The sequence below is a fragment of the Streptomyces gottesmaniae genome, assembly GCF_031845845.1.
GTDB lineage: Bacteria > Actinomycetota > Actinomycetes > Streptomycetales > Streptomycetaceae > Streptomyces > Streptomyces akebiae.
The window spans coordinates 1-53,957 of record NZ_JAVRFJ010000052.1 but is presented as its reverse complement, the minus strand read 5'-3'; the positions used below and the strand labels follow the sequence as shown (position 1 = coordinate 53,957).

The window sequence follows — 53,957 nt, the reverse complement described above, 5'->3', positions numbered from 1 at the left end:
GGACGCGAGCAATCCCTTCTCGTCACAATGGAGTTGATCACCCATGACCGAAACTGCCCGCGATCTCCGCGCCCCGATCCCCAGCACCACTCCCTGGCCCTCGCCTGCGGCGACGACGTACACCCTGTTCTGTCCGCCCCTCGACACCTCCCCGCTCATCGCCCGCGACTTCGTCGCCACCGTTCTGCGCGCCCTCGGCCTCGACACCCTCGTCGACGCGGCCGCCCTGTGCACGTCCGAGCTGGTCACGAACGCCTGTGTGCACGCCAAAGGTGGAGGATCGGTTCTCTGGCTGGCGGTGGAGACCTGGCGCGTCAGAGTGATCGTCTTCGACGGCGACGAGAACCCGCCGGTCATGAGGGAGTTGACCCCGGGCGGCTGGGAGGAGGGCGGGCGCGGCCTCTACCTCGTGGACGCCCTCACCGAGGGCCACTGGGGCACCGCCGCCGCCCTCCCGAACGGCGGCAACCTCGTCCACCCCGACGGCAAGGCGGTCTGGTTCGACCTGGCGGCGCCGGGCTAGGGGCGCCTCGGCCGGCCGTAAACCGTTTGGGTCCGGTGGCTTCCGCGTATGACATGGCGGGGGACAGAGGTTCGAACGAGGCGAGCGGGACGGTGGGTTCATGCGGAGCAGGGCCGGGTTTGTCGCGGATGTGTACGGACTCGGGGGCGGGGCCTGGGAGATGGCGCCCGTCGCGCGGGGGGCCCTGGGGCAGATCTGGCGGCTCTCGGCCGGGGGCGGTGCGGCCTGGGCGGTCAAGGAGCTGCTGTTCGGGTGCGACGAGGGGCAGGTGGCGCGGGAGGCCGCGTTACGGAACGCGGCGGAGGGGCTGGGCATCGCGGCGCCCCGGTTCCTCCCGGACCGGGACGGGGCGTACGTGACACGGCTCCCGGAGTGGATGGGCGGGTCGTACGTGAAGCTCTACGACTGGGTCGACGGGAGCGAGGCGGATCCCGGCGATCCGGAGAACCTCGCCTGGTGCGGGCGGACACTGGCGCTGCTGCACCGGGCCGGCGAGGGGACGAAGGAGACGCCGAACGACTGGTACGAGCGGTGCCCCGGGGAAGAGGACTGGGCCGAGTTGTGCGAGAGGGCTCGGCGGGCCGGGGTGCCGTGGGCGGACGCGCTGGAGGGGTTCGCGGCCACGGAGGCGGTGCGACTGGCGCGGCACGTCACTCCGTCCGGGGGCGAGGACACCGTGACCTCCCACCTCGACATGCGGCCGCAGAACGTGCTGGTGGGCCCGTCCGGTCCCGCTCTGCTCGACTGGGACAACGCCGGACCCGTCTCGGCGGCACGTGAACTCGCCCGTGCCGCCTACGTGTGGGCCGGTGGCAACGACTTTCGCGCCGACTCCGCCCGGCAGCTGGTGCGCGGCTACCTGGACGCCGGAGGGCCCGCGGTCGTCGAGGGGGTGGAGTCCTTCTCCCTGCTCTTCGCGACGGATCTGAACTATCTGCGGGTGCAGGCCGAATCCGCGGTCGATCCGCAGCTGACCCCGGCACAGCGGGAGTTCGCGAGCGGACAGGTCGTCGGCCTGCTGGGGAACCTGCCGGACCCGGCCGCCGTCGCCCGACTGGCGCGGGCCCTCGCTCCCGAGCGGTGAGAACTCGGGAGCCGGAAGGGAGCCGTAAGGGGGCGTCAGGAGGGCGCTTCAGGTGCGGTCGATGTGGACGTTCGTGGACTTCACCCGGGCCGTGGCCTCCATGCCGACCTCCAGGCCCAGCTCCTCCACGGCCTCCCGGGTGAGCAGGGAGACCAGGCGGTGCGGGCCCGCCTGGATCTCGACCTGGGCCGCCACGTCACCGAGTTTCACGGCGGTGACGATGCCGGCGAAGGCGTTGCGCGCCGACGTGTACGGGACGTCGGCCTCGTCGGCGGCGTCCCGGGCCAGCCGCACGGAGAAGGCCGCGAGGTCCTTCCCGTCGATGAGCCGGCGCCCGCTCTCGTCGCGCCGCGTCGGCACCCGGCCCGCGTCCGCCCAGCGCCGCGCGGTGTCGGGGCTGACCCCGAGCAGCCGCGCGGCCTGCCCGATCGTGTAGGACTGCATGGGCGCCAAGATATGCGGGTCGGCGCGAATACGCCTCAGCGCGCCCCGGCACCGCCCGCCACCCGTGCCGTACGCCGCCGGCCCGCGCGGCCGAGGAACACCGCCCCCACGGCCATCAGCAGCCCGACCGCCGCCGCGCCGCCCCCGATCGCCACCAGATCCGTCTCCAGCTCGGGGTGCTTGGTCTTCGAGGTGCCGTCCGGCGCGGCGAGGTGCTCCTCGCCCTTGTACGCCACCGGTTCGGTCCGGTCCGCCGGCGGCTTCCCCGAGGCCTCGATCGCGGCGGGCGCGTCGATGACGCCGTACCCGTCCAGCGGGCTGTGGCCCTGAGCGGCGTGCCCGGCGGTCGTGGTCAGGATCGTCCGGACCTGCGCCGGGGTCAGCTTGTCGTTGCGGGAGAGCATCAGGGCGACGACACCGGAGGCCAGAGCCGTGGCGGGTGAGGTGCCGTCGATCGTCGCGTAGCCACCGGAGTTGCTCGCGCTCATGATGTCGACGCCGGGTGCCGCGACCGCGTTGTACGTCCGCACGGTGGAGAAGGCGGCCCGGGTCCCGTCCTGCTGGAGCGCGGCGACCGCGATCACGCCGGGGTAACCCGCCGGGTACTGGGCGTCGTTGAAGAGGTCGCCGCTGTTGCCCGCCGAGGCGAGGACCGGCACGCCCGCCAGGGCGGCGCGCCCCAGGGCGTCGGTCACGTCCTCGTCGTAACTGTTGCCGAGGAGCTGGTCCCCGATGGACATGGAGATCACGTCGGCGTCGTGCTCGATCGCGTAGTTGATTCCCTGAGCGACCGGGTCGCCGCCCTCGCTGTACCCCGGCTCCCCGCTGCCGTCGGTCACGCGGAGCGAAAGGATCTTCGCCTTCGGGGCGACCTTGAGGACGTCCGAGGCCATCGCCGTGCCGTGCCGGCCTTCGTTGTCCGCCTCCTCGGAGTCCGAACCCTCCCCGATGTAGTCGGGGCCGGTCGTCACCCTGCCCTTGAGCGCGGGGTGGTCGGCCTCCACCCCGGTGTCGAGGACCGCGACGGTGATGCCCTCGCCCTGCGCGAGTCGCTGCGCCGCGTCCAGCTTCAGCGCCTGGTGCTCCCACGACCGCGGGATCGTCTCGGCCGCGCTCGCCGAACCCATGGTCGCCGTGGCGAGCAGCAGCGCCGCCGTGGCGGTGATGACACCGGTCCGCCGTATGGTCGTGCCGCTCATGAGGTCTCCAGCAACAGGTCACCGAGGTGGTGGCTGACGTCTTCGCACAGGGCCTTCGCCGCGCCGCGCCACGGGGCGCGGTCGTCGCCCGCGTCCCAGGTGTGGCTGCCGTACTCGCCCGGCAGACGGCCCGCCTCGCGACCGTCGACCGCGCCGGTGGAGGCCACGACGACGTACGGCAGCGACGAGTCCGGAACGGCGATCCCCGCCCCGCCGTTGCCGCGGGCGTCGCTCCACTTCGCCGCGATCGTGCCGGGCACGGTGAACGCCTTCACCCCGACCTCGGGATCGAGCTTGTCCTCGTCCTTCTCGAAGAACGCGGTCATCTCCGACTTCGCGGACTCCCCGGCGGGCAGCACGATCAGCGCGACCGTGCCGATGGTGTTCCCCGTCGGGTCCACGTACGTGGCGCGCAGCACCGCCTCGCAGTCGAGCTTCGCGACGGCGGCGGAGGTGACCTTGTTCAGGCCCTTCGCGCAGTCGGTGTCCTCGGATATGCCGATGCGGTGCCAGGTGGCCCGGGAGCCGTCCGGCTTCGTGGTCGTCGCGCTCAGCCGGGGGGCCAGGGCGTCGGGGAAGAGCTTGTCCGCCGGCTCGTTCCGCCACATGGTCGGGCCGTAGCCGTCACGGTTGGGAATGTCCTGGCTCGCGTTGGAGTACGCGTGCCCGACCAGCAGGCCGCCGCCCAGCATGCCGAGCAGCCCGAAGAACCCGAGGGCGCCGGCGAGACACCCGCGGGCGGCGCCGCCCTTGGCCGGGGGAGGGGTCCGGACCGGGGTGGGGTGGGGTGACCGGCCCGGATGCCGCGGTGTCTGTCCTGGGTACTGCGGTGCCGGTGCCTGGCCTGCGTGGGGTGCCTGTGGCGGCTGCTGCTGTGGCCAGGCGCCCTGCTGGGGCGGGTGGCCGTACGGTGGGGCCGGCTGCCCGTAGGGGCCGGGCGGTTGTCCGTGGCCTCCGGCAGGGCCGGGTTGCCGGGGCGGTGTCGGATAGGACATGGCCCCTCTCCTCGTCGTCGGTGTCATCGGAAGGACGCGCGACGCACGGAGGAGTGGGCGGAGCCGACGCCACGAAAACGGCAACGCGGAGCGAACACGACAACGCCCGGCGATGACGCCGAAGTTGCACCCGCACATGCCCCCGTACATGCGAACGCCGATCATATAGAGCCACGGTGACGGATGGTCGACCGCGTCGTGGAAGTGGCGCGGTCGGTCGGCGCGGGAGGAGCGACGGGGGCCGGCGGCAGGGGCGGGCGGCGGCCGTGAACCGCCCCGACACCGGTCCTCACCGCAGCGCGGTCATGAACTTCCCCAACCTGGCGATCCCCTCGCGCAGTTCGTCCGACGAGGCCGCGTAGGAGAGCCGGACGTGGGTGTCGGCGGTGTGCGTGCCGAAGTCCCGGCCGGGCGTCAGGGCCACGTGCGCCTCCCGCAGGGCCCGTTCGCAGAACTGCCAGGAGGTGAGGCCGGTGCCGCTGACGTCGAAGTAGACGTAGAACGCCCCGTCGGGCGGCACCGGAACCGGGAGCCCGATCCGCGCCAGCCCGTCCAGGACGAGCGCGCGGCGTTCGCCGAACTCCACCCGGCGCGCCTCGCAGACGGCGAGGGACTCGGGGGTGAAGCAGGCGAGGGCGGCGTGCTGGGCCGGGGCCGAGGCGCAGAGGAAGTAGTTCTGGGCGAGGCGCTCCAGGGCCGGTACGAGGGACTCGGGGACGACGCACCAGCCGAGCCGCCAGCCGGTCATCCCGAAGTACTTGGAGAAGCTGTTGATCACGACGGCTCCGGGGTCGTACGACAGGGCGCTGCGCGGCGGCCGGCCCCGCTCGTCGTGATCGCCGAGGTCGAGGTAGATCTCGTCGACGAGGCGCCACGCGTCCCGCTCCCGGGCCAGGTCGCAGAGGGCGGCGAGCTCGTCGGCCGGGACGGAGGTGCCGGTCGGATTGGACGGGGTGGCGACCATGAGCCCGCGCGTACGGTCCGTCCAGTGCGCCCGCACCGCCGCCGCGTCCAGCTGGAACCGGCTCCCGGCGGTGGTGGGCACGAGCGTGACGTCGGCGCCGAAGCTCTCCATGATCTGCCGGTTGCACGGGTAGGAGGGGTCGCCGATGAGCACCTCGTCACCGGGGTCGACGAGCGCGGCGGTGGCCAGCACGAGCGCGGCCGAGGCGCCGGCCGTGACGACGACCCGGCCCGGGTCGACCTCGACGCCGTGCCGGTCGCCGTAGAAGCCGGCGATGGCCTCCCGCAGGGCGGGCAGTCCGAGCGCCGCCGTGTACGTCATCGGCCGCCCGTCCATCACCTCCCGCATCGCCTCCGCTACGGCCGGGGGCGCGCCGAAGTCCGGTTCCCCGAGGCTGAGTTTGACGACGTCATGACCCTGGGCGGTCAGCGCGGCGGCCTGCTTGGCGAACTCCATGGCGTAGAAGGGGGCGACGGCCCGGGCCCGCCGCGAGACACGCACGCCGCCGCTGCCCCCGGCACCGGCGACCGGGCTGTCCGTACCGTCCGTACCACTGGTACCGCTCATGCCGCCCGCGCCGCGCACGTCGTTCACATCGCTCATGCCACTCATGCCACTCATGCTGCGGCCCGGAGGGGGCTCGGGGCCAGCCGTGACCGGGGTGCGGACGGTACCGCGCCCCGGCCGGTGGTCGCCGCTACGCCGTGAGCGTGCCCGCGACCAGCCCCGCCGCCCTGGCCACCAGTGGGTTGTCCGTGGGGCCCGCGGGGTCGTACTTCGTCGACAGGACGGACAGGACGAGGGGCGGGCGGCCGGGCGGCCAGACGACGCCGACGTCGTTGGCGACCCCGTACGCCGCCCCGCCGCCGGTCTTGTCCGCGAGGGTCCAGTCGGCGGGCAGGCCCGCCCGGAACCGCTGGACGTTGGTCGAGTTGGCGATCAGCCAGTCGGTCAGGAGCTCCCGGTCCGCGTCCCGCAGGGCCCGGCCGAGGAGGAGCCGCGCGTAGGTCCCGCCGATCGCCCGAGGGGTGGTGGTGTCCGTCGTCCGCCACGGCTCCGCCGTGTTCAGCTCGGGCTCCCAGCGGTCGAGGCGGGTCGTCCGGTCACCCAGCGAGCGGCAGAAGCGGGTGATCGCGGTGGGCCCGCCCAGCTCGCGCAGCAGCAGGTTCCCCGCGCCGTTGTCGCTGTGCGAGACCGTGGCGGAGCACAGCTCCCCGACCGTCATGCCGGCCTCGACGTTCGCGGCCGTGCCCGTGATCGGGCTGTAGCCCGCGGCCTCGGCGTACTCCTTCGTGTAGTGGATCCGCTTCGCGAGGTACTCGCCGTCGCGGTCGAGGTCCCGTAACACCGCCCCCGCGGCGAGCGTCTTGAACACCGAGCAGAGAGGGAACCGCTCGTCCGCCCGGTACGCCACCGTGCGTCCGGTGGCGGTGTCGCGGGCGAAGACGCCCAGCCGCGCGGAGTACTCCCGCTCCAGCTCGCCCAGTTGCCGCGAGAGCCCCGCGCCGGTGGCGGTCGAGGCGTACGCCGTCCCCGGACCGACCGTGCCGACTGCGCCCAGCCCCGCCAGCACGCCGAGGCCGAGCACCGCGCGCCGACGAGGGCGGGGATGTGGATGGTGCGTACCCGTGGTTGCCAAGATCGTCTCCATACCGGTCGTGGTGATCTTCCTTCGAGGGGAAGGACGCCACGGCCGGCACACCGGTTTCTCACGGCGCCCAGTGGGCCGGGGAGCACGCCGACGGGTCCGTCGGCGTCCGGCGCGTCATCGGTGTCCCGGAGCGGGACGGCGTGCCGGTGCCCTCCTGTCCGGCCTGGCTGCGGGAGCACCAGGCGGAGGTCAGGGAATCCGAGGACGACCCCTCCGGCACATGACGAGGGCGGGGTCGCGAGAACCCCGCCCGGACCTCGTGGGAGGTCAGCTCACGGCCAGACCAGGCAGTACGGCTGATGTCCCGCCTCGTGCAACCGATGGCTGAAGTCCTGCCACTCGTGCAGCAGTTGGTACACGTTGAACGCGTCGCGGGGGCCGCCGCGGTCCGGGACCGTCGACCAGATGAAGGCGGCCGCGCCGACCGCCTCCTCGCCGATGCCGCGCAGCGGGTCGACGACGGTCATCGGGAGCTTCACGACCGCGTAGTCGGGGTGCAGGACGACCAGTTCGAGCGGGGGCACCTTGTGCAGGGGGACGCCTTCGATGCCGGTCAGCACCATCGCGGCCATCGTCTCCGGCTTGATCTTGGTGAACATGCCGTTCATGCCGAGCTCGTCGCCGCCGAGTTCCTCGGGGCGCATCGAGATCGGGACGCGGGCCGCGGTCGCGCCGTCGGGCGCGCCGAAGTATTTGTACGTCACCCCCACCCGACCACCATTCCCGCTCCCCGCCCGGAGCCGGTTGACCACGTGGTCCAGGCCGTCCACCCGGTCCGTGCGGTCCGCGCTCTCGATGCGGTCCGTACGGTCCTTGCGGTCAGCGCGGCTCCTGCGTTCCGCGCGCGTCCTGCGATCCACCAGGTCAGGCCGGTCCATCCGGTCCGTCTGATCCATTCCGTCCACACGATTGACACGATCCACATGATCGGCACGATCCATACGGTCCATACCGTCCATACGGCTGAGCCGCCCGATCCGCTCAGCGCCACCGCTCTGGATCCTGTCGGAGCCACTGGGCGGGATCCGGTCGGAACCGCTCTCGGACCGGTCGGATCCACTCTCGGGGCGGTCGGGGCCACCGGCGGACCGGTCGGAACCGGCCGGAATCCGCCCGCTCCCCGCGCCGGGCAGACCACTGCCCGCCTCGGCCTCGGTCTCGGCTCCGGTCCGGCCCATACCGGTCTGCGAACGGTCGGTGTCGCCCTGCGCACCGCGTCGACGACGCGAGCGGGGCGGAGCCTCCTGCCGCTGGTCCCTCGCACCGCGTGAGTCGAGAGGATCGAGCGAGCCGTGTGGGTCGTGTGTGCCATGTGCACCCTGCGGACCGTACACGCCCGGCTGTCCCTGCGGTGCGTACGGGGGCTGTGACCCCGGCGACCCCGCGGGGGGCGGCGGTACCGACGGAAGGGGCGGCACGGGCGGCGTCGGCGGTCCCGCCGGACGGGCCGGCGGCGCACCCTGCGGACCCGGCCCCGGCGACGACGGCTGCGGGCCCGGCCCGGCCGCCCCGCTCACCTCGCCCGGCGCGCTCCGGTCGGTCGATCCGCCCCGCTCCTGCCGTGTCTCCGCGGCCTCCTCCGCCTCGCGCCGGTGCCTGCCCCGCCGGGCACGACGAGGACCGAGGTCACCGGTCCCCTCGCCCAGTCCGCCACCGCGATGCATATCTCCACCCGAACGCATTTCTGGGCCGCGTGACCCCCGCCGCGCAACCCGATCATCGTGTCAGTGACCTCCCCCGCGACCGCTCGCCGAAACGTGCGCGCAAACACCAGTCGGCGGGATCTTCGGAGCCTCTGACACCATGGCCTGTGTGAGCTATCCGTACGAAGCCCCAGTTTCGCAGACTCTTTTCGACCGCGCGGCGGCCGTCACGCCCGGCGGCGTGAACTCTCCCGTGCGCGCCTTCCGTGCCGTGGGCGGTACGCCCCGGTTCATGGTGTCCGGTACCGGTCCGTATCTGACGGACGCCGACGGCCGCGAGTATGTAGATCTTGTGTGTTCGTGGGGTCCCATGATCCTCGGGCACTCCCGTCCCGAGGTCATCGCCGCCGTCCAGGACGCCGTCTCGCGCGGAACGTCCTTCGGTACGCCCGGCGAGGGCGAGGTCGCGCTCGCCGAGGAGATGGTGGACCGGGTCGGGCCGCTGGAGCAGGTGCGGCTGGTGTCCAGCGGGACCGAGGCCACCATGTCGGCGATCCGGCTCGCCCGTGGTTTCACCGGCCGCGCCAAGGTCGTGAAGTTCGCCGGGTGTTATCACGGTCACGTCGACTCACTGCTCGCCGCCGCCGGGTCCGGTGTCGCCACCTTCGCGCTCCCCGACACCCCGGGCGTCACCGGAGCCCAGGCCGGCGACACCATCGTGCTCCCCTACAACGACCTCGACGCCGTACGCGCCGCCTTCGCCGCCCACCCCGGCGAGATCGCGTGCGTCATCACCGAGGCCTCCCCGGGCAACATGGGCGTCGTCCCGCCGCTGCCGGGCTTCAACCAGGGACTCAAGGACGTCTGCGCGGAGAACGGCGCGCTGTACGTCTCCGACGAGGTGATGACCGGGTTCCGGACCAGCCGGGCCGGGTGGTTCGGGATCGACGGGGTCGTCCCGGACCTGATGACCTTCGGCAAGGTGATGGGCGGCGGCTTCCCCGCCGCGGCCTTCGGTGGGCGCGCCGACGTGATGGCGTACCTCGCGCCCGCCGGGCCCGTCTACCAGGCCGGCACGCTCTCCGGGAACCCGGTCGCGACGGCCGCCGGGCTCGCGCAGCTGCGACTGCTGGACGAGGCGGCGTACGACGTCGTCGACGCCGTGTCCCGGCAGATCCAGGGGCTCGTCAGCGACGCGCTCAGCAAGGAGGGCGTCGCGCACACGCTGCAGAACGCCTCCAACATGTTCTCCGTGTTCTTCACGGAGACGCCCGTGCGGAACTACGAGGAGGCCAAGGCGCAGGAGTCGTACCGCTTCAACGCCTTCTTCCACTCGATGCTGTCGCAGGGCGTCTACTTGCCGCCGTCGTCGTTCGAGTCGTGGTTCGTGTCGACCGCGCACGACGAGCGGGCGGTTCAGCGGATCGCCGACGCCCTTCCGGCGGCGGCACGGGCAGCAGCGGAGGCTTCGGCAGCATGAGTGACATCACGGTCGTCCACCTGATGCGGCACGGCGAGGTCGCCAACCCGGACGGGATCCTGTACGGGCGCCTGCACGGGTACCACCTCTCCGACCTCGGACGGCGCATGGCCGACCGGGTCGCCGAGCACCTGGCGCCCCGGGGCATCACGCACGTCGTCGCCTCCCCGCTGGAGCGGGCGCAGGAGACGGCGGCGCCGATCGCCAAGGCGCACGGGCTCGACCTCGCCACCGACGCGCGGCTCATCGAGGCGGACAACGTCTTCCAGGGCAAGACCTTCGGGGTCGGCGACGGCGCGCTGAAGCGGCCGGAGAACTGGAAGCACCTGGTCAACCCCTTCAAGCCGTCGTGGGGCGAGCCGTACATCGACCAGGTCGTGCGGATGATGGGGGCGCTCGACGCGGCGAAGGACGCGGCGCGCGGGCACGAGGCCGTGCTGGTCTCGCACCAGCTGCCGATCTGGATCGTGCGGTCGTACGTCGAGAAGCGGCGGCTGTGGCACGATCCGCGCCGGCGGCAGTGCACCCTCGCGTCCCTGACCACGTTCACGTACCAGGGCGACAGGATCGTTTCCGTCGGCTACAGCGAGCCGGCGCGGGACCTCGTGCCGCCGCATCTGCTGGCGGGCGCCAAGCCGGTCAAGGGCAAGGACAAGGCCTTCGGGGCGTGAACGTCCCGCAGGACGACCGGACTTGACGCGATGGGGGAGCCGCGTGCCCGTTGTGGCTGGTCGCGCAGCTCCCCGCGCCCCTGAACGGCATCCGACTTTCTTCGAGATCAACAGGAACCGCCGCCTCCTCTCACCCCTCTCAAACGGTGTGCTTCACGTGAACGGTGCGTGAGCTGACCAAGGGGGACGTAATGCGCGAACTGTCGCGAAGGGGAGTGCTGGGGCTCGGCGCGGGAGCGGCCGCCGGGCTGGGGCTGACCGGGTGCGGTACGGGCCTCGGGGGCAGGCCGAGCGAGGCCGGCGGGGCCGGTGGTGGCGGCAAGGGCTCGGGGCGGAAGAAGCAGGGGACGACGGCGAAGCCGCTGGGCGACGGGTCGACCTCGTACACGGGGAAGCAGCCGAACCAGCCGGGCCGGCCGCGGCCGCTGGCGCCCGGCGAGACGCCCCCGCAGTTCGTGGTCTTCTCCTGGGACGGGGCCGGAGACGTCGGGAACGGGCTCTTCGAGCGGTTCCTGAAGGCCGGGCGGGACCACGACGCCCATATGACGTTCTTCCTCTCCGGGATCTATCTCCTCCCCGAGTCGAAGAAGCGCGCGTACCTGCCGCCGAACAACGCGCCCGGCGCCTCCGACATCGGTTACCTGACGGACGAGCACATCAAGTCGACGCTGGGACACCTGCGCACGGCCTGGCTCGACGGGCACGAGATAGGCACCCACTTCAACGGCCATTTCTGCGGCGGCAGCGGCTCGGTCGGCACCTGGACGCCCAAGCAGTGGCGCAGCGAGATCGACCAGGCGAAGTCCTTCGTCAAGGAGTGGCGGACCAACAGCGGCTGGACGGACGTCGAGCCCCTGCCGTTCGACTACGACAAGGAGCTGGTCGGCGGGCGCACGCCGTGTCTGCTCGGGCAGGAGAACCTGCTGCCCACCGCGCGCGAGCTGGGCTGGCGCTACGACTCCTCCTCGCCCGGCGGCCTCCAGGTCTGGCCGAAGAAGAAGCAGGGGCTGTGGGACCTTCCCCTGCAGTCCGTGCCGTTCCCCGGGCGGAGCTTCGAGGTGCTCTCCATGGACTACAACATCATGTACAACCAGTCCCAGAACTCCACCCAGGCCCCGCCCGCCAACTACCCGGCCTACCGCACCCAGGCGACCGGCGCGTACGTCGCCGGGTTCCAGCGGGCGTACGAGACGAACCGGGCGCCGCTGTTCATAGGGAACCACTTCGAGGAGTGGAACGGCGGGGTCTACATGGACGCCGTCGAGAACGCCCTCAAGCACATCGCGCGGGCCAAGGAGAAGGCCGAGGACGGGGAGATACGGATCGTCTCGTTCCGGCAGTTCGTGGACTGGATGGACGTGCAGACGCCGGACGTCCTGGCCAAGCTCCAGACCCTCGGCGTGGGGCAGCGGCCGACGGGCGGGTGGAAGGAGTTCCTGGGGGCCGGGTCAGCCGCCTGACCTGCGGACAAGAGGGCCGTCGACCCCGCCGTAAGACCCCGAAACGGGCATGCGAAACTTTTCACATGAGTGTCCGTACGAGCCGCAGTCGTGCCGCTTTGCTCTCCGCCGGGGCCGCCGCCCTGGCGCTGACGCTGTCCGCCTGTGCGGGCGGAGGCATCGAGGGCGGTGGCGGTCAGACCGGGTTCATCACCGGCTCCGACGGGATCGCCACGGTGCAGCAGGGGGACCGGGACACCGCCCCCGACCTCTCCGGGAAGACCATCGACGGCGAGCAGCTGGACCTCTCCGACTTCAAGGGCAAGATCATCGTCCTGAACGTGTGGGGTTCCTGGTGCGCGCCGTGCCGTGCCGAGGCGCCCAACCTGGCGAAGGTCTCCGAGGACCTCGCCGACCAGGGCGTGCAGTTCGTCGGCATCAACACCCGCGACACCAGCACCCGGCCCGCGGTCGCCTTCGAGGAGCAGTACAAGGTCGAGTACCCGAGCCTGTACGACCCCACGGGCAAGCTGCTGCTGCGCTTCGAGAAGGGCTCGCTCAACCCGCAGCTGATCCCCTCCACCCTGGTCATCGACCGGGAGGGGAAGCTCGCGGCCCGCACACAGCAGGCGCTGAGCGAGGAGAAGCTGCGCAAGATGCTCAAGCCGATCCTCGCGGAGAAGTGACGTGAAGGTGTCGGGAACGTCCGCGCTCATCACGACCGCCGCCGAGCTGAACGAGACCGTCTTCAACGGCGCCCTGCTGCTGGCCCTGCCGATCGCCGTCCTCGGCGGGCTCGTCTCCTTCTTCTCGCCCTGTGTCCTGCCACTGGTGCCCGGCTATCTGTCGTACGTCACCGGGGTCGGCGGCACCGACCTGGTCGACGCCCGCCGGGGCCGGATGGTGGCCGGTGCCGGGCTGTTCGTCCTCGGGTTCACCGTCGTGTTCGTCTCCAGCGGCGCGCTCTTCGGCTACTTCGGCCGGACCCTGCTGGAGCACCAGGACGTCCTCACCAAGGTGCTCGGCGGGCTCATGATCGCCATGGGTCTGTTCTTCATGGGGCTGATGCCCTGGTTCACCCAGCGGGAGTTCCGCTTCCACACCAGGCCCGCCACCGGTCTGGTGGGCGCCCCGATACTCGGCGCGCTGTTCGGCATCGGCTGGGTGCCCTGCATCGGACCCACCCTCGCCTCGGTCAACGCGCTCGCCCTCGAACAGGCCAGCGCCGGGCGGGGAGCCCTGCTGATGGTGGCGTACTGTCTGGGGCTGGGCCTGCCCTTCGTGCTCGCCGCGGTGGCCTTCCGCAAGGCGCTCGGCGCCTTCGCCTGGGTCAAGCGGCACTACGCGTGGGTGCTGCGCATCGGCGGCGGCATGATGATCACGATCGGACTGCTCATGCTGACCGGCGCCTGGGACCGCATCATTCAGGAGATGCAGGTCTGGTCCTCCGGCTTCACCCCTGGGATCTGAGCCAATGACGACGACCGACTCCGGCAACCGCGAGAACACCGCCCGGCGCGGCGGCGCAGCCGCCGACGACAACGACCTCGGTGCCGCCGGATCGCAGCTCTCCACCGCTCCGCAGGAGGACGCGCCCACACTGCCCGCGCTGGGGGCGATCGGGTGGGCCCGCTGGTTCTGGCGGCAGCTGACGTCGATGCGGGTCGCGCTGATCCTGCTGTTCATGCTGTCGCTCGCGGCGATCCCCGGCTCGCTGATCCCGCAGTCGGGACAGGACGAGACCCGGGTCGCCGACTTCATGGAGCGGCACGACACCCTGGGGCCGATCTACGAGAAGCTCGGGCTGTTCCACGTCTACAGCTCGGCGTGGTTCTCGGCGATCTACATCCTGCTGTTCGTCTCGCTCATCGGCTGCATCGTGCCCCGCACCTGGCAGTTCGTGGGCCAGCTGCGCGGCCGCCCGCCGGGCGCCCCCAAGCGGCTGACCCGGCTGCCCGCCTACGCGACGTGGCGCACGCGGGCCGAGCCCGAGCAGGTGCGCGAGGTGGCGCTGAAGGTGCTGCGCAAGCGCCGGTTCCGCGCGCACCTCGTCGGCGACGCGGTCGCCGCCGAGAAGGGCTATCTGCGGGAGGCCGGCAACCTCGCCTTCCACATCGCCCTGATCGTGATGCTCGTCGCCTTCGCCTGGGGCCAGCTCTACCGCTCCGAGGGCAACAAGCTGATCGTCGAGGGCGACGGCTTCGCCAACACCCTCACGCAGTACGACGACTTCAAGTCCGGCAGCCTCTTCACCGCCGAGGACCTCAACCCCTTCAGCTTCGACCTCAAGAACTTCCGCGGCACCTACGAGGCGAGCGGCCCGAACAAGGGCACCCCGCGCATCTACGAGGCCTACATCGACTACGCCGTCGGCGCCGACGGCAAGGAGCGGTCGACCAAGATCGAGGTCAACAAGCCGCTGGAGATCGGCGACTCGAAGGTCTATCTCGTCAGCCATGGGTACGCCCCCGTCATCACCGTCCGGGACGGGAACGGCAAGGTCGTCTTCAGCGATGCCGCGCCGCTGCTGCCGCTGGACTCCAACGTCACCTCCTCCGGCGCGATCAAGGTCATGGACGGCTACCGCAACGCCGAGGGGAAGCGGGAGCAGCTCGGTTTCCAGGCGTTCTTCCTTCCGTCCTACGGCGGGCCCGACACGGCCGTCCTCTCGCAGTTCCCGGCGCTGCTCAACCCCGTGCTGAACCTGGAGCCCTACCACGGGGACCTCGGGGTCGACTCCGGTGTGCCGCAGAGCGTGTACCGGCTGGAGAAGCGGAAGCTGACCGCGTACAAGGACTCCAAGGGCGCGCAGGTGCGGGAGAACCTGAAACCCGGCGAGACCATGACGCTGCCCGGCGGGAACGGCACGGTCACCTTCGACGGGGTGAAGGAGTGGGCCGGCTTCCAGGTCACCCAGCAGCCCGGCAGCGGGTGGGCGCTCGGTGGGGCGATCGCCGCGATTCTCGGCCTCGCCGCGTCCCTCTTCGTCCAGCGCCGCCGTGTGTGGGTGCGGGCGGTGACCGGCCCCGACGGCGTCACCGTCGTGGAGATGGCGGGCCTCGGGCGCAGCGAGTCGGCGAAGGTGCCGGAGGAGTTGGGTGACTTGGCCGCAGTAGTGCATGACGAGGTTCCGACTGCCGCTGAGCTTGGTTCCGATGGTGAGCCGCCTGCCGGTGCCGGTGCCGGTGCCGAGGCCGAGGGTGGTGAGGCTGACCGGCGCTTGCCGGGTGCCGCCGCGCCCACTGCCGCCCCAGCGGCACGACTGCCCGCAGAGAGCGCGGGCCCGAAGTCCCCCTCCCCCCAACCCCCAGCCGTACCCTCCGAAGGGGCTGAGCAGTGATTCTCGCCGCCGCCACCAACGAAAATCTCGCGAACATCAGCAACACGCTGATCTACTCCGCGATGGCCGTGTACACCCTGGCCTTCTTCGCCTACATCGCCGAATGGCTCTTCGGGAGCCGCAGCAAGGTGGGCCGGACGGCCGCCGCGCTGACCGCCGAGGGCGGTGCCGCCGCCACGAGGAAGGCGGACGCGCCCGCGGTGACGGTGAAGACGGCCGGCGGGACCGGTGTGCTGGAGCGGCCGAAGGTGGTCGTGCGGGCCGCCACCGGCTCCCGGGACGTGCCGGACGGGCCCGGCGCCCACGGCGGGGACGAGCAGGGCGACCTCTACGGCCGTATCGCCGTGTCCCTCACGGTGGTGGCCTTCCTGGTGGAGTTCGGCGGGGTGCTCACGCGGGCCCTCTCGGTGCAGCGGGCGCCGTGGGGCAACATGTACGAGTTCAACATCACCTTCTCCACCGTGGCCGTCGGGGTGTACCTCTCGCTGCTGGCGCTGAAGAAGAACGTGCGCTGGCTCGGGCTGCCGCTCATCACGACCGTCCTCCTCGATCTCGGTCTCGCCGTCACTGTCTTGTACACCGCCAGCGACCAGTTGGTTCCCGCCCTGCACTCGTACTGGCTGTACATCCACGTCTCGACGGCGATCTTCTGCGGCGCCGTGTTCTACGTCGGGGCGGTCGGCACGATCCTGTACCTGTTCAAGGACTCCTACGAGAGCAAGCTCGCGAGCGGCGGCCGGCCGGGCCGGTTCGCGACCTCGGTCATGGAGCGGCTGCCGGCCTCGGCCTCGCTCGACAAGTTCTCGTACCGCGTCAACGCCGCCGTCTTCCCGCTGTGGACGTTCACGATCATCGCGGGCGCCATCTGGGCGGGCGACGCGTGGGGCCGCTACTGGGGCTGGGACCCCAAGGAGACCTGGTCGTTCATCACCTGGGTCTTCTACGCCGCCTACCTGCACGCCCGCGCCACCGCCGGCTGGAAGGGCCGCAAGGCCGCGTACATCGCGCTCGCGGCCTTCGCCTGCTGGCTGTTCAACTACTACGGCGTCAACATCTTCGTCAGCGGCAAGCACTCCTACGCGGACGTCGGCTGACCACGGCAGCCCCTTCCCGCCTCCTCCGTACGGTTTCCGTACACCGAAGGCCGGTTCTCTTGTGACATGGGTCACGGGAACCGGCCTTCGGTGTACGGACAGGGGGAGGACGTGGAGACGAATGACGGGGACACGGGGGACCGGCGTGCGTGGCGCGCCCGGATCAGGGACGGGGACGCGGGGGCGTTCGGGGAGGTCTTCGACGCCTACGCGCGGTCCGTCTACAACCATGCCTTCCGACTGACGGGGGACTGGTCGACGGCCGAGGACATCGTGTCGCTGACCTTCCTGGAGGCGTGGCGGCTCCGGGGGCGGCTGGACGCGGAGGGTGGTTCGCCGCGTCCGTGGCTGCTCGGCATCGCCACCAACGTGGCCCGCAACACCCGCCGGGCCGGCCGGCGCCACACCGCCGCCGTCGCGCGGCTGCCGAGACCCGAGTCCGTGCGGGACTTCGCCGACGAGGTCGCCGGGAACCTCGACGACCAGGCGTATCTGCGGGCCGTCCGCACGGCGGTGGACCGGCTGCGGCGGCCCGAGCGGGAGGTGCTCGCGCTGTGCGCGTGGGGCGGCCTCGACTACGCGGCGGCCGCGGAGGCGCTCGGCATCCCCGTCGGCACCGTGCGCTCCCGCCTCTCCCGGGCCCGCGCCAAGCTCGCCGCGCAGCTGGCGGCCGGGGAGCGGGGCGCCGGGAATCGGGACGCCCGGGAGCAGGGTGCCCGGGAACCCGACGCCCGCCGCGGACAGACAAGAGACGGCCGCGCCTCCGTGGCCGGGCCCATCCAGGAGGGGAACCCGTGAACGACAACCCGTCCCCCCGGGACGAGCCGGCCGGTGCCGGCGTCCCGGCCGCCGTCGAGCGGGAACTTCCTCCGGGCCGTCACCGTGTCCTGAGGGAGCAGTTGATGCGTGAGATCGAGAGCGGCGGCGGGACCCCGGTCGTACGGCCGGCCTGGCGGCGGCCCGCCTTCGTGTGGCCCGCCGTGGCCGCCGTGCTGACGGCCACGGTCGTGGTGGGTGCCGCGGTGACGCAGCAGGCGGCCTTGCCGCTGACCACACATGCGGACGGTTCCGGCGACCGGCGACCGGCCGAGGCGAGGCGCAGCGACGAGAGCGCGGCCGAACTGTTGGAGCGGGTCGCGGAGGCGGCCGGGAAGCGGAGCCTGCCCAAGGTGAGGGACGACCAGTTCGTCTACACCGAACGGGAGGACTACCACTGGAAGATGGACTCCGAGAAGAATGACATGCCCTGCCCCATGACCCTGGAGGGGTACCCCTACGGCCTGCGCGAGGTCTGGTGGTCGGTGGACGGGCAGCACAACGGGCTGTCCCGGGAGCGTCCGGACGGCGGTGAGGTCGTGGAGATCTCCATCGGCACGCAGCTGCCCGTCAAGAACGGCGTCAACTTCTTCCGGGAGGTGGAGGACGAACTGCCGACCGACGCCGACGGGATGTACCGCTACCTGTACGGACTGAAGGGCGACGAGCGGGCGTCCGGCGCGAAGTCGGCCCACCGGCGGGCCTTCGACAAGGCGTCCGCGCTGCTCGCCGAGCAGTTGCTGCCGCCGAAGACCGAGGCCGCGCTGTACCGGGCCCTCGCGCGGATCCCGGGACTGACCGTGTACGAGGGATCCGTCGACGCGGCGGGCCGTACGGGGATCTCCGTCGGCCTTGAGGGCGACTGGCCCGAGGACCGCGGCCACGGGCCCACCCGGCACGAACTCCTCTTCGACACGCGGACGTTGGCCTTCCTCGCCGGCGACACCGTCAAACTCGACCCTCCGGCCGACTCCTGCGACACCCTCGAAGCAGGCGACCTCGTCCTGTCGGTGGCGATCCTGGAACGCGCGGTGGTCGACCGGACCAGCGAACGGCCCTAGAGGCGACGGAGCCGGCGGCGCGGCGGTCGAAAACCGGTGGAGCCGCGCCGCCGTGTGTCGTTACCGTGCTGCCGACCCGAGTCGTCGAGGCGAGGACGTGCCGTTGTACACCGTGTGAGACCCCCCGAGAGCTGATCTGTCGCGCGTCGCGCCCAGCGTGCCGCGCTGCTTACCGCTGCGGACTTCTCACTGAAACCGGTGTACTTCTGTGCTCCATGACTGGGTGGTCATGCCCACCTGCCTGCCGCTCGTTCTCCGCCGTTGCCGCACCTGCGCGTCCGAGCGCTTCCGGGCGAACGGCAAGTTCCGTGTCAACGCCCACCACAAACTCATCGACGTCTGGCTCCTCGTGCTCTGTACCGGGTGCGGGGAGACCGCCAAGATCACGGTCCTGGAGCGGACGAACGTACGCTCCGTACGACCCGAACTGCTGGACCGGCTGCACGCCAACGATCCCGGCCTGGCGGCCGAGCTCCTCCAGGATCCGGTCCTGCGGCGCCGCAACCGTGTCGCCCTCGACTGGGCGGGCGCCTGGCGCCTCGACACCGGCGGAGCGGATCACCTGGACCGTGAGGTCATCGACGTCTCGGTCCGTTTCGCGGCGCCGATCCCGGTCCGGCCGGTGCGGCTGATCGCCGAGGGGTGCGGCCTGGCGCGGGCCGAGGTCGAGAGGCTCCTCGCCGAGGGCGGGCTCGTCTCGGCGGCCCGGCTGAGCGGCCGGCTCTCCGACGACTTCACCTTCACGCTCAAGCGCTGAGCTCCACGCGGGGGCCAGGGGCAGTGGCCCCTGGCCCCCGCCGTCTACAGGACCGATTCAGGGAGGAGGGACGCCAGGTCTCGGCGGAGGTCGTCGGCAGCCTCCGGGGCGGGTGGGGAGAAGGGATCCGTCGTCCGCCGGGCCGCGTGGAGGACGCGGCGCACCCGCAGCCGGAGGTCCGGGTCCGTACCGGCCGGGCCGAGGGGGGCGGGGAGGTGGGCGTCGTCGGGGCTGTGGTGCGGGGCCGAGGTGAGGAAGGTGAGGGAGGCGAGCCAGTCCCGGGGCTCCGTGGAGTGGTACGTGTCGTGAAGGTGGGCGACCGCGAAGTCGGGGTTGCCGAGGGCGAGTTCGTGGTGTGCGTGGTGCAGGGGGCGGGCGCTCCCTGCGTAGTGGGCCGCCAGGGTCCGGTGGGCGTCCCGCCATGCCGGGCGGTCGGGGCGGCCGTGGCGCAGGCGCAGCAGGAGCAGTGCCCGCAGGAAGGGGTCGCTCACGAAGTGGTCGGGGCAGGGGGCGTGGCCCTCCGCCGCCAAGCGGCTCGCCAGGGCCCGTACGCCCGACTCGCCGAAGTTGACCGGAAGTTGGGACTCCGCCAGGACGACCGCCGAGTCGTGGTCGTGGGCGAGGGACAGGACGGCCAGCTCGTCGAGGTGGTCCTCGTCCGGGAGGAGACGGTCCAGCGCGGCCTCGTAGGTACGGCGTCCGCTGTCCTCCGCCAGCAGCAGATCGGCCGGCGTGGCGAGTCCCCGGGCCAGGTTGCGGCCGGCCGATGCGGCGAGGAGCGCTGTGCCGAGGGGATTGCCGCCGGTCAATCGGTGGACGGCGAAGGGGAGTCGGGGCGGGATCGCGAGCCCGGGACAGGCACCTTCCAGGGCGTGCCGCGTGTCGTCGGGGGAGAGCGGCGGCAGTGACACCAGCAGGGCGTGCGAGGACGGCGTACCGCCGGGTGCCCAGTCGGCCCCACGGGTCGCCTCCGCGAGCGTGCGGCGGGTCGCGTTCCGCAGGGCGGGGTGGCCCTGTCCCCGCAGTCCGGCGACGAACGTCACCTGGTCGGTCCGGCCGTTCGCCCGGGCCCGCAATACGGACTCCATCAACCGCCGCCCCGCCGCCTCCTGCACGTTGTCCAGCAGCACCATCGGCCGCCCGGCCCGCTGCGGGCGCTGCACGACCCCCGTGACCCCCGCGTACGCGTCGTCGAGGTCGGCCAGCAGCGCCCGTACGAGATGGTGTTCGGCGTGGGTCCGGGCGTCGCCGCCCGCTCGGAAGTGCCGGGAGAGGAGGACCAGGCCGAGTTTGGGGTTCCCGGCCGCGTTCGGGTGGTCGCGGTACCAGACGGCGCCCCGGCGCAGCCGCCGGTGCGAGGACGACATCCCCTCGCTGAACGCCTCCAACGCGGACTCGATGATCGCCTCGACCACCGGCCCCTGGTCCGACATCGACGACACCAGCCGGGCCACGGCCTTCCCGACCCACCGCCCCGCCAGCCAGCCGCCCGTGTCGCTCAGCAGCAGGACCCGCTCCGCCTCCGCGCAGATCCGCGACAGTCCGCGGTCCCCCCAGCCACCGGCCGCGACGGCCAGCAGCCCGCACGCCAGCCGGGGGAACGTGATCCGCCCGGCCCCGCCGTCGGGCTCCCCCAGTTGCTCCGCGACCACGGCCAACGCCTCGTACACGGGTGACCAGGAAGCGGGGGGCCGGCCCGGGGGAGGCCGGTCGAACCGGCTCTCCTCCCCGTCGATCAACGCGACGGGGCCGCGCCCCCGGTAGGCCGCGCACAACTCCCGCAGCACCGTGCTCCTGCCGAGCCCCCGGGCTCCCGCCAGCACCACGAAGGGGAGTTCGGGGGAGTGTTCGTACGCCCTGGGTATGTCGAAGAGGGCGGGGGTCGGTGTCGTTGCCGTTGTCATAGCTGCTGTGGTTATCAACAGCTGTGCGGAGAGGGGCAGTTGTTTCGGAGTACGACGAACCCTGCCCGTTCGCTTACGACTCCGACCGAAGAGCGCCGATGAAGGAGAGCCAAGCGGGACGGTTGATGACCAGTACGGGTCCGTCAGGGTTCTTGCTGTCGCGAACGGGGACGACGGCGGGGATATGGGGGGCGATTTCGATGCAGTTGCCGCCATTGTCGCCGCTGTAGCTGCTTTTGATCCAGGTCGCGACTTCCAGACAGTTGCCGCCGTCGTTGCCGCTGTAGCTGCTCTTGATCCAGATCGCCGCGCTCAGGTCGTACCTGTCCATGACGCTCGTACCCCTCCATCACGTCGCTGATCAGAGCGGCGGACTCGCGGGCTGACGGGATGTCCGCTCTGAGCACATCATAGGTCTGGCTGTCACGGGTGTAGACGGCCGGATCGTTGTTGAAATGGCCGCTGTGCTGCGACTCCGAGTAGACCCAACGCTCGCCGGGCAGGTCGATCAGGGACATGGAGACCTTGGGGCGGATGAGTCCGTAGAGATCCGCCGGGACCACCTGGATACGGATGTTGGGCCGTCGTCCGACGCTGAGCAGTCGTGCGCACTGCTCATGCATGACCTCCGGGCTCCCGACCGCGTTGCGCAGGCAACTCTCGTCCAGGACCGCGACGTACAGCGGACCGCCGTCTGCCAGGAAGCGCGGCTGGCGGCTCATCCTGGCCCGAACGCGTTCGTCCGCCTCGTCATCGGCCAGGACCTGGGAGAACAGTGCGTGTGCGTAGGCCGGGGTCTGCAAGAGGCCCGGAACGACCTGCTCCTGGTACTCCCGCAGGCCGACGGCCACCGCGTCCATCTCGGCCCGGCGCTTGAACCAATCCGGATGCTCGACCTGCGGATACCAGTCCACCTTGGCCCACATCCGGGCCAACACCCCACCCGTTCCCAACACCTCGTCGCACCGCTTCGCGAACTGGTCGCTCGGGACCCTGGTGCCCGCCTCGATCTTCGCCACCTGGGAGCGGTCGCACGGGATCTCTCTCGCCAGGGCCTCCTGCGTCAGCAGGGCCACCTCGCGGTAGTGCCGCAGCACCTCGCCGAACAGCACCGAACTCCCGGCCCCGACTGCCCCGTCCGCGTTCCGCCTTGCCATGACGCCCCCTCGTACCGCGTGTGGCAGTGGTCCAGTGCCACACGTCCCGCGTTGATATCGACCGTTCCCGTGGGCGACGCTGGATACACCCAGAGTGACGAACAGGGCTGTGGAGTGCGCGTGGAACCAGAGGGGCAGCTTGTCTACGATCCGCGGACGCGGCGCGTAGGGGAGTACCGGGACAGGGTCGGGCCGTACGCGATGCTGCGTCCGGTGGGCGGCGGTCGGGAGTGGGAGGCGGATCCGGCGACGTTGCGGCCGGCGACTCCGGCGGAGCGGCTCGGGGCGCAGGTCAGGGCGGCCAACCGCCGTACGAAGAGGAGGGTGTGACGTTGCGTCAACTTGACCCCTTGGGTCCGCCCCCCGTTCCGGTGACGGGATGTACGGCGTGCGCCGAGCTGGCCGTACGGCGGGACGAGGCGCGGGCGCGGTACGACCGGAGCGCGGAGACGGACGCGAACGTGCTGCTCCGTCACCATCAGCGACGGGAGCACGGCGGAGGCACTCGCACGCGCCGCGTCTTCCGGTACGTGCCGTACGTCATCGCGCAGGATCTGACGGCGGAGCCGGAGTACGAGGCGCGGTGCGTGTCGGGCGACGAGACGGAGTGCGGCGCGGAGTCGGGCGTGCACGGCGATCCGGCGGCCGTGGAGGAGTGGCAGCGCAGGCACACGCAGGAGACACGGCACCTGCGCTACCGGCGCAGCTTCGGGGACTACTCGGTGCTGGAACCGTTGGAGGAGGTGCCCCGTTGAGGGAGGCAGGCGCACCTCTCGCCCCCACCAGTCGGTCTGACAGGATGATCGTATGGTGAACGGTCAGGATGGCGGGGGCGGGGAGAACGGCGCTGCCGACGGGGTGTCGTCCGTTGGTGTCGGGCTTGCCGTGGGCATGCTGATCGGTATCGCGGTCGGTGTCGCGTTGGGGGTGGCCGTCTTCGACAACCTGACGATGGGTCTGGTGCTTGGCGGCGGCGCGGGCGGTGTTCTCGGGAGCACTTTCTGGAGGGGCCGGCGCTAGGGCCGGTCCGGGCCCAGGGCGTCGCGGACGGCGGTCAGGATGGACTCCGTGTCGGCGCCCAGGGCGCGGGCGGAGGCGGTGAAGTCGCGGGCCAAGGTGGCGAGTTGAGGGGCGTGCGGGCGGGCCGGTCCGGTGCGGGGAGCCGCCACCCGGGTGCCCGCGCCCCGGCGGGTGCGGATCAGTTCGGCGGCCTCCAGCTCGCGGTAGGCGCGGGCCACGGTGCCCGGCGAGAGGCCGAGGTCGGTGGCCAGCTGGCGCACGGTCGGCAGCCGTTCACCCTCGGCCAGGCGGCCGGTGACGATCAGCGCGGCGAGCTGCGCGCGAATCTGCTCGTACGGCGGGACCTGGCTGGTGGTGTCGACGCGGACGGCGGGGTCACTCATCGCCGGGGGCCCCGTCCTCGTCCTCGACCGCGCGGGGTGCGACCACGGTGACCAGGGACCAGACGACGGTGAACAGGTTCAGCAGGGCCAGGGGGTAGAACACCCAGAAGGTGATCGCGCCCAGCGTGCCGGCGCAGCCCGTCTCCGTCAGCGCGACGGAGATCATCAGGACGGCGTACAGCTGTTGGCTCGACACCAGCAGGCCCCAGGCCCCGGTGACCGCCCACGCGCGGTCGTGGCGCTGCTGTTCCTCGCCCGGCCCGTGCGCGATGCGGCGCAGGGCCCAGACGCAGGTGGGGGTGGCTATGGCGAGCGCGCCGAACATCGGGAGGCTGTAGTACAGGCCGGGCCACGGGCCGAGGGTCGCGCGCATCCCGTTGCAGGTGATGTCGACGGCCTTCCCGGTGATGAACATCCGGTCGCCGTCGACGGACGCCGTGGCGGCCGTGATCACCAGCAGGGCGACGAGGGAGACCCCCTGGAGGGCGATCAGGGGGCCCATGCGCGGGGGCACATGGTCTCTGACCAGGCGCGGGGCGAGACTCGCCGTGCGCACCGCGTCCTGCGGGCGCAGGGTCAGGGCGTCGGCGAGGAGGACACCGGCCACCGCGCACAGGCCGAAGGCCGTGAGGCAGAACACGACCCGCTGCTCGAACTCGATGTGCCCGAGCGTGGACAGCTCCTGCGCGACGACCAGACCGATGGCGAGACCGGACCAGCGGGCGTAGTGGTCGGCGTGGTCGAGGAGCCGATGCTGGAGCGGGGCGGTGTCGAGCATGGAAAGATCCCCCCGGATCATCTTGTATCAAGCAGTGGGTACAAGATGCCGTGGCCGGGATCTTGTGTCAAACGCTCGGTACAAGCTGACGCGGGGGAAGACGGGCTCCGGGCCGAAGAGGTTCCCTCGTGCCCGGAGGGCGTGGTCAGTCGACCGTGATCGAGTCCAGCTGCGCCCGCAGATACGCGTGCGAGTCCACCGGCGGGTACGCCACCCGCCCGATCGGCGCGGGCACCGACTCCACGACCGTGCCCGGGGTGCACTCGCCGAAGTAGACCAGCGACATCAGCTCCTCGGCGGGCTCGTCGGCCGGGGGCGGCAGGACGCGGTGGCGTCCGGACCGCCAGCGGTCGCCGGTCCAACGGGCCATCAGGTCACCGATGTTGATCGTGAAGGCGGCCGGGTCGTACGGGGCGTCCTCCCAGCCGCCCTCGTCCGTGTACACCTGGAGCCCGCCCTTCCCGGCCTGCCGGTCGAGGATGGTGACCGTGCCGAAGTCGGTGTGCGGGCCGATCCTGAACTGGCCCGGCACGGGGTCGCCGATGACGTCCGTGCCCGGGTACCAGTTGATGTTGAAGCCGTAGGTGGGGTGGCTCATATGGCGGGAGAAGAAGTCCGGCTCCAGCCCGAGGGCCTCGCCGAGGAGGGAGAGCAGCAGGTTCTCCAGCTCTCCCATCCGTGCCAGGTACTCCTCGCAGAGCGCCCGCAGCTCCGGCACCTCCGTCGGCCACACGTTCGGCGCGTACCACTCCGCGTTCACGACCGGGTCGTCGAACGGCTCGTGCGTCGCGAACGTCAGCGACTCCTTCAGGTCCGGCGGGGTCTCCGTACCCTCGGCGTACCCGTTCGCCTCGGCCCCGGGCCCGAGCCAGCCGCGCCCGCCGACCTTCACCTCGTACGCCTGCTTGGCCTCGACGGGCAGGGCGAAGAAGGCCCGCGCGGCCTGCCGGATGCGCGTCCGGAGGGCCGGATCGACCCCGTGGCCGGTGACGAGCAGGAAACCGGCGCTCTGCAGCGCCTCGTCGACGGTCCGGGCGATCCTGGCGCGGTCCTCGGGGCCGCCGTCGAGCCAGGGGCGCAGGTCGATGGTGGGGACACGGGGCCTACCCCCCGGCGTCACTGATGTCACTGGCGTCACCGATGTCCTCGTTCCATAGAGCCGGGTGGTGCTCGACGAAGTCGCGCATCAGGGCCACGCACTCCGGGTCGTCCAGCACCAGGACCTCCACACCGTGCTCGGCGAGCCAGTCGTGGCCGCCGTGGAAGGTGGTGGCCTCCCCGACCACCACCCGCGAGATCCCGAACTGCCGTACCAGTCCGGAGCAGTACCAGCACGGCGAGAGCGTCGTCACCATCGTCGTACCGCGATACGTCCGCTGCCGGCCGGCCGCGCGGAACGCGGCCGTCTCGGCGTGGAGGGACGGATCGCCGTCCTGGACGCGGCGGTTGTGCCCGCGCCCGAGCAGCCCGCCGTCCGGCCCGTAGAGCGCGGCTCCGATGGGGATGCCGCCCTCCGCGAGCCCCGCCCGCGCCTCCTCGACGGCGGTGACGAGCCACCTGCGTGCCTGGTCCTGGTCCATGACCTCACTCTGCCCGCGACGTGAGGCGGTCACGTGCCTGGCGCGTATCGGGGCGGTGAGATCAGGGAGGGGGGAGGAGGGTGCCCAGCGGGCCGAGGTCGAGGTTGAGGTCGTCCAGGGTGAGGTCGTAGCGGTCGCAGAGTTCCGTCATGCGCTCGTGCAGGACCATCAGGGTCATGCCGAGGCGTTCCTCCTGCTCCTCGGTCAGTCCGCCCTGGTCGACGCGGCGCAGGGCCTGGCGTTCCATCAGCTGGCGGAGCAGTTCGACGATGGTGAGGACCAGGCGGACGAGGTCCCGCTCGACCGTGTCGGGGTCGGTGCGCAACCGGCGCGCCACGGCTTCGCCCCGGGTCGGGGGTGGCGGGGCGACCTCCTCCGGCCGGGCCGGCAGCAGGGAGAACGCGCGGTGCGCGGCCGCGGACACCTCACGGAGACGGTCGACGTGGGGGCCGCCGTCAGGCAGAGGGCTCGCCATGATCGTCGTCTCCTTCCGCCCCTTCCAAGGGCCTCGGCTCGGACAGGGGAAGGGCCCACTGTTCGTCCATCTGCTCGCGGACGGCGACGATCACCGCGCGCAGCGACACCCGCACCAGGTCGATGTCCGCGATGCTCAGGACGAGGTCTCCGGTGAGGACGACACCGCCGCTCAGGAGCCGGTCGAGCAGGTCGATCAGCGCGACCTGGCGTCCACTGATCGGGCGGTCGCGATCGTCGTCGTACGCGTAGGGGTGGTCGTACGCGGCACGGTCGTCGCGCATGTCACGGTCGTCGTGCGCGTCGTGCGCGTCGTGGCCGCTGTACGCGCTCATCGGGGGGCGGGGCCTTCCTCAGCCACGGTGCTCGTCCTCGTCCTCGTCACCCGCGTCACCCTCGTCGCCCTCGGCGTCGACGTTCACCGGCTTGCGCCGTTTGCGCCGGGGCTCCGCCGCCCGGGGCTCGGTGCGGGGCTCACCCCGGCTCTCCGGACGGGCCTCCTTGCGGCGGACCTCCTTGCGCGGGCGCTCCGGGCGCTCCGGGCGCTCGGTCGATCCGCTCGCGCTCAGCGCCGGAGGGGGCTCCTCGACTCGTCGGCGCAGCTCCTTCACCTCGGCGCGCAGCCGCTCGTTCTCGTCGGCGAGGGAGCGGCGGCCGTCGGAGCTGTGCGCGCGGGAGGACAGCGCGGGGTCGTGCTCCCACCAGTCGATGCCGATCTCCTTGGCCTTGTCGACCGAGGCCACCAGCAGGCGCAGTTTGATGGTGAGCAGCTCGATGTCGAGGAGGTTGATCTTGATGTCGCCGACGATGACGATGCCCTTGTCGAGCACCCGTTCGAGGATGTCGGCGAGGTTCGCGCTGGAGCCCTGACCACCGCCGTACGGGTAGGCGCTCCGCGAGGGTGAAGTCGAGGGCGAGGGGACGGGGGAGCCGGACTGGGTCACGGTTCACGACCTCCTAGACCGCGTCTTCTGCAGCCGGGCCTCGATGTGCTCCTCCAGCTCTTCCTCCAGCTCTTCCTTCAGCCAGGTCGTGCCCGCGTTCACGCCGGAGTCGTCCCCCGTTCTGCTGAGGGTGCCGGTGCCGCCGGCCGAGCCCCCCTTCGCCGTTCCGCGCTCAGCCATCGTCCTGGCTCCTCGACCGGGTGCCACTGCTGCTCTTGGCGCGGCTCGCGGCGGCGGTCGCCTTCTTCGCACGCCCGGTACCTCTCGACTGCGGCGCGCTCTTGCGGCGTGAACCCGCTCCCGATCCGGCCGCCTTGCCGGTCCGCTTGCCCTTGCCCTGGCCCTGAGCCTGGCGCTCGTCCTTGCTCTCGTCCTTGGCTTTGTCGGCGTCGTCCTCGGCCTCGTCTTCGTCCTTGGGTTCGTCGGTCTCGTCCTCGGCCTCGTCTTCGTCCTTGGGTTCGTCGGTCTCGTCCTCGGCCTCGTCTTCGTCCTTGGGTTCGTCGGCGTCGCCTTCGTCCTCGGGTTCGTCGGCGTCGCTTTCGTCCTCGCCCTTGGTCTCGTCCTCGGTCTCGTCCTCGGGTGTCTCGTCCTCGGGTGTCTCGTCCTCGGGTGTCTCGTCCTCGGGCGTCTCGTCCTCGGGCGTCTCGTCCTCGGTCTCGGTCTCGTCCTGGGGCTCGTCCTCGGCCTCGTCGTCGGGCGCGCCGCCATCGGTCTCGGCCCGCTCCCGCAGTCCCACGGTGCGTTCGTGCAGGGCGTCCGCGAGGTTGTCGGCCTTCGCGGTCAGCACGGAGGTCGCTGCGGCCTTGCTCGCGCCCGCCAGCTCGTCGCGCACCTGGCGCGTGAGGTCACTGAGGAACGGGGCGTCGAGCGCCTTACCCAGCTGCCCGGGCCTGACCCGGGACCCGGCCAGCAGCGCACCGAGGCCGACGGCGATCTTGGCCTTCTTCGTCCGTCCCAGCAGGTAACCACCGAGGACGGCCGCGCCCATCTTGGCGTTGTTCATGACTCCGTCTCCCTCTGCTGCTGGAGCCGATAGGCACTGATCTCCGCCAGCCGCCCCAGCAACTCATCCTCGCGCCGCGTGAACTCCTCCTCGCCGATCCGTCCCTCGGTCCGCGCCTGCTCCAGGTTCACCAACTCCTCCTGGACCGGCCCCGGGTCGTAGTACTCGTCCTCGGCGACCTGCCGCACCTTGTCGACGACCCACCCGACGCCCCGCACAGGGGCGACAGGCAACGACAGAATGGTTCCGACCAGTCCCACCACATCGCCTCCCAGGTCGAAGTGCTTTGACGACGGTCATACGAAGCTGTACGGCGGCAGCGGTCCGCGCAGCCGCAGTTCCACCCCCTCTCCCAGGGCCTCGGCCAACTCCCCACCGGCCTCGGCGAACTCGTCCGACCGTTCGCCGTCCACCAGGAAGGAGACGTTCACGAAGTACTGCTGGGAGGCCGGGGCGAGCCGCTCGTCCAGGGCGTACGGCCGCAGCGCGGCGAGAACCTCCTCGCCGAGTGCCTCCTGCCGGCTCTGCACCTCCTGGGCCACGAGTTCGCCGAGCGCGAGACGGTCCTCGTACGTGCCACCGCCCTCACGGATCGCGTCGTTCAGCTCGCGCGCCTGCGCGGACTCCGTCAGGACGGCGCGCAGAAGGGTGTCCTCGTCCAGCACGCCCTTGACGTTGAACTCCGCGCGCCCCGTCAGTTCGTCCAGACGCCGGGAGAACGTCTCGGCCTGCTCCTGGAGCAGCGCCTCCACGGCGGCCTCGTCCGGGGCGACGAAACCGAAGCTCAGCGGCAGGATGGCGCCGTCGGCCCACAGTTGCAGCTGGACCTCCTGATGCGCCTCCACGTCCCGGCGGCTCACCGACAGATCGTCGGGGGCCTCGCTGACGACGGCGCTCAGCTCGCCGTTGCTGACGGCGTGCAGCGCGCTGGGGTCCTCGCCGACGCCCTTGACGTCGTCCAGGCCCAGCGGGTGCGCCGCCTTGGTGATCGCGTAGACGTAGACGGACATCGGCCGCTCACTCCTCACGGTCCCTGGAGGAACGGCGGCTCGTGCCGCTCCGCCCGGAGCTCACGTGCTGCTTCTCGCGCCCGGACTCGCGGTCCTCGTCGTGGTCGCGCTTCTTCTGCAGCGAGTCGGAGACGGCCTCGACCGCCCCGGTGAGCGCGCCCTTGCTCTTGCCCCGGGCGCCCGACTCGGTGGTGTCCCCGACGATGTCCGTCAGCTGGGAGGGGGCCTTGCGTCCCGACTCCAGGTCCAGGCGGTTGCACGCCTCCGCGAAGCGCAGATAGGTGTCGACGCTGGCCACGACGACCCGGGCGTCGATCTTCAGGATCTCGATGCCCACCAGGGAGACGCGCACGAACGCGTCGATGACCAGGCCCCGGTCGAGGACCAGTTCCAGCACGTCGTAGAGGTTCCCGGAGCCACCGCCACGGGGGGCGAGGGCGCCGCCCTCGCTCTGCGGCACCACAGTCACGATCTCTTCCCTCCGAGTACGGGAAGCCGTCCGGCGAGGGCCCCGAGCCAAGGCTCCGACGGCGGCCGCCGGGTTCTCCGACGGCGGCCGTGGACGCGGCGGCTCAGCGGGAGGTGCCCCGGTCGATCTGCGCGCGCGTGTACCGGCGTCCGCGCTCGTACGCCAGCAGCTTGCCCGCGGGGTCCAGAGACACCCGGTAGGCGGCCATCACGCTGGTCGTCTGTGGGATGCGCTCCAGTTCCAGGACCTCGACCTGGGCCTCCCAGCCCTCATCGGTCGGCTTCAGCGCGGAAACGGACTCCGGAGCGCGCCCGAGCAACTCGGCGAGCTGCTGGACGGCGCTCCGCATGGCCTCGGGCGCGGGGACCCGCTCCTCGGCGGGCTCCTGCCGCGACGAGGAACGGTGCTTCTCCGGCTCCCGATCGTTCGTAATCATCACCTTCTTACCCTTTGTCCATCATCGACCTTGGGCAAGGCATATGCCACCCCGGGTTCCCGGCGGCCCCGGGGCGTGGGGGCTGCTACGGGGCGGGCGGTGCCAGGTAGGCGTGCAGGTGGCCCGCGCCGTCCAGCATCGCCGCCGTGCGGGCGGTCAGGGTGGTGCGGCGGGTGGTGATCGCGGCGCGCAGCGCCTGTGTGCCGCCCTCCGCGCGGAGGTCTTCGAGGACGGGTCGGATGTCGTCGAGGAGATAGTGGCTGCGGCGGAGGGCGAGGATGAAACGGGCGTCGCGCACCTCGTCGGGGGCGTAGTGGCGGTAGCCGGTGCCGCGTTCGCGCCGGGGGGAGAGCAGGCCGGCGGCCTCCCAGACCCGCAGCGTCGACGTCCGGACACCGAGCAGCGCCGCGACCTCGCCGATCAGCAGGTCGGCGGCGGGGACGTCGTCCTCGGGACGCTCCCCGGCCAGCGCACGCAGCGCTTCCCCGGTCGCGCGCAACGCCACCCGCTCCGCGTGCAGCGCCGCGTGCGCCTCGTCCACCAGCGCCAGCGCCCCCGGTACGTCCCCCTCGTGCACGGTCCGCATGATCCGCGTCGCCACGACCGCCCCGTACCCCTTCGACAGTGCCCGGTACGTCAGCAGCGCCCGCCGGTGCGCGTCGCCGAAGACCCGGTACCCCGAGTCCGTACGCGGGACGGGCGGCAGCACCCCGGCCTCCTCGTAGTTGCGGATCTGCTGCGTGGAGACCCCGGAGAGCCGGGCGAGGTCGACGGGGCGCAGGCGGGCGGGGGCGCTGGAAGGCGGTCCGGGTTCAGGCATCGGGTGGAAGGCTAGGGCGGTTTCGAGTGGGAGGGAGGCCGGTTCCTGTGTGACCGGGGACACAGGGATGGCCGGGGGTGGGCGGACAGGGGAAGGCGTGGAGCATTCTTTGCGGGCACGCGTACGGGACGGCGATCCGGAGGCGTTCAGCGCGCTCCTCCGGGAGCACGCACAAGCGGTGTACGGCCATGAAGGCGGAGGACGCCGTGGGCCGTCAGGGCGTCGGCCTGGCCTTCGGCGAGGTCGACCACCCTGACGTGTGGAGGTCGGGGTCATCGACAAAAAGGGCCAGGAGCCGACCGACTGACGCCGGTCGCCTGACGGCCGGGTGCCCGATGGCCGGGTGCCTGACGGCCGGTGCCCAGGCCCGTCGGCCCAGCCCCGATGGTCGGTCGTCTGACGGTGTCCAGCCCCGATGGTCGGTCGCCTGACGGCCGGTCGCCTGACGGCCGGACGCCCGACGGCCGGTGCCGGGTGCCCGACGGCATGCCCGACCGCCCACTCTCGACGGCCGCCCGACGTCCTACGCCCGTCAGCCGACCGACGACCCACGACCGGCGACCCACGACCGGCGACCGGCGACCGACGACGACCGCTACGCCTCCTCGCCGTCCTTCTTCTCCTTCTTCTCCCGCTTCTCGCCCTGTCCGCCCTTCTCGCCGCTCTCCTGCTCCTGCCGCTTCAGCTCCTCCTCGCGGCGGCGCAGGTCGGCCTCCCAGCTCTTCAGCAGTGACTCGTCCTTCTTGTTGCCCTCGGCCAGCGACTTCAGGAACTCGGGGTTGTCGTCGGGAGCGACGTACTGCGTGCGGTGGTTGCGGTGCCACTCCGAGGGCGTGCGACCACCGGCGGGCGCGTTGCGGAGCTTGCCCGCGGCGAGCCAGGCGATCGGGCCCACGATCCAGAAGAGCAGGATGATGAAGACCCACGCGATCTTCGGCAGGTGCTTCGCCTCGTCCTCGGGGGTGTTGAGGCAGTCGATGAACGCGTAGATGGTCAGCGCCAACGGCACGAGGTACATCAACAGCCTGAGCATGGAACAGCCCCCTGGAAGCGGTGGCGGGGCCGTGCGCCGGACCCCGGACGTGACGGCGGGGCCGTGCACCGGGCCCCGTGACGGGGTCAGGGTAGCCCCTCGGGGATACTGGACCCCATGGCTTACGACGATCTTCGCTCCCTGCTCCGCGCACTGGAGCGCGAGGGCGATCTCAAGCGCATCAAGGCCGAAGTCGACCCCTACCTGGAGGTCGGGGAGATCGTCGACCGGGTCAACAAGGCCGGCGGCCCCGCCCTGCTCTTCGAGAACGTGAAGGGCTCCGCGATGCCCCTCGCGATGAACGTCTTCGGCACCGACCGCCGCCTGCTGAAGGCCCTCGGTCTGAAGTCGTACGGCGAGATCAGCGAGAAGATCGGCGGCCTCCTCAAGCCCGAACTGCCCCAGGGCTTCGTGGGCGTGCGCGAGGCGTTCGGCAAGCTCGGCGCCATGACCCACGTCCCGCCGAAGAAGGTGAAGCCGGACAGCGCGCCCGTGCAGGAGGTGGTCCTCCAGGGCGACGACGTCGATCTGGACCAGCTGCCCGCGCTGTTCACCTGGCCCAAGGACGGCGGCTCCTTCTTCAACCTGGGGCTCACCCACACCAAGCACCCCGAGACCGGCGTACGCAACCTCGGCCTGTACCGCCTCCAGCGCCACGACAAGCGCACCATCGGTATGCACTGGCAGATCCACAAGGACAGCCGCAACCACTACCAGGTGGCCGCCAAGCGCGGCGAACGCCTGCCGGTCGCCATCGCCTTCGGCTGCCCGCCCGCCGTGACCTACGCCTCCACCGCGCCGCTCCCCGGTGACATCGACGAGTACCTGTTCGCCGGGTTCGTCGCGGGCAAGCGGATCGAGATGGTCGACTGCAAGACGGTGCCGTTGCAGGTGCCGGCCAACGCCGAGGTCGTGATCGAGGGCTGGCTGGAGCCCGGCGAGATGCTCCCCGAGGGGCCCTTCGGCGACCACACCGGCTTCTACACCCCGCAGGAACCGTTCCCCGCCCTGAAGATCGACTGCGTGACGATGCGGAAGCGCCCGCTGCTCCAGTCGATCGTCGTCGGCCGCCCGCCGACGGAGGACGGACCGCTGGGCCGTGCGACGGAACGCTTCTTCCTGCCCCTCCTCAAGATCATCGTCCCGGACATCGTGGACTACCACCTCCCCGAGGCGGGCGGCTTCCACAACTGCGCGATCATCTCGATCGAGAAGAAGTACCCCAAGCACGCGCAGAAGGTCATGCACGCGATCTGGGGCGCCCACATGATGTCCCTGACCAAGCTGATCGTGGTCGTGGACTCCGACTGCGACGTCCACGACCTCCACGAGGTCGCCTGGCGGGCGCTCGGCAACACCGACTACTCCCGCGACCTCTCGATCGTCGAGGGTCCGGTGGACCATCTGGACCACGCCTCCTACCAGCAGTTCTGGGGCGGCAAGGCAGGCATCGACGCCACCAAAAAGTGGATCGAGGAGGGCTACACCCGGGACGGGGGCTGGCCCGACATGGTCGAGTCCGACCCGGCCACGGCCGCGCTCGTCGACCGCCGCTGGAAGGAGTACGGCCTGTGACCAGCGCGTCGGCGGCGATCCCGCGACAGCCGGGCCGTACCAAGGCCTTCCTCCGCCTCGTGATGATCGAACACTCGATCTTCGCGCTGCCCTTCGCGTACATCGCCGCGCTCACCGCCATGTTCCAGCTGGACGGCAACATCCACTGGGTCCGGCTGCTCCTGGTCACCATCTGCATGGTGGGCCTGCGCACCTTCGCGATGGCGGTCAACCGGATCATCGACCGCGAGATCGACGCGCGGAACCCGCGCACGGCCCACCGCGAGCTGGTCACCGGCGCGATGTCGGTCAAGCACGCGTGGACCGGCGCCCTCATCGCGGTCGTGATCTTCCTCGGCTCCGCGGCGCTGCTGAACCCGCTCTGCCTGGCCCTGGCCCCCGTCGCCGTGATCCCGATGGTGGTCTACCCCTACGGCAAGCGGTTCACCAACTACCCGCAGGCCATCCTCGGTCTCGCCCAGGCCATGGGCCCGGTCGGCGGCTGGCTCGCCGTCACGGGGGAGTGGTCCTGGGAGGCGGTCGTCCTCGGCTTGGCGGTCGGCATCTGGATCGGCGGCTTCGACCTCATCTACGCCTGCCAGGACGTCGAATCCGACCGCGAGTCCGGCGTCCTGTCGGTCCCGGCCCGGTTCGGCATCCCGGCGGCGATCTGGGCGGCGCGGGTCTGCCACGTACTGACGACGGCGTTGTTCGTCTGGTACGCGGTGCTGACGGACGCGGGCGCCTTCCTGTGGCTGGGCCTCGCGATCATCGCGGGCGCGTTCGTGTACGAGCACACGATCGTCCGCCCGCACGACCTGTCGAAGCTGAACCGCGCGTTCTTCTCCGTCAACGGGTTCATCGGCATTGCCCTGTTCGTGTGCGCGCTGCTGGATCTTCTGGTTCGGGGTCTGACCCTCTGATTGCCGTCGGCCTACCATCGAGGGCAGGACCCCAGGGAGGCCAGCGTGACCGTCTCGGGCATTGACCGCCTGCACTCGCAGCTCAGCAGGCTGGAGGACATGTTCCCCGGCTATCTGACGGAGATTGTCGAGGGCAGCATCGTGATGAACCCGGTCAGGCCGTTCCACGGGAAGACGATCCTGAGGGTGGCGACGGACCTGGAGGAGCAGCTTCCGCCGGACTGGGCGCTGGTGAGCGATGTGGCCTTTCCCTTCGACGACGCCAACGAGTTCTGCCCGGACATCGCGGTCATCCCGGCGGAGGCGGAGGCGGAGAACCGCAGTGCGTATCCCGCCGATCTGATCGAGTTCGTGGCTGAAGTGGTGTCGCCGGAGAGCATCCGCCGCGACTACGAGATCAAGCCTCGCTGGTACGCCTCCCGCGGCATCACCCACTACGTCATCCTGGATCCGCTCAAGGGCCACGCGGTCATGATGTGGAATCCCGGCCCCGACGGCTACCAGGGCCGCGACACCCTTGCCTACGGCCCTGACCTGACCCTCGACACCCCGCTCGGCAAGCTCACCATCGCCACCGGCCGTCTCCCCGTGGACCCGAAGACGCGCCCTACGACGTGAGCGCCGTGCGGGATGGGCGCCGCCGGAACACGAACGCCGCCACCACCCCCGTCACCAGCCCGATCAGATGCCCCTGCCAGCTGACCCCGGCCGCGGTCGGGGCGATACCGCCGAGGATCGCGCCGCCCCACACGGCCGCGACCAGGACACCCACCGCCACCCCCAGCAGCCGACGCTCGACGAAGCCGGTGACGACGAGGAACCCGAAGAGCCCGAAGACGACGCCGGAGGCACCTGCGGTGTTGGTGTGGTCGGGGGATATGAGCCAGACCCCCAGCCCGTCCGCGACGATGATCAGCGCGCAGACGGCGGCGAAGCGGCGCAGTCCGCCCAGCGCCGCGAGGAACCCCAGCACCAGCAACGGCACGCTGTTCGCCGCGACATGGCCGAAGCCGAAGTGGATGAACGAGGCGGGTACGACATCGACCAGCTCCGGAACCGAACGCGGCACGATCCCGAAGTCGTCCAGGGCATGGCCGGTCGCCACGTCCACGACCTCCAGGATCCACAGCAGCGCCACCCAGCCCACCATCAGCTTGGCCGCCGCCTTCGCGCGGTCCCCGCGCGACCACTCCCGCTCGGGACCCAGCGTCCCTCGCACTCCACCTGCCATGTCGAACCCCCGTCGCAACCTCACACGTCCCTGAGGGAAACGGCCGGGCCCCCTTGACCGGTTCCCGCCGCGCGGCGCCGGATAGGCTCGGGGTCGTGAACCCAGTCAAGCCAGGGAAGACGCCGCGTACGCCTTGGATCGTAGGGGTGTCCGGCGCATCCGGCACCCCATACGCCGCGGCCGTGCTGCGTGCGCTCCTCGCCGCCGACGAGAGTGTCGACCTCGTGGTGTCCCGGGCCTCGCGGCTGACCCTGCTCGACGAGACGGGAATCTCCTACCGGGACGCACACTGGCGCGGCGACCTGCGGGAATGGCTGTCCCGTGGGGCGGACGGCAAGCCCGGCACGTTCGCCGTGGACCTCGACGGCGAAGACGGCGACCGGGTACGGCACTGGAGCCCCGGCGACCTGGCCGCCGGACCGTCCTCGGGCTCGTACCCCGTCAAGGGGATGCTGATCGTCCCCGCGTCGACGGCGTGCGTCGCGGGCGTGGCCCTCGGGCTCTCCAAGGACCTGCTGCAGCGGGCGGCGAGCGTGACCCTCAAGGAGGGCCGGCCGCTCGTCGTCGCCGTACGCGAGACCCCGTTGAACGGGCAGACCCTGCGGCACCTGGTGACCCTGGACGAGGCGGGCGCGACCGTACTGCCCGCGTCCCCGGCGTTCTACGCCGGGGCCACGCACATCCAGGACCTGGTGGACTTCGTCGCCGGACGGGCGCTGGACGCGGCGGGCGTCCCGCACACCCTGTACCGGCGCTGGGAGGGCGAGGTGGGCGGGGCGCGCGCTTCCGGTGCGACCGACTGAGCCCCACGCGCTCACCCCGGCCCGCACCGCACCGGCCCCCCGCTTCTCGTACCACGGACCACGGGCCACGGACCACAAACCAAGGACCAGTGACCACTGACAGTGATCACTGACCAACCAAGCAGCACCCACAACTCAACTCTTCAGCGGAAGGCAACCGATCGCATGGACGCGGTGGACAGGCAGCTCATCCAGGCCCTGAGGGAGAACGGCCGGGCCTCCTACGCGGAGCTGGGACGCCTCGTCGGACTGTCGGGACCCAGTGTCACCGACCGCATCAACCGGCTGGAGGCGGCCGGTGTCATCACCGGCTATCGCGCCACCGTGAACGCGGCCTCCCTCGGCCTCGGCGTGACCGCGCTCATCGGCATCTCGCTCTCCGACGCGGCCGACCACGAGGACGTGGCGAACCGGCTGCGGGACCTGGCCGAGATCGAGGACTGCTGGTTCATCGCGGGCGACGACTCGTTCATGCTCAAGGTGCGCGCCCCCGACGTGGACGGCCTGGAGAAGACCATCCGCCGGCTCTCCGGCACCAAGGGCGTCTCCCGCACCCGTACGACGATCGTGCTCTCCACGAAGTGGGAGAACCGGGTGGGTGAACTGCCGGAGGAGGAGCAGTAGGGGAGGGGACGTAGGGTTGACGAGGTCTTCGAGGCAGGCAGGCAGGTCGGTCGGTGAAAGGTGTGGGCATGGACGTCGGGCTCAAGCGCGAGCTGGAGGAGAAGGTCCGCTCCGGTGAGCGGCTGACCCGCGAGGACGGCATCGCGCTGTACGCGTCGGACGACCTGGCCTGGCTGGGCGGTCTGGCGCACGAGGTGCGGACGCGGAAGAACGGCGACGTCGTCCACTTCAACGTCAACCGCCACCTCAACATGACCAACGTGTGCACCGCCTCCTGCGCGTACTGCTCCTTCCAGCGCAAGCCGGGGGAGAAGGACGCGTACACGATGCGCATCGAGGAGGCGGTGAAGCTCGCCAAGGCGATGGAGGGCGAGAACCTCACCGAGCTGCACATCGTCAACGGCCTGCACCCGAACCTCCCGTGGCGCTATTACCCGCGCTCCCTGAAGGAGCTGAAGGCCGCCCTGCCGAACGTCTCGCTGAAGGCCTTCACGGCCACGGAGATCCACCACTTCGAGACGATCAGCGGTCTGACGGCGTCGGAGATCCTGGACGAACTGATCGACGCGGGCCTCGAATCCCTCACGGGCGGCGGCGCGGAGATCTTCGACTGGGAGGTCCGCCAGCACATCGTGGACCACCGCACCCACTGGGAGGACTGGTCGCGGATCCACCGCCTGGCGCACGAGAAGGGCCTCAAGACCCCGTGCACCATGCTGTACGGCCACATCGAGGAGCCGCGTCACCGGGTCGACCACGTCCTGCGGCTGCGTGAACTCCAGGACGAGACGAACGGCTTCCAGGTCTTCATCCCCCTGCGCTACCAGCACGACTTCGTGGACATGCAGGACGGCAAGGTGCGCAACCGCCTCCAGGCCCGCACCCAGATGGCGACCGGCGCGGAGGCCCTGAAGACCTTCGCGGTCTCGCGGCTGCTGTTCGACAACGTCCCCCACGTCAAGGTCTTCTGGGTCATGCACGGCGTCCAGACCGCGCAACTGGCGCTCCAGCACGGCGCCGACGACATGGACGGCTCGGTCGTCGAGTACAAGATCACCCACGACGCGGACAACTACGGCACCCCGAACAAACTGACCCGCGAGGACCTCCTGGACCTCATCAGGGACGCCGGCTTCCGACCGGTGGAGCGGAACACGCGCTACGAGATCATCCGAGAGTACGAGGGCCCGGACCCGGCACGCCGGGAGTCCCCGCAGCCGATGCGGGTGTGAGGGGCTGGTTGCCGGGTGCGGGCGCGTAAGGGCTGCGCCCCGTGCTTGTCGGCCCGAAAGGTCGTAGGCCTTTCAGGGGCGCGGGGAACTGCGCGACCAGCCCCCACCGGACCCGCACCTGGGGGTCAAAGGGGCGCAGCCCCTTGAGGATGGGACGGGTAGGGGCGGCGGGGGCGAATCCCTCTTGAGGCGAGCCGCACGTAATGACTACGGTCACCCCATGCCCCTTACGTTCCACCTGGACCCACCCCTCACCCCCACCCTCCACGACGGCATCCTCACCCTCTGGACAGACGTCACCAACGCCGGCGGAGCCGTGGGCTTCGTCCCCCCGGTCACCCGCGAAGCGATCCGCCCGGAACTCCTCAGGCACCTCACCGCCATGGCCGAAGGCGGACACCGCCTCCTCCTCGGCCTGGACGACACCGGCACCCCCGCCGCCACCGCCTTCTTCAGCTTCAACACCCACCGCCTGATGACCCACTGGGTCTGGCTCTACACGGTGATGGTCCACCCCTCCCACCAGGGCAAGGGCTACGGCCGCGACCTCATGCGGGCCGCGGAGACCGCGGCCCGCGGCTTCGACGGCATAGACGCCATCCGCCTCAGCTGCCGAGGAGGCCTCGGCCTGGAGCGCTTCTACGCCTCCTGCGGCTACAAGGAGGTCGGCCGAGTCCCCGGCGCCATACGGGTGGCCCCCGACGACCACCGCGACGACATCACGATGCTCCTGCCCCTCGGCTGAGGCGCGCCCCGAGGGGCAGGAGCGCGCCCACACCCCCCTGCAAGATCGCACGCCGACCGTGCTTCACTGGACGATGCCCTCCGGCAACGCGCGGGCGAGGTTCGGAACGGAACGGAAGAGTGGATTGAGATGCTCCGCTACACACTGATGCGCCTCGGTATCTTCGTGGGCTGCTTCGTGGTCGTCTGGGCCCTCGTCTACTCCGGTGTCGCCCCGCGCGGCCTCGGCGCGTCCAACGGCATGTGGATGGTCGTGCTCGCGCTCCTGGTCTCCGCGCCGATCAGTTTCGTCGCCCTCCGCAAGGAGCGCGACCGGGCCTCCGCCCAGATCGCCCCCCGCCTCGACCGCTCCATCGGCCGCGTCAAGTCCAACCTCGCGGCCAACCGCAGCCAGGAGGACGAGGCCGACGACGTGGCCCGGACCCAGGGCCCGGAGGGCCAGACCGGCGAGGCCGCCGGGACCGACGAGGCCGCCGGGACCGACGAGGCCGTCAAGGCCGATGCGGGGGCCGCCCGGCCGACGTCCGGCAAGGCTTCGTAGGCGCGTACGCGAACCGCCGACGGGAGCGTCCGTCGGCCCGGCGAAAAAAGGATCACCCGCCCGACGCCCAGGTCCGTCCTCGCCGTCGGAACCGTACGCTTGCCCGCATGGGTGCTGTGAAGAGCAAACGGATGCCTCGTGCGGTACGGGAACAGCAAATGCTGGACGCGGCGGTTCGGACGTTCGGGCAGCGTGGGTACCGGGCGGCGTCGATGGACGAGATCGCCGAACTGGCGGGCGTGTCCAAGCCGTTGGTGTACCTGTACCTGAACTCCAAGGAAGACCTCTTCACGGCCTGCATCCGCCGCGAGGCCAAGGCGCTCACCACGGCCGTACGCGCGGGCGTGAACCCCGAATTGCCCGCCGACCGCCAGCTCTGGGACGGGCTGGGGGCTTTTTTCACGCACACGGCGCGCCACCCCGACGCGTGGGCGGTGCTGCACCTCCAGGCCCGTACGCACGGGGAACCCTTCGCCGCCGAAGTGGCGGCGATGCGGGAGGAGATGGTCGCGTTCGTGACCGGACTGATCCTGGTCGCCGCGCGGGAGGCCCGCCGTGACCCCTCCCTGCCCGAGCGGGAGGTCGCCGGTCTCGCCGAGGGCCTGGTCGGCGCCGCCGAGGCGCTCGCCGCCTGGGCCAATGCCACGCCCGGCATCACCGCGCGCCAGGCCGCCACGACCCTGATGAACTTCGCGTGGGCCGGCCTGGGCGACCTGATGGAGGGCCGCCCCTGGACACCACCGCCCGCCGGGTGAGAACGGCCCGTTCGGCGCCGGGCTGCGGGCGGGGCGGGTGGTTGGGGGCGCGGGGAACCGCGCGACCAGCCCCCACCGACCCCCACCGACCCGCACCCGACACACTCAGGCGACGAGCGGATACACCTGACCCCGCACATGAACACGCCCTCCGCCCGAGCCACCCGAGCCACCCGAGTCCCCCGCCCCGCCTGATCCGGGGCCACCGGTTGGCCCGGACGCACCGCTCCCGCGCAGTTCGAAGCCGCCCCACGCCTGTCCGTCCGCCGTGTACGTCACCGCGCCCGGCAGCGGCACCGGCGCGCGGAACTCCGCGCGGACGAGGGTCGCCGGGGGTGTGCCGTGCTCGGCGAGGCAGCGGGCGACGGTCCACATGCCGTGCGCGATGGCCCGGGGGAAGCCGAACAGCCGGGCGCCCAGCGGATGCAGATGGATCGGGTTCCGGTCCCCGGACACCGCCCCGTACCGCCGCCCCACATCCCCACCCAGCCGCCACTCGACGACGACAGGCACCCCCTTCGGGCCGCCCCTCGCCGACCCGTTCCCGCCGAGCCACCCGTCCCCGCTCCCGTCGCCCCGCGCTTCACCCTCGCCCGCCCCGGCACCCGCACTCCGCCGGTGCTCGCCCTCGCCCTCGCCCTCGCGCTCGTGCCGATGCCGGGCGAGATACGTGCTCCGGGACTCCCAGGCGACCCCGAGCCCGCCCTCGGCCTCCTCCCCGTCCCGCACCTCGGTGACGACCGTCGCCTCCGTGCCGCGCCGATGGGGCGTCAACTCGGCGACGTACACGGTGATCTCGTACTCCCCGGTGGCGGGCAGCCGCCGACGGCGGGTGATCTCGATCGAGGTGTGCACGAGACCGAGGAGGGGCAACGGGAAGTCCCGCCCGGCCATGATCCGCATGGTTGCCGGAAATCCGAGGACGTGCGGATACGTCAGCGGAACGGCGTCCTCCCCGGTCGGGAACCCGCAGACCCGCTCGTACGCGGCGAGCCGAGCGAGGTCGATCCGGACACCGGGGAGGACGAGCCGGGGCAGTCGGGAGGGGGAGATCAGCCCGGAGGCCGCCGTGCGCGGGAGCCTGCGGCTCCTGCCCGGGGAGAGGAGAGCGCCCCTGGCGAGAACGGGACCGAGGGAGGGCGGTCGGGTGAGGGTGACGATGTGCATCCGAGGTCTCCCCTTCTCGCGCCGGGCTCCGCTCCCCGCGCCGGACTCCGCTTCCTTACTCGAACGTCAGGTTACCGGAGGTAAGGGCCGGTTGGGCCTCTCGTGGAGCCCGAGAACTGAACGACCCTCAGGTAACTTGGCACGCCCTTGACCTGCGGAGGAACCGTGACCGAGCGGTCTGCGACACTGCACATCCCCGGCCCGGTTCCGTCTCCGGACCATCGCCACACTCACACGAACCTCACACACCAACCCCGTACGATCCGGACACACCGAACGCCCAGGAGCCGCCCGTGTCCCACCTCGAAAGCACCGAACCCGCCCTGGTGGAACCCGAGTTGAAGCGGCTGGACGGCGCCGTGCGGGAGGCGTACGTGCCCGCGCTCGCCGCGCCCGTGACCTACGGCTCGCTCGCGGACATCCCGTTCGACAACGCGGCCCACGCCCCCGACTCGGTCGTCCTCAGCCGCAAGGACGGCGGTACGGAGGGGGGCGGCGAGGGCCGGTGGCGGGACGTCACGGCCGCCGATTTCGCCGCCGAGGTGCTCGCGCTGGCGAAGGGCCTGATCGCCGAGGGCCTCGTGCCGGGCGACCGGATCGCGATCATGGCGCGGACGACGTACGAGTGGACCCTCCTGGACTTCGCGGCCTGGGCGGCGGGCCTGGTCACGGTCCCCGTCTACCCCACCTCCTCCGTCTTCCAGACCCGCTGGATCCTCCAGGACTCCGGCGCGGTGGCCCTCGCCGTCGAGACGCCGGGCCAGGCCGCCGCCCTCGGCCCCGAACTCGACCGCATCCCCGACCTGCGCCACATGTGGGTCTTCGAGAAGGGGCACCTGGACCGGCTCGCCGAGCGGGGCCGTGACGTGTCGGACCAGGAAGTGGCCGTACGCCGCGGGGTGTTGGGCCCCGACACCCTCGCGACCCTGATCTACACCTCGGGCACGACCGGCCGCCCCAAGGGCTGCGCCCTCACCCACGGCAACTTCTGCGCCGAGGTCGACAACGCGATCGACCTCCTCTACCCCATCTTCCGCGCGAAGACGGACGAGGAGGCCTCCACCCTCCTCTTCCTCCCGCTCGCCCATGTGTTCGGCCGTATGGTCGCGATCGGCTGTATGCGGGCGCGGGTCCGGCTGGGCCACTCGCCGAGCTTCCGCACGGAGGACCTCCTCGCCGACCTCAAGTCCTTTCGCCCGACGTTCCTCCTGGTCATCCCCTACGTCCTGGAGAAGGTGTTCAACACGGCCCGCGCCTCCGCCGAACGCATGGGGCGCGCCTCCTCGTACGACCGCGCCTCCGCCGTGGCCCGCCGCTACGGCGAGGCCCTGGAAGCCGAACAGCACGGCACCGGCCCCGGGCCCTCGGCCTTCCTGAAGGCGGCCCGGACCTTCTACGATCCCCTGGTCTACCGACGCATCCGTAAGGCGCTGGGCGGCCGGGTCCGCTACCTCATCTGCGGCGGCAGCCCCCTCGGCCGTCGGCTGGCCGCCTTCTACGCGGGCGCCGGCATCGACGTCTTCGAGGGCTACGGCATGACGGAGACGACCGCCGCCGTCACCGTGACCCCACCCGACCGGCCCCGGCTGGGCACGGTCGGCCGACCGCTCCCCGGCACCCGGGTCCGGATAGCCGCCGACGGCGAGATCCTCCTGCACGGCGGCCAGATCTTCCGCGGCTACTGGGACCCACAGGCCGGCGGTGTCGTCCCCGCGAGTACCGACGGCTGGTTCGCCACCGGCGACATCGGCCACCTGGACGACGAGGGCTACCTCACGATCACCGGCCGCAAGAAGGAGATCCTCGTCACCGACAGCGGCAAGAACGTGGCGCCGGCACCGCTGGAGAACTGGCTCCGCTCCCACCCCCTGATCGCCCACGCCATGGTCATCGGCGACCGCCGCCCGTACGTCACCGCGCTGCTGACGCTGGACCCCGAGGGCATCACCCACTGGACCCAGATGAACGCCAAGCAGGACATCCCCCTCGACAGCCTGGCCGAGGACCCGGATCTGCGAGCCGTCCTGCAACGCGCGGTGGACGAGGCCAACCGCCTGGTCTCCCGCCCCGAGTCCATCCGCCGGTTCACCATCGTCCCCGGCGGTTTCAGCGAGGAGGCGGGCCACCTCACACCGTCGATGAAGCTGCGTCGAGAGGCCGTGGAGAGCTCCTTCGCGGCCGAGATCGAGGGGCTGTACGAGAAGTAGACCCCCGCGGCGAACCGGTCCTGTTCCCCGTTCGCCGCGGTGAACCGGCCCTCTACTTCCCCGCGGCCGGGTCGCCCTCCCCCAGCGCGACCCACCAGTACCCGTCGTCCTTGACCAACAGCAACTCCTGCTCCTGGCCGGTCCTGTCGTACCTGAGCCGGACGGGATTGAAGTAGTCGACGACCCCCTCCAGCACGGTGACGTCGACGGGCCCGCGCGCACCCTCGCCGAACTCCCGCACCTGCTCGTAGGCGGCGCCCCGGGTCCCGCCGTACGCGGGCCCCGCCAGTTCCATCAAGCCCTCCACGTCACCGGCCTTGAGCCGCTGCACATACACGCGCACGACCGTGTCGACGTCCTCGGCGGTCCGCGCGACATCGGGATACTCGGACTTCGCGGCCCGCACGGTCACCTCGACCTTCGGCGAGCCGGCGAGTGCGTACGGCGCCCGGAACCAGTTCCACCACACGGCCGCACCCACACCGAGAACGACCACCAGCCCACCGCAGCCCAGCAGAACGCCCCGCTTCGTCAACATCCCCGCCCACCCCGTTTCCTGCCTGGCCTACTCCTCCCTAGAGGCGTCTGAGCGGGATCCGGTTGTACGGCACGACGAACTTTCCCGCCCCACGCTCCGCGCCCGCAACCGGCGCCGATACCGTGCGCCGGATGATCCGAGGACGAGCGAGGCAAGGACGAACGATGCGAAGACGAACGATCCGAGGACGAACGATGCGAAGACGAATGATCCGGCTGCTCTCGTCGAAGTGGGGCAAGCTCTACGCGGCGTGCCTGCTGTCGGCCGCCGCGCTGTGGGTCTGGTCCGCCGTGCGCACCTTCGCGTCGCTGGGCCAGGACGACGCCACCGCGGATCGCCTCTCCGTCACCGCGCTGTCCGTGGCCCTGACAGGGCACCTCTTCCTCGGCCTGCACGAGCGGCACCTGCGGTACCGGCGAGGTGAGGCCGAGGCCCTCGACGCCCGGTACGTGCTCGACTCCCTGCGCTCCCTGCGCACCTCCGCCAACGGGATGATCGCCGTGGTGCTGATCACCGTCGGGCTGATGGCCTGGGCCTACGTGTGGGGGGTGGTCCGGGGGCTGGGCTGGGACGTACCGGGAGTGCCGGAGGCGGACGACGGCGGACTGATCCTGGCGTCCGGGACACTCAGCTGCGCCATCGGGGCCGTCTTCGCCTGGACGCATTTCAAGGAGCGCCGCTGAGCCGCCGCCCCGCGGCGCGATGTACCGCGCGCATTCCCGGAACTCCGTGAACTCGGGAACTCGGGAGCTCCGTATTTTTGGCGTGACGCCGCCGGAGTGATCCGTGTCGAAAAGGACATCGGGAAAATGGGTGAGCGGAACCGTCGTTGCCGGATCCCCAGGATTGCCACATTCCACCCCGGAATTCTCTGCCTCGGCTTCTTCTCCTCTCCCCTCAGTCCCTGGCGGAACTCCGGCCCCGGTAAGTAAATGCGAGCAAGCCGAAAATCCGTCAAGAAATGCGATCGGTGTTTTCTGGCCTTTGCTCGCGAGGGCATCAACGAAATCGTTTCTGCATATCTACGATTTCCCACCATGACCGACACTCCACGGGACGACTCCGCCACCCGTGCGCGCTGGCAGACATGTCTCAGGCTCGCCCGCTATCCCCACACCCCGCTCAAGGACGCCGGTCACGGCGTCACCGTCATCGAGGCCAACGAGAGCCGCGTCGGCGGACGCATCAAGACCTTCCGTGCCACCAAGCACCACCAGCCGTTCGAGGACTCCGCCCAGTACGCGGAGGCCGGCGCCATGCGGCTGCCCGACTTCCACCCGCTCGTCCCCGTACCCCCGGTGACGTACACGAACGCGGGCGGGCCCGTCCGATGGTGTTCGTCGGCGACGGCGCCTTCCAGGAGACCTGCCAGGAGATCTCCACCCACACCCGGCTCGGGCTGCGGTCGGTGGTCTTCGTCATGGACAACGGCCACTTCTACGGCATCGAACAGATGCTGGTGCACCCGTCCTACTACGCCGACGCCGGTGCCGACGCCGACGCCGACGCCGACGCCGAACCGGGCTCGCACGCCCCCGACTTCTACAACGTCCTGCACCCCTGGCACTACGACCGCCTCGCAGCCGTCTTCGCCGACCGGGACACCCCGGCGAGCGGAATCACCGTCGCCCACGCCGTCGAGCTGGACGACCTGCTGGCCCGCCTCACCGACCCGACCGACCCGGTCAACGACGGACCGCTGCTGGTCCGTGTCCGACTCCACCGCCGCGACTATCCGCGGGCGATGGCGTACAAGGTGAAATCCGGAGATCCGAAAGGAACAGCACATGGCTGATCTCAACGTCCTGATCGCGTTCGACGCGGCCACGATCGTCGAACGGAACCCCAACGCGTCGAGGAATCCCGACGCGCCGACGTACGCCGACCAGAGCCTCATCTACATGACGACGCGCCACGACCACATCGTCGGCACGTCGGGCGCCGAACTGAATCTCCGCGCCGAGCCCGGGGACACCATCAGGTGGCGGGAGACGACGCTGTCGCTGGGCAGTGACTACAAGGCGTTACTTTACAAATACGTGAGCAGCGACACCGGCCACCAGCTCATCCGGACACCGGAGATCGAGGTGATCGACGGCGTCTATCCGCTGCCGAAGGAAGGCTCCGAGGGCAGGCCGGAATTCGTGACGCAGAACTACCAGGACCATTACTGGCGGACGACCGTCAAAAGGGTCGGCAAGGTCGTCTACCACTTCTCCTTCCAGATCCTGGACCGCCACCGCCAGTTGAAGGGCTACTTCCAGTGGGACCCCTTCATCACCATCGAGAACCCCTGAGGGCTGTCGACGGCGGGGCGTCAGGACGTGGGCTCGTCCGGCTGGGGCCGCGGCTCCAGCCGGACGTCGGTCACGCTCACGCCCTCGGAGGCGCCGAAGGTCTCGGTCGTCACCCCGAGGCCCGTGCCGGTGACCTGGAGGGCGACGTGGTCGCCGCCCATGCGCAGGTCGAGCCTCACCCGAGGCTCGCCCAGGTGGTCGGGCACGCGGTGGATCCGTGCGGCCGGGTACTTCAGGCCCGTCAGCTTCGTGAGCAGGGCCGCGTGGTCGGTGACGTCCGTGCCGGAGAAGGCCTTGCTCACACGCCGCGCGTGCCGGTCGGCCACGCACTGTTCGGTGGGGTCCAGCCGCACCGGATCGTAGGGGTCCACCGGCAGCGGGTCGATCGGGTCGCCGGGAGGTAGCGCCGGTCCGTCACTGTCACTGACGTCCGGGGCGCAGCTCTGCCAGAAGAGGTCGTTCATCTCGAAGAACCGTGCCTCCGCGGCGTCGTCGCTCATCGCGGCGACGGCGGTCGCGGAGGCCGGCGCGGCGGCCATGGCGCTCGGCGCGCCCAAACCGGTCAGGAGGGCGCCGCCGAGGACGGTCACCAGCAGGGACTTCGGAAGAAGGTGCGGTCTCATGCCTGAACCATGCCGGGCAGCGACGAGTGCCCACATGAGTACCGGTACTCAATCCACCAGGTCGGCCGCAGTGAGCAGTCGGGTCAGGTCCGTCCGGGAGCGGACGTGCAACTTCCGGTAGATCCGGGTGAGATGGGCCTCCACGGTCTTCCGGGAGACGAACAACGATGCCGCGGCCTCCGTGTTGTTGAGCCCGCGGGCGATCGCCCGCGACACCTGGAACTCCTGGGGGGTCAGCTGGTTCAGGGCGCCGCCCAAGCCGCCCGTGCCGCCCATGCCGTTCGTGCCGCCGCCGACGGCGGACCGGGCGGCGCTCAGGACGCCTCCCGCCGCGGCCAGTTCGCTCGCCGCGCGCCGGGCCCAGGGGACCGCGCCCAGCCGTTCGAAGCAGGCCAGGGCGGAGGCCAGCGGGGCCCGCGCTGCCGCCGGGCGGCGGTAGCGGCGCAGGACCTCCGCCTCGCACAGTTGGGTCCGCGCCCAGTCGAAGGGGCCGGTCGTCCGCTGATGAGCCGCGAGCGCCGCGCCGAAGGACGCCTCCGCCTCCTCCGGCGTCCCCGCGAGCAGCCCCCGGACCCGGGCCGCCGCCGCCTCCGCCGACGCGAGGCCCGTATCCCGGGCCCGTTCCTCCAGCCAGGACACGACCTCGGCGGCCCGCGTCGCGTTCCCCGCCCGTACGTGCGCCTCCGCCAGGTCCGCCGCGAAGGGCACCACCTCGGGGTTCCCGATGCCCTGCTCGATCGCCAGTGACAACGTTTGCTCGAGCTGGTCGACGGCCGCTTCGTGGTCGCCGTGGGCCAGGGCCGACAGCCCGAGCACCGCCGTCATGTGGAACTCCTGGCAGCCGATGCCGTACGCCCCGCACTCCCGCCGCGCCCGCGCCACATGCTCCTCGCACTCGACCCGTTCACCGCGCAGGGCCTCCAGCCGGGCGAGGCAGTACAGCGTGTAGCTCACGCACGTCAACTGGCCCAGCTCCTCCGCCCAGCGCAACGCCTCCGTCAAGTCGCCGCGTGCGGATGCCCATTGGCCGATGCGGGTCTCCAGTTCCCCCCGCACGGCGAGGGTGAAGCCCAGCACGCCCACCGCGCTGTGCCGCCTCGCCGACTCCACGGCCGTGTTGAGCAGCCGGCGCCCCCGGACGAACTCCTCCGCCCGGCTCCACGCCTGCCCGGCGATCGCGTACACCTGCTGGTCGCGCACGGGGTCGCCGCCGCCGTGCCGGTCGGCCGCCTCCAGCATCTCGCGCCCTCGCGCCGTACGGCCGGACATGATCAGGGCCCCGCCCAGCATCGACAGGCTGTACCAGCGTTCGGGGCCGGACTCGGAGGCGAGGGCGAGGGACTCCTCGGCGACGCGGACCGCCGCCGGGACGTGGCCGTCCAGGCGCGCGGCGGCCGTCGCCTCCGCCAGCAGCAGACAGGCCCGGGTGCGGTCGGAGTCGCGTACGGCGTCGGCGGCGTTCATGAGCAGGCCGTACGCCTGGGCCGTCTCGCCCTTCCAGGTGTACATACGGCCCAACAGGCCCTGGATGGCGGCGCGTACGGCCGGGTCGGGGGTGATGCGCAGGGCCTCCTCGCACCACTGCGGGCCCGCCGGGGAGCCGCTGAGCAGGGCGTCGGAGGCGGCATGGTGGAGGCGGTCGGCGCGGGGCGCGGGGTCGGGGGTGAGCTCGGCGGCGCGCCGCCAGGCCAGGGCCGACTCGCCGAAGGCGCTGCGCCTGCGGGCCTCCCGCGCGGCGTCGGCGAGCGCCGCCGCAGTCTCCTCGTCGGGGCCGGGACTCGCGGACGCCCGGTACCAGGCGTGCAACGAGCCGGTGCTCACCTCGGCCAGTGCCTGGAACGCGGCGTACCGGTGCGCGAGGGGGGCGCGGCCCAGCACCAGCGCCCGCAGCACCGGGTGGTGGAAGTCCAGCCCGTCCGCCGTGGCCGTGATCAGGCCGTCCTCCTCGGCGGGGGAGAGGGCGTCGAGGGAGAGCCCGGCCGCCTCCAGGGCCTTGCGCAGCGGGCCCGCCGCAGTCGAGCGGCCGGCGGCCAGGACGACCAGGGCCCGGCGGGCGGTGTCCGGCAGACCGTCGATCCGGGCCGCCCAGGCGCGCTCCAGGTGACTGCCCAGGGACGGCGGATCGAGCAACGGCTGCTCGCCGCGCGCCTGTTCGTCCGTCAGCGCCCCCGCGATCTCACGCAGGGCGAGCGGATTGCCCCCGCTGACGCGTACGAGGTCGGCGAGGACGTTGGGGGTGACACGGCCCTCCAGCAGGGCGGCGCACTCCTCCGGCGCCAGCCCGCCCACCTGCACGGTGGGGATGCTGCGACGCGGCCCCGACTCGCCGTGGTCCTCCCGGGAGCCCAGGGCCAGGGCGACGCGTTCACTGGAGAGGCGGCGGGCGACGAAGAGAAGGACGCGCTGGGAGGACGGATCCACCCAGTGCAGGTCGTCGACGAGGACGACGACCGGGTGCTCGTCGCCGAGCGCCGCGAGCACGTTGAGGGCGCCCATGCAGGCGGCGTAGGGATTGCCCGGCGGGTCCGCCGGGTCGCCGCTGAGGGCCAGACAGGACTCGAGAGCCGAGCGCTGGGCGCCGGGGAGTTCCCTGAAAAGGGATGAATGGGGCACCAGGAGGTCGCCGAGGGTGGCGAAGGGGAGCACGGTCTCGGTCTCGATGCCCCGGGCGCGCAGGACCGTGGCCGGGGTCGCGCCGGAGCCGCCGACCGTCGCGCGCTCTGCCGCGTAGTCCAGCAGGGCCGTCTTTCCGATACCGGGTTCGCCCCACAACAGCAGTGCCGCCCCACCCGCCCCACCCGCCACGAGCAGGTCGTCCATCAGCCGGCGTTCCCGCTCCCGACCGACGAGTCCCCGTAACAATGCGCCACCCCCTGGTGCCCGCCTGTGCTCGGCCCCGCCCGTCCATCATCCCCCAGGGGGAGTTGTCAGGGGAGATGTAGGGACTTCCCGGAAGCGACGGGGGCCGCCCCGGGCCTTCAATGGTGTCGCGGAACAGCACCACAGGGGGGAGCGCCGCAGGGCGATCGCACAGGGGGATCGCCAATAACCGAAGGAACCGAAGGAACCGAAGGTAACGAAGTAGCCGAAAGACCGAAGGAACCAAGGAAAACAGGGGAAATGAACCAGGTCGCGGAACTAGGGGGACGGCCCATGCCGGCATCCGTGGGACGCGGGGATCTCACCTCCGGATCCGACCGGCTCGACTCGGTCGAGATCAGGGTGACGTTCTCGGATGCGGGCGCGGCCGCCGCGACTTGGGCGCTGGCGCCGGACATCGGGGGAGCCCGGCGCCGCGTCTACTTCTGTGAGGCCCTCGCCCGCTCCACGGCGCCAGGTCAACTGCCGCTTCTGGATGCGGGGTTGATCCTGCGCCTATGGGCGGGGAGCGGGCGGGGCGGGGCCGCGACCGCGGAATTGCGGCCCTGTCGCCGGTCCCGGCTCTCGGAACGCTGGCTGCGCTTCCGTGAGCAGGGACCGGATTCCTTCCACCTGGCGGGCGCCTGGTCGGGCGACCGCCGGGTGCTTTCCGCCGTCCTCGTCTCCGACTGCGGGCGCACGGCCGTGGAGGCCGCCGCCACCGGCGGCAAGCCGCTGGACCTCGTCTTCTCCGACCGTCAGCGCGCCTTCCTCGCCGACTGCGCCGACATCGACGCCGACTTGGGCTCGCTCGACGTCCTCGGCCCCGTGGACACGGTCCGCTGGCGCGGCGTACGCCTCGACCACCACGAAGTGACCGTGGAGCACTGCACGTTGGGCGCCGACCAGCCCCTGGAGTGGCTGGAGGTCTCCAAGCGGGTCGCCCCCGAGGGCGCGGAGGTCGTCCAGGCCTCCCTGACCGCGCTCCTGCGGGCGAAGGGGCTCGAACCGGACCTGGGGCGGGGCGTCCGGCTGCGACGGGTACTGGAGTCGCTGGCGGCGGCGAAGGGGGCCTGAGGGCGGGCCGAGGATGAGTTGGGAACCGGTGCTTCGTCGGCCGCGGCTTCGGTGTGGCCGGTCGCGCGGTTCCCCGCGCTCCCTTCGGACGTGCCCCCTTCGGGCGCGCTCCCTTCGGACGTGCCCCCTTCGGGCGCGCTCCCTTCGGACGTGCCCCCTTCGGACGTGCCCCCTTCGGACGCGCTCCCTTCGGACGTGCCCCCTTCGGACGTGCCCCCTTCGGACGCGCTCCCTTCCGGCACGCCGCCGCCCGACCCCGGCCGCGATCGCTAGCCGACCCCCATAGCCCGCAGCCCCGCCGTGGTCGCCGCCGCCCCCAGGACCACCACCGCGAACGGGGCCCTTCGCCACGCCAGCACCCCGCCCACCAGCACGCCGACGGGCCGTGCCCACCCGGCGGAACCGCCGCCCTCGGTCAGGGCACCCGTGGCCAGCAGCGCCACCAGCAGCACCACGGCGGCCGCGGCCAGCGACTCCCGCACCCGTACGGGGATCTCGACCCTCCCGTGCAGGACGGGCCCGGTGAGCCGCAGGGCGTACGTCCCCACGGCGAGCGCGAGCATCGCGCCGACGACCCCGCCGCTCATGACGCCCTCCCGTCCGTCGAGCCCTTCGGCCCGGCCGACGCCCGCCACACCACCAGCCCGGTCAGCGCCAGCAGGACGGGAACCCCCGTGGGGGTCACCGGAGTCGTCGCCAGGGCGACCGCCGCACCGAGCAGCGCGGCCCGGCGCACGGGCGGGCTCTCCCGCAGGGCGGGCAGCACCAGCGCGGCGAGCACGGCGGGGAAGGCGGCGTCGAGGCCGTACGTGGCGGTGTCGCCCAGCGCGGTGCCGGCCAGGGCCCCGGCGAGGACGCACACGTTCCAGACGGCGAACAGGCCGAGCCCCGAGGCCCAGAACGCGACCCGGCGCCGTACCGGATCGCTCTGGGCCAGGGCGAAGGCCACCGTCTCGTCGGTGACGAGATGCGCGCCCACGAACCGCGCGGCCCTCCCCGGTCCCAGGAGGTCGGCGACCGCCAGGCTGAAGGCCGCGTTGCGGGTGTTGAGCAACAGCCCCGTGGCCGCCGCCGCGAACGGTCCGCCCCCGGCCAGCAGGATCCCGACCGCGCTGAACTGCGCGGCACCCGCGTACACGACCAGCGACATCACCACCGGCACCCACACGGGCAGTCCGCCCGCCACCGAGATCGCCCCGAAGGAGACGCCGACGACGCCCCCGGCGGCACAGACGAGGGAGATGTCCCGGAACAGGGCGGGGTCACGGACCTGGGGTGTTCGGAGCAGCGAACGCATGTTCTCTACAATGAACATGAGCCTTCATGTTCGTCAAGCCGAACGATCGTACTTCTGGAGCGAACGACATGTCCGACGCAGCCTCCGAGGGGCCGAAGCCGCCGTCCCGGCTCCCGCTCGACTGGATCGCCGCCTCCCTCCGTCGGGAGCGCACCCGGGCCGGCCTCTCCCTCTCCGAGCTGGCCAAGCGCGCCGGAATCGCGAAGTCGACGCTGTCCCAGCTGGAGGCGGCGAGCGGCAATCCGAGCATGGAGACGCTGTGGGCGCTGGGCGTGGCGCTCGGAGTGCCGTTCAGCGCGCTGATCGAGCCACCGATGCCGGCGGTGCAGGTGGTCCGGGCGGGGGAAGGGCCCGCCGTCCACTCGGAACACTCCAGTTACTCGGCGGTCCTGCTGTCCGCCAGCCCGCCGGGGGCGCGCCGCGACATCTACCGGACCCGGCTCGAACCGGGGTCGGTACGGGAGTCGGAGCCGCACATCCCGGGGACGGTGGAGCACCTCACCGTGAGCACGGGCCGGGTGAAGGCGGGCCCGACGGGCGAGGAGGTCGAACTCGGTCCCGGGGACTACATGGCGTTCCGCGGCGACGTGCCGCATTCGTACGAGGCGCTCGCGCCCGGGACGACCTTCGTGCTCGTGATGCAGCACATCTGAGAAAGGCGCAAAGGAGGGAGAAGGCGGAGAAGGCGGGAACGGCGGGGAAAAGGCAGGAGCCCCTGCGCCGAACGGCGAGGGGCTCCTTGGGTACTGCTCTCAGACGTCGTCAGAGGGGCATCCCTCGGATCAGACGGGGGTGACGTTCTCCGCCTGCGGACCCTTCGGGCCCTGCGTGACATCGAAGGAGACCTGCTGGTTCTCCTCCAGCGAACGGAAGCCGCTCGCGTTGATGGCGGAGTAGTGGACGAAGACGTCGGGGCCGCCGCCTTCCTGGGCGATGAAGCCAAAGCCCTTTTCGGCGTTGAACCACTTCACGGTTCCGGTAGCCATAAGCCCTCCTTGGGCCCAAAGGGTTGCCCTGCTCCAGAACCCTGCAAGTGTGAAAACAAGATGCCGCACAACTGCATACGTCTGAAAACGACGAGAGCCCGCGGTCACATGCTCCGCAGGCTCTGTACTGCAAGGGAAACCAAACTGCAACTTGCGGGCGAGCCTAGCATGCAGGCAGGGGAATGCAATAGAGGGCTAGATGTATTGCCCTGAGAGGTTGGGGACGCGGCTGGCGGGTGGTTGGCCTTTCAGCGCGGTGTGTCCGCGGTGGTGATTGTAGGTGTGCAGCCAGCGGGGGAAGGCGTCGCGCCGTTCCTGCTCTGAGCG

Annotated in this window: 60 protein-coding genes and 3 pseudogenes; 29 read left to right on the top strand and 34 right to left on the bottom strand. The window is 71.4% G+C overall.

Translation table 11 applies throughout. The features are described from left to right. The first annotated feature begins 43 nt into the window (after window positions 1-43). Window positions 44-523: an ATP-binding protein gene (locus tag RM704_RS39905; RefSeq protein ID WP_033532753.1), complete on the top strand. Its 480-nt coding sequence runs from the start codon at window positions 44-46 to the stop codon at window positions 521-523. A 100-nt stretch (window positions 524-623) separates the two neighbouring features. Continuing rightward, the gene (locus RM704_RS39900) at window positions 624-1,607 is read left to right on the top strand and encodes a phosphotransferase enzyme family protein (RefSeq protein WP_033532754.1); all 984 of its coding nucleotides are present in this window, start codon (window positions 624-626) and stop codon (window positions 1,605-1,607) included. Between the two features lie 48 nt (window positions 1,608-1,655). Here RM704_RS39900 and RM704_RS39895 read toward each other — a convergent pair whose 3' ends face one another. The 6 genes from RM704_RS39895 to RM704_RS39870 all read right to left on the bottom strand — a co-directional run bounded on the left by RM704_RS39895 (window position 1,656) and on the right by RM704_RS39870 (window position 7,570). After that, the gene (locus RM704_RS39895) at window positions 1,656-2,051 is read right to left on the bottom strand and encodes a TOBE domain-containing protein (protein ID WP_033532755.1); all 396 of its coding nucleotides are present in this window, start codon (window positions 2,049-2,051) and stop codon (window positions 1,656-1,658) included. Window positions 2,052-2,086: 35 nt separating this feature from the next. Continuing rightward, on the bottom strand, window positions 2,087-3,250 hold the full coding sequence (locus tag RM704_RS39890; RefSeq protein WP_033532756.1) for a S8 family peptidase: 1,164 nt from the start codon (window positions 3,248-3,250) through the stop codon (window positions 2,087-2,089). Then, window positions 3,247-4,245: a hypothetical protein gene (locus RM704_RS39885; RefSeq protein ID WP_311592753.1), complete on the bottom strand. Its 999-nt coding sequence runs from the start codon at window positions 4,243-4,245 to the stop codon at window positions 3,247-3,249. The genes RM704_RS39890 and RM704_RS39885 overlap by 4 nt, the downstream gene beginning before the upstream one ends. Window positions 4,246-4,534: 289 nt before the next feature. Further along, window positions 4,535-5,710 (bottom strand): pyridoxal phosphate-dependent aminotransferase, encoded by a 1,176-nt coding sequence (locus RM704_RS39880; protein WP_192829898.1) that lies wholly within the window; start codon window positions 5,708-5,710, stop codon window positions 4,535-4,537. A gap of 196 nt (window positions 5,711-5,906) precedes the next feature. Continuing rightward, entirely contained in the window at window positions 5,907-6,797 is an 891-nt protein-coding gene (gene bla / locus RM704_RS39875) for a class A beta-lactamase (RefSeq protein ID WP_033532805.1), read from the bottom strand. A gap of 335 nt (window positions 6,798-7,132) precedes the next feature. After that, window positions 7,133-7,570: a hypothetical protein gene (locus RM704_RS39870; protein ID WP_003974483.1), complete on the bottom strand. Its 438-nt coding sequence runs from the start codon at window positions 7,568-7,570 to the stop codon at window positions 7,133-7,135. Window positions 7,571-8,663: 1,093 nt separating this feature from the next. Between RM704_RS39870 and hemL the strand changes: the two genes are divergently transcribed. From hemL to RM704_RS39820, 10 genes are all read left to right on the top strand, one after another. Then, on the top strand, window positions 8,664-9,983 hold the full coding sequence (hemL, locus tag RM704_RS39865; protein ID WP_033532759.1) for a glutamate-1-semialdehyde 2,1-aminomutase: 1,320 nt from the start codon (window positions 8,664-8,666) through the stop codon (window positions 9,981-9,983). After that, window positions 9,980-10,654 (top strand): histidine phosphatase family protein, encoded by a 675-nt coding sequence (locus RM704_RS39860; protein WP_033532760.1) that lies wholly within the window; start codon window positions 9,980-9,982, stop codon window positions 10,652-10,654. The genes hemL and RM704_RS39860 overlap by 4 nt, the downstream gene beginning before the upstream one ends. A 191-nt stretch (window positions 10,655-10,845) precedes the next feature. Next, window positions 10,846-12,114 carry a polysaccharide deacetylase family protein gene (locus RM704_RS39855; protein WP_107072485.1) on the top strand — a complete coding sequence of 423 codons (1,269 nt, stop codon included), beginning with the start codon at window positions 10,846-10,848 and terminating at the stop codon, window positions 12,112-12,114. Between the two features lie 65 nt (window positions 12,115-12,179). Next, window positions 12,180-12,779: a TlpA family protein disulfide reductase gene (locus RM704_RS39850; RefSeq protein WP_033532762.1), complete on the top strand. Its 600-nt coding sequence runs from the start codon at window positions 12,180-12,182 to the stop codon at window positions 12,777-12,779. A gap of 1 nt (window position 12,780) precedes the next feature. After that, a complete protein-coding gene (locus tag RM704_RS39845) occupies window positions 12,781-13,563 on the top strand; it encodes a cytochrome c biogenesis CcdA family protein (RefSeq protein ID WP_311592748.1) in 783 nt (260 codons plus the stop codon). Window positions 13,564-13,567: 4 nt separating this feature from the next. Continuing rightward, window positions 13,568-15,433 (top strand): cytochrome c biogenesis protein ResB, encoded by a 1,866-nt coding sequence (gene resB, locus RM704_RS39840; RefSeq protein WP_033532763.1) that lies wholly within the window; start codon window positions 13,568-13,570, stop codon window positions 15,431-15,433. Beyond that, complete coding sequence (gene ccsB, locus RM704_RS39835; RefSeq protein ID WP_033532764.1) at window positions 15,430-16,527, top strand: c-type cytochrome biogenesis protein CcsB; 1,098 nt, start codon at window positions 15,430-15,432, stop codon at window positions 16,525-16,527. The genes resB and ccsB overlap by 4 nt, the downstream gene beginning before the upstream one ends. 111 nt (window positions 16,528-16,638) lie before the next feature. Beyond that, window positions 16,639-17,325: an RNA polymerase sigma factor gene (locus RM704_RS39830; protein WP_052146625.1), complete on the top strand. Its 687-nt coding sequence runs from the start codon at window positions 16,639-16,641 to the stop codon at window positions 17,323-17,325. Next, entirely contained in the window at window positions 17,322-18,404 is a 1,083-nt protein-coding gene (locus RM704_RS39825) for a CU044_5270 family protein (RefSeq protein ID WP_033532765.1), read from the top strand. Before RM704_RS39830 ends, RM704_RS39825 begins: the two co-directional genes overlap by 4 nt. 208 nt (window positions 18,405-18,612) lie before the next feature. Then, window positions 18,613-19,161, top strand: coding sequence for a DUF1062 domain-containing protein (locus RM704_RS39820; RefSeq protein ID WP_107072486.1), 549 nt, complete (start codon window positions 18,613-18,615; stop codon window positions 19,159-19,161). Between the two features lie 44 nt (window positions 19,162-19,205). Here RM704_RS39820 and RM704_RS39815 read toward each other — a convergent pair whose 3' ends face one another. From RM704_RS39815 to RM704_RS39800, 4 genes and pseudogenes are all read right to left on the bottom strand, one after another. Further along, complete coding sequence (locus RM704_RS39815) at window positions 19,206-21,065, bottom strand: hypothetical protein (RefSeq protein ID WP_192829894.1); 1,860 nt, start codon at window positions 21,063-21,065, stop codon at window positions 19,206-19,208. A gap of 73 nt (window positions 21,066-21,138) precedes the next feature. After that, window positions 21,139-21,396, bottom strand: coding sequence for a DUF397 domain-containing protein (locus RM704_RS39810; RefSeq protein ID WP_078937592.1), 258 nt, complete (start codon window positions 21,394-21,396; stop codon window positions 21,139-21,141). 85 nt (window positions 21,397-21,481) lie between these two features. Beyond that, a pseudogene (locus RM704_RS39805) lies at window positions 21,482-22,222 on the bottom strand (helix-turn-helix domain-containing protein); the annotation flags it as partial. Window positions 22,223-22,365: 143 nt separating this feature from the next. Then, the gene (locus RM704_RS39800) at window positions 22,366-22,563 is read right to left on the bottom strand and encodes a hypothetical protein (RefSeq protein ID WP_157856849.1); all 198 of its coding nucleotides are present in this window, start codon (window positions 22,561-22,563) and stop codon (window positions 22,366-22,368) included. Between the two features lie 9 nt (window positions 22,564-22,572). On the opposite strand from RM704_RS39800, the gene RM704_RS39795 reads away from it, so the two are divergent. Both RM704_RS39795 and RM704_RS39790 read left to right on the top strand, forming a co-directional pair. After that, window positions 22,573-22,977 carry a DUF7848 domain-containing protein gene (locus RM704_RS39795; protein ID WP_311592740.1) on the top strand — a complete coding sequence of 135 codons (405 nt, stop codon included), beginning with the start codon at window positions 22,573-22,575 and terminating at the stop codon, window positions 22,975-22,977. 52 nt (window positions 22,978-23,029) lie between these two features. Next, complete coding sequence (locus tag RM704_RS39790; RefSeq protein ID WP_033532770.1) at window positions 23,030-23,242, top strand: hypothetical protein; 213 nt, start codon at window positions 23,030-23,032, stop codon at window positions 23,240-23,242. On the opposite strand, the gene RM704_RS39785 is transcribed toward RM704_RS39790, so the two are convergent. From RM704_RS39785 to RM704_RS39715, 15 genes are all read right to left on the bottom strand, one after another. Further along, window positions 23,239-23,625, bottom strand: a complete 387-nt coding sequence (locus RM704_RS39785) for a GntR family transcriptional regulator (protein WP_033532771.1) — start codon at window positions 23,623-23,625, stop codon at window positions 23,239-23,241. The genes RM704_RS39790 and RM704_RS39785 overlap by 4 nt on opposite strands. After that, on the bottom strand, window positions 23,618-24,403 hold the full coding sequence (locus RM704_RS39780; protein WP_311592731.1) for a hypothetical protein: 786 nt from the start codon (window positions 24,401-24,403) through the stop codon (window positions 23,618-23,620). Before RM704_RS39780 ends, RM704_RS39785 begins: the two co-directional genes overlap by 8 nt. A gap of 145 nt (window positions 24,404-24,548) precedes the next feature. Next, on the bottom strand, window positions 24,549-25,523 hold the full coding sequence (locus RM704_RS39775) for an isopenicillin N synthase family dioxygenase (RefSeq protein ID WP_033532773.1): 975 nt from the start codon (window positions 25,521-25,523) through the stop codon (window positions 24,549-24,551). Next, the gene (locus RM704_RS39770) at window positions 25,507-25,983 is read right to left on the bottom strand and encodes a nucleoside deaminase (RefSeq protein ID WP_033532774.1); all 477 of its coding nucleotides are present in this window, start codon (window positions 25,981-25,983) and stop codon (window positions 25,507-25,509) included. Before RM704_RS39770 ends, RM704_RS39775 begins: the two co-directional genes overlap by 17 nt. Window positions 25,984-26,044: 61 nt before the next feature. After that, on the bottom strand, window positions 26,045-26,458 hold the full coding sequence (locus tag RM704_RS39765) for a gas vesicle protein K (protein WP_033532775.1): 414 nt from the start codon (window positions 26,456-26,458) through the stop codon (window positions 26,045-26,047). Next, window positions 26,439-26,741, bottom strand: a complete 303-nt coding sequence (locus tag RM704_RS39760; protein WP_033532809.1) for a gas vesicle protein — start codon at window positions 26,739-26,741, stop codon at window positions 26,439-26,441. The genes RM704_RS39765 and RM704_RS39760 overlap by 20 nt, the downstream gene beginning before the upstream one ends. A gap of 69 nt (window positions 26,742-26,810) precedes the next feature. Beyond that, window positions 26,811-27,401, bottom strand: a complete 591-nt coding sequence (locus tag RM704_RS39755) for a gas vesicle protein (RefSeq protein ID WP_033532776.1) — start codon at window positions 27,399-27,401, stop codon at window positions 26,811-26,813. A 3-nt stretch (window positions 27,402-27,404) separates the two neighbouring features. Further along, complete coding sequence (locus RM704_RS39750) at window positions 27,405-27,581, bottom strand: hypothetical protein (protein ID WP_157856850.1); 177 nt, start codon at window positions 27,579-27,581, stop codon at window positions 27,405-27,407. Further along, window positions 27,574-28,404: a hypothetical protein gene (locus RM704_RS39745; RefSeq protein WP_033532777.1), complete on the bottom strand. Its 831-nt coding sequence runs from the start codon at window positions 28,402-28,404 to the stop codon at window positions 27,574-27,576. Before RM704_RS39745 ends, RM704_RS39750 begins: the two co-directional genes overlap by 8 nt. Further along, window positions 28,401-28,637 carry a gas vesicle protein GvpG gene (locus RM704_RS39740; RefSeq protein ID WP_438828982.1) on the bottom strand — a complete coding sequence of 79 codons (237 nt, stop codon included), beginning with the start codon at window positions 28,635-28,637 and terminating at the stop codon, window positions 28,401-28,403. Before RM704_RS39740 ends, RM704_RS39745 begins: the two co-directional genes overlap by 4 nt. Window positions 28,638-28,700: 63 nt before the next feature. Next, entirely contained in the window at window positions 28,701-29,414 is a 714-nt protein-coding gene (locus RM704_RS39735) for a GvpL/GvpF family gas vesicle protein (protein ID WP_033532778.1), read from the bottom strand. Window positions 29,415-29,421: 7 nt separating this feature from the next. Beyond that, window positions 29,422-29,877 carry a gas vesicle structural protein GvpA gene (locus RM704_RS39730; protein WP_033532779.1) on the bottom strand — a complete coding sequence of 152 codons (456 nt, stop codon included), beginning with the start codon at window positions 29,875-29,877 and terminating at the stop codon, window positions 29,422-29,424. A gap of 109 nt (window positions 29,878-29,986) precedes the next feature. Next, entirely contained in the window at window positions 29,987-30,316 is a 330-nt protein-coding gene (locus RM704_RS39725; RefSeq protein ID WP_033532811.1) for a gas vesicle protein GvpO, read from the bottom strand. An 88-nt stretch (window positions 30,317-30,404) separates the two neighbouring features. Beyond that, window positions 30,405-31,139: a MerR family transcriptional regulator gene (locus tag RM704_RS39720; protein WP_033532780.1), complete on the bottom strand. Its 735-nt coding sequence runs from the start codon at window positions 31,137-31,139 to the stop codon at window positions 30,405-30,407. Window positions 31,140-31,734: 595 nt separating this feature from the next. Then, window positions 31,735-32,172: a PLD nuclease N-terminal domain-containing protein gene (locus RM704_RS39715; RefSeq protein WP_033532781.1), complete on the bottom strand. Its 438-nt coding sequence runs from the start codon at window positions 32,170-32,172 to the stop codon at window positions 31,735-31,737. 117 nt (window positions 32,173-32,289) lie between these two features. On the opposite strand from RM704_RS39715, the gene RM704_RS39710 reads away from it, so the two are divergent. The 3 genes from RM704_RS39710 to RM704_RS39700 are packed head-to-tail and all read left to right on the top strand — an operon-like array spanning window position 32,290 to window position 35,267. Beyond that, a complete protein-coding gene (locus RM704_RS39710) occupies window positions 32,290-33,747 on the top strand; it encodes a menaquinone biosynthesis decarboxylase (protein ID WP_033532782.1) in 1,458 nt (485 codons plus the stop codon). Beyond that, window positions 33,744-34,649, top strand: a complete 906-nt coding sequence (mqnP, locus tag RM704_RS39705; protein WP_033532783.1) for a menaquinone biosynthesis prenyltransferase MqnP — start codon at window positions 33,744-33,746, stop codon at window positions 34,647-34,649. Before RM704_RS39710 ends, mqnP begins: the two co-directional genes overlap by 4 nt. 45 nt (window positions 34,650-34,694) lie before the next feature. Next, on the top strand, window positions 34,695-35,267 hold the full coding sequence (locus tag RM704_RS39700) for a Uma2 family endonuclease (protein ID WP_033532784.1): 573 nt from the start codon (window positions 34,695-34,697) through the stop codon (window positions 35,265-35,267). Here the strand turns inward: RM704_RS39700 and RM704_RS39695 are convergent. Then, window positions 35,257-35,880: a rhomboid family intramembrane serine protease gene (locus tag RM704_RS39695; RefSeq protein ID WP_033532785.1), complete on the bottom strand. Its 624-nt coding sequence runs from the start codon at window positions 35,878-35,880 to the stop codon at window positions 35,257-35,259. The two genes, RM704_RS39700 and RM704_RS39695, sit on opposite strands and share 11 nt — an antisense overlap. Window positions 35,881-35,975: 95 nt before the next feature. Between RM704_RS39695 and RM704_RS39690 the strand changes: the two genes are divergently transcribed. The 6 genes from RM704_RS39690 (at window position 35,976) to RM704_RS39665 (ending at window position 40,579) form a co-directional block, all read left to right on the top strand. Further along, the gene (locus RM704_RS39690; RefSeq protein WP_078937594.1) at window positions 35,976-36,683 is read left to right on the top strand and encodes a UbiX family flavin prenyltransferase; all 708 of its coding nucleotides are present in this window, start codon (window positions 35,976-35,978) and stop codon (window positions 36,681-36,683) included. A gap of 165 nt (window positions 36,684-36,848) precedes the next feature. Next, window positions 36,849-37,307, top strand: a complete 459-nt coding sequence (locus RM704_RS39685; protein ID WP_033532787.1) for an Lrp/AsnC family transcriptional regulator — start codon at window positions 36,849-36,851, stop codon at window positions 37,305-37,307. Window positions 37,308-37,375: 68 nt separating this feature from the next. After that, on the top strand, window positions 37,376-38,539 hold the full coding sequence (mqnE, locus tag RM704_RS39680; protein WP_033532788.1) for an aminofutalosine synthase MqnE: 1,164 nt from the start codon (window positions 37,376-37,378) through the stop codon (window positions 38,537-38,539). A 220-nt stretch (window positions 38,540-38,759) separates the two neighbouring features. After that, complete coding sequence (locus tag RM704_RS39675) at window positions 38,760-39,284, top strand: GNAT family N-acetyltransferase (RefSeq protein WP_033532789.1); 525 nt, start codon at window positions 38,760-38,762, stop codon at window positions 39,282-39,284. Window positions 39,285-39,413: 129 nt separating this feature from the next. Further along, a complete protein-coding gene (locus tag RM704_RS39670) occupies window positions 39,414-39,824 on the top strand; it encodes a DUF4229 domain-containing protein (protein WP_033532790.1) in 411 nt (136 codons plus the stop codon). 107 nt (window positions 39,825-39,931) lie between these two features. Then, on the top strand, window positions 39,932-40,579 hold the full coding sequence (locus RM704_RS39665) for a TetR/AcrR family transcriptional regulator (RefSeq protein ID WP_033532791.1): 648 nt from the start codon (window positions 39,932-39,934) through the stop codon (window positions 40,577-40,579). 105 nt (window positions 40,580-40,684) lie between these two features. On the opposite strand, the gene RM704_RS39660 is transcribed toward RM704_RS39665, so the two are convergent. Continuing rightward, on the bottom strand, window positions 40,685-41,746 hold the full coding sequence (locus tag RM704_RS39660; RefSeq protein WP_033532792.1) for a MaoC family dehydratase: 1,062 nt from the start codon (window positions 41,744-41,746) through the stop codon (window positions 40,685-40,687). 293 nt (window positions 41,747-42,039) lie between these two features. Here RM704_RS39660 and RM704_RS39655 point away from each other — a divergent pair, with 293 nt between their 5' ends. Next, window positions 42,040-43,953: an AMP-dependent synthetase/ligase gene (locus RM704_RS39655; RefSeq protein WP_033532793.1), complete on the top strand. Its 1,914-nt coding sequence runs from the start codon at window positions 42,040-42,042 to the stop codon at window positions 43,951-43,953. A 52-nt stretch (window positions 43,954-44,005) separates the two neighbouring features. Here the strand turns inward: RM704_RS39655 and RM704_RS39650 are convergent, their stop codons facing one another. After that, window positions 44,006-44,491, bottom strand: a complete 486-nt coding sequence (locus RM704_RS39650) for a hypothetical protein (protein ID WP_311592717.1) — start codon at window positions 44,489-44,491, stop codon at window positions 44,006-44,008. 194 nt (window positions 44,492-44,685) lie between these two features. Between RM704_RS39650 and RM704_RS39645 the strand changes: the two genes are divergently transcribed. From RM704_RS39645 to RM704_RS39630, 3 genes and pseudogenes are all read left to right on the top strand, one after another. Beyond that, the gene (locus RM704_RS39645; protein WP_157856851.1) at window positions 44,686-45,174 is read left to right on the top strand and encodes a hypothetical protein; all 489 of its coding nucleotides are present in this window, start codon (window positions 44,686-44,688) and stop codon (window positions 45,172-45,174) included. A gap of 626 nt (window positions 45,175-45,800) precedes the next feature. After that, window positions 45,801-46,286: pseudogene (locus tag RM704_RS39635) on the top strand (thiamine pyrophosphate-dependent enzyme); the annotation flags it as partial. Beyond that, complete coding sequence (locus RM704_RS39630; protein ID WP_033532796.1) at window positions 46,279-46,788, top strand: inclusion body family protein; 510 nt, start codon at window positions 46,279-46,281, stop codon at window positions 46,786-46,788. The pseudogene RM704_RS39635 and the gene RM704_RS39630, both read left to right, overlap by 8 nt. Window positions 46,789-46,808: 20 nt before the next feature. On the opposite strand, the gene RM704_RS39625 is transcribed toward RM704_RS39630, so the two are convergent. Both RM704_RS39625 and RM704_RS39620 read right to left on the bottom strand, forming a co-directional pair. Continuing rightward, window positions 46,809-47,411 (bottom strand): hypothetical protein, encoded by a 603-nt coding sequence (locus RM704_RS39625; protein WP_052146624.1) that lies wholly within the window; start codon window positions 47,409-47,411, stop codon window positions 46,809-46,811. A gap of 48 nt (window positions 47,412-47,459) precedes the next feature. Next, window positions 47,460-50,231: a LuxR C-terminal-related transcriptional regulator gene (locus tag RM704_RS39620; protein WP_438828981.1), complete on the bottom strand. Its 2,772-nt coding sequence runs from the start codon at window positions 50,229-50,231 to the stop codon at window positions 47,460-47,462. A 333-nt stretch (window positions 50,232-50,564) separates the two neighbouring features. On the opposite strand from RM704_RS39620, the gene RM704_RS39615 reads away from it, so the two are divergent. Continuing rightward, window positions 50,565-51,347, top strand: coding sequence for a hypothetical protein (locus RM704_RS39615; RefSeq protein WP_033532798.1), 783 nt, complete (start codon window positions 50,565-50,567; stop codon window positions 51,345-51,347). Between the two features lie 269 nt (window positions 51,348-51,616). On the opposite strand, the gene RM704_RS39610 is transcribed toward RM704_RS39615, so the two are convergent. Beyond that, window positions 51,617-51,934: an AzlD domain-containing protein gene (locus RM704_RS39610; RefSeq protein ID WP_033532814.1), complete on the bottom strand. Its 318-nt coding sequence runs from the start codon at window positions 51,932-51,934 to the stop codon at window positions 51,617-51,619. Continuing rightward, window positions 51,931-52,644, bottom strand: a complete 714-nt coding sequence (locus RM704_RS39605) for an AzlC family ABC transporter permease (RefSeq protein WP_033532815.1) — start codon at window positions 52,642-52,644, stop codon at window positions 51,931-51,933. Before RM704_RS39605 ends, RM704_RS39610 begins: the two co-directional genes overlap by 4 nt. Before the next feature lie 68 nt (window positions 52,645-52,712). On the opposite strand from RM704_RS39605, the gene RM704_RS39600 reads away from it, so the two are divergent. After that, window positions 52,713-53,297, top strand: coding sequence for a helix-turn-helix domain-containing protein (locus RM704_RS39600; RefSeq protein ID WP_033532799.1), 585 nt, complete (start codon window positions 52,713-52,715; stop codon window positions 53,295-53,297). Window positions 53,298-53,426: 129 nt separating this feature from the next. On the opposite strand, the gene RM704_RS39595 is transcribed toward RM704_RS39600, so the two are convergent. Further along, on the bottom strand, window positions 53,427-53,630 hold the full coding sequence (locus tag RM704_RS39595; protein WP_003992177.1) for a cold-shock protein: 204 nt from the start codon (window positions 53,628-53,630) through the stop codon (window positions 53,427-53,429). 195 nt (window positions 53,631-53,825) lie between these two features. Next, a pseudogene (locus RM704_RS39590) lies at window positions 53,826-53,957 on the bottom strand (IS481 family transposase); the annotation flags it as partial.

What these genes read in the sequence shown, in the direction of transcription:
- RM704_RS39905 (WP_033532753.1), top strand. Translation starts at nt 44, where the DNA reads ATGACCGAAACTGCCCGCGATCTCCGCGCCCCGATCCCCAGCACCACT.
- RM704_RS39900 (WP_033532754.1), top strand. Translation starts at nt 624, where the DNA reads ATGCGGAGCAGGGCCGGGTTTGTCGCGGATGTGTACGGACTCGGGGGC.
- RM704_RS39895 (WP_033532755.1), bottom strand. Translation starts at nt 2,051, where the DNA reads ATGCAGTCCTACACGATCGGGCAGGCCGCGCGGCTGCTCGGGGTCAGC.
- RM704_RS39890 (WP_033532756.1), bottom strand. Translation starts at nt 3,250, where the DNA reads ATGAGCGGCACGACCATACGGCGGACCGGTGTCATCACCGCCACGGCG.
- RM704_RS39885 (WP_311592753.1), bottom strand. Translation starts at nt 4,245, where the DNA reads ATGTCCTATCCGACACCGCCCCGGCAACCCGGCCCTGCCGGAGGCCAC.
- hemL (WP_033532759.1), top strand. Translation starts at nt 8,664, where the DNA reads ATGGCCTGTGTGAGCTATCCGTACGAAGCCCCAGTTTCGCAGACTCTT.
- RM704_RS39860 (WP_033532760.1), top strand. Translation starts at nt 9,980, where the DNA reads ATGAGTGACATCACGGTCGTCCACCTGATGCGGCACGGCGAGGTCGCC.
- RM704_RS39855 (WP_107072485.1), top strand. Translation starts at nt 10,846, where the DNA reads ATGCGCGAACTGTCGCGAAGGGGAGTGCTGGGGCTCGGCGCGGGAGCG.
- RM704_RS39850 (WP_033532762.1), top strand. Translation starts at nt 12,180, where the DNA reads ATGAGTGTCCGTACGAGCCGCAGTCGTGCCGCTTTGCTCTCCGCCGGG.
- resB (WP_033532763.1), top strand. Translation starts at nt 13,568, where the DNA reads ATGACGACGACCGACTCCGGCAACCGCGAGAACACCGCCCGGCGCGGC.
- RM704_RS39815 (WP_192829894.1), bottom strand. Translation starts at nt 21,065, where the DNA reads ATGACAACGGCAACGACACCGACCCCCGCCCTCTTCGACATACCCAGG.
- RM704_RS39810 (WP_078937592.1), bottom strand. Translation starts at nt 21,396, where the DNA reads ATGGACAGGTACGACCTGAGCGCGGCGATCTGGATCAAGAGCAGCTAC.
- RM704_RS39790 (WP_033532770.1), top strand. Translation starts at nt 23,030, where the DNA reads ATGGTGAACGGTCAGGATGGCGGGGGCGGGGAGAACGGCGCTGCCGAC.
- RM704_RS39785 (WP_033532771.1), bottom strand. Translation starts at nt 23,625, where the DNA reads ATGAGTGACCCCGCCGTCCGCGTCGACACCACCAGCCAGGTCCCGCCG.
- RM704_RS39780 (WP_311592731.1), bottom strand. Translation starts at nt 24,403, where the DNA reads ATGCTCGACACCGCCCCGCTCCAGCATCGGCTCCTCGACCACGCCGAC.
- RM704_RS39770 (WP_033532774.1), bottom strand. Translation starts at nt 25,983, where the DNA reads ATGGACCAGGACCAGGCACGCAGGTGGCTCGTCACCGCCGTCGAGGAG.
- RM704_RS39765 (WP_033532775.1), bottom strand. Translation starts at nt 26,458, where the DNA reads ATGGCGAGCCCTCTGCCTGACGGCGGCCCCCACGTCGACCGTCTCCGT.
- RM704_RS39760 (WP_033532809.1), bottom strand. Translation starts at nt 26,741, where the DNA reads ATGCGCGACGACCGTGCCGCGTACGACCACCCCTACGCGTACGACGAC.
- RM704_RS39750 (WP_157856850.1), bottom strand. Translation starts at nt 27,581, where the DNA reads ATGGCTGAGCGCGGAACGGCGAAGGGGGGCTCGGCCGGCGGCACCGGC.
- RM704_RS39745 (WP_033532777.1), bottom strand. Translation starts at nt 28,404, where the DNA reads ATGAACAACGCCAAGATGGGCGCGGCCGTCCTCGGTGGTTACCTGCTG.
- RM704_RS39735 (WP_033532778.1), bottom strand. Translation starts at nt 29,414, where the DNA reads ATGTCCGTCTACGTCTACGCGATCACCAAGGCGGCGCACCCGCTGGGC.
- RM704_RS39720 (WP_033532780.1), bottom strand. Translation starts at nt 31,139, where the DNA reads ATGCCTGAACCCGGACCGCCTTCCAGCGCCCCCGCCCGCCTGCGCCCC.
- RM704_RS39715 (WP_033532781.1), bottom strand. Translation starts at nt 32,172, where the DNA reads ATGCTCAGGCTGTTGATGTACCTCGTGCCGTTGGCGCTGACCATCTAC.
- RM704_RS39710 (WP_033532782.1), top strand. Translation starts at nt 32,290, where the DNA reads ATGGCTTACGACGATCTTCGCTCCCTGCTCCGCGCACTGGAGCGCGAG.
- RM704_RS39695 (WP_033532785.1), bottom strand. Translation starts at nt 35,880, where the DNA reads ATGGCAGGTGGAGTGCGAGGGACGCTGGGTCCCGAGCGGGAGTGGTCG.
- RM704_RS39685 (WP_033532787.1), top strand. Translation starts at nt 36,849, where the DNA reads ATGGACGCGGTGGACAGGCAGCTCATCCAGGCCCTGAGGGAGAACGGC.
- mqnE (WP_033532788.1), top strand. Translation starts at nt 37,376, where the DNA reads ATGGACGTCGGGCTCAAGCGCGAGCTGGAGGAGAAGGTCCGCTCCGGT.
- RM704_RS39675 (WP_033532789.1), top strand. Translation starts at nt 38,760, where the DNA reads ATGCCCCTTACGTTCCACCTGGACCCACCCCTCACCCCCACCCTCCAC.
- RM704_RS39670 (WP_033532790.1), top strand. Translation starts at nt 39,414, where the DNA reads ATGCTCCGCTACACACTGATGCGCCTCGGTATCTTCGTGGGCTGCTTC.
- RM704_RS39665 (WP_033532791.1), top strand. Translation starts at nt 39,932, where the DNA reads ATGGGTGCTGTGAAGAGCAAACGGATGCCTCGTGCGGTACGGGAACAG.
- RM704_RS39660 (WP_033532792.1), bottom strand. Translation starts at nt 41,746, where the DNA reads ATGCACATCGTCACCCTCACCCGACCGCCCTCCCTCGGTCCCGTTCTC.
- RM704_RS39650 (WP_311592717.1), bottom strand. Translation starts at nt 44,491, where the DNA reads ATGTTGACGAAGCGGGGCGTTCTGCTGGGCTGCGGTGGGCTGGTGGTC.
- RM704_RS39645 (WP_157856851.1), top strand. Translation starts at nt 44,686, where the DNA reads ATGCGAAGACGAATGATCCGGCTGCTCTCGTCGAAGTGGGGCAAGCTC.
- RM704_RS39630 (WP_033532796.1), top strand. Translation starts at nt 46,279, where the DNA reads ATGGCTGATCTCAACGTCCTGATCGCGTTCGACGCGGCCACGATCGTC.
- RM704_RS39625 (WP_052146624.1), bottom strand. Translation starts at nt 47,411, where the DNA reads ATGAGACCGCACCTTCTTCCGAAGTCCCTGCTGGTGACCGTCCTCGGC.
- RM704_RS39620 (WP_438828981.1), bottom strand. Translation starts at nt 50,231, where the DNA reads ATGGACGACCTGCTCGTGGCGGGTGGGGCGGGTGGGGCGGCACTGCTG.
- RM704_RS39615 (WP_033532798.1), top strand. Translation starts at nt 50,565, where the DNA reads ATGCCGGCATCCGTGGGACGCGGGGATCTCACCTCCGGATCCGACCGG.
- RM704_RS39610 (WP_033532814.1), bottom strand. Translation starts at nt 51,934, where the DNA reads ATGAGCGGCGGGGTCGTCGGCGCGATGCTCGCGCTCGCCGTGGGGACG.
- RM704_RS39605 (WP_033532815.1), bottom strand. Translation starts at nt 52,644, where the DNA reads ATGCGTTCGCTGCTCCGAACACCCCAGGTCCGTGACCCCGCCCTGTTC.
- RM704_RS39600 (WP_033532799.1), top strand. Translation starts at nt 52,713, where the DNA reads ATGTCCGACGCAGCCTCCGAGGGGCCGAAGCCGCCGTCCCGGCTCCCG.
- RM704_RS39595 (WP_003992177.1), bottom strand. Translation starts at nt 53,630, where the DNA reads ATGGCTACCGGAACCGTGAAGTGGTTCAACGCCGAAAAGGGCTTTGGC.